The sequence below is a fragment of the Streptococcus sp. TATVAM-FAB8 genome, from assembly GCF_046592795.1.
GTDB classification, from domain to species: Bacteria; Bacillota; Bacilli; order Lactobacillales; family Streptococcaceae; genus Streptococcus; species Streptococcus ruminicola.
On sequence record NZ_JAWVPQ010000002.1, the window covers coordinates 1 to 57,671 of the forward strand.

A 57,671-nucleotide genomic window follows, 5' to 3' on the forward strand; every position below is an offset into this window, starting at 1 on the left:
TAAGAAATTTTCAAGCTCTTTTCAAATTTGTTACCGTCGCTCTCTCGAACAACAGCTATATTAGTTTATCATTTCTTCAACGCTTTGTCAAGAAGTTTTTTGAACTTTTTTTCAAAGCCTTTTGAAATGTTTGCTGCCTCAAACAACAGCTTATTTAGTATACTAAACTTCATTTCCTCTGTCAACATGTTTTTTAGCTTTTTTTGATTTATTCTAGCCACCTTCATATTAGCAGCTAATAAGCCCGTTTTTAAGCATATTATTTGAGCACTACTTTTCTATTGGGAGATAAAAAAAGAAGGCTCTACGAGCCTTCTTTTGTCTTTTCTGACTGTTTTCTACCTATTATGTAGATTATTCTTCAGAATCATCCATTTTTTCTTTGACTTCATCATATGAAAGAGCGTGTGCTTCTTCTGTATCGTTTTCTAATTCTTCAGGAACTTTACCTGTTTCATAGATAGATTTAATTTGTGCAGCATCAAGTGTTTCATATTTAAGAAGTGCTTCAGCAATAAGTTTATGAGTTTCACGATTATTATTAATAATATCAGCCGCTTTATTACGTGCTTCATTTAGAAGTGCGCGAACTTCATCATCAATCATTTGTGCTGTTTGAGGTGAGTATGATTTTTCTGGTGAAACTTGACCTGCCATAATAGCATGATTACCCTCATATTGGACTGGGCCTAGTTTTTCACTCATACCATATTCGGTTACCATGGCACGAGCCAATTGAGTTGCTTGTTCAAAGTCATTTGATGCACCAGTTGTTTGAGCATTAAAAATAATTTCTTCTGCAACACGTCCACCCATCAAACCAGCTAATTGTTCTTTAAGATCAGACTTAGAGTGTAACATTTGATCTTCTTTTGGAAGAGCAATCATGTATCCACCAGCACGTCCACGAGGGACAATTGTAACTTTATGGACAACTCGAGCACTTGAAAGCACTAAACCAACAATTGTGTGTCCAGCTTCATGGTAAGCAACCATTTCGCGTTCACGTTGTGAAATAGTACGGTCTTTCTTAGAAGGACCTGCAATAACTCTATCTTCGGCCTCATCAATATCTGAAGCATCAATTTTAGTTTTATTACGACGTGCAGCAACCAAGGCAGCTTCATTCAAGACATTTTCAAGATCAGCACCGACAAATCCAGGGGTTTGTTGTGCAACAACTTTTAAGTTAACATCTTCTGCCAATGGTTTGTTTTTAGCATGTACTCGAAGAATAGCTTCACGTCCTTTAACGTCTGGACTTCCTACAAGAATCTTACGGTCAAAACGCCCTGGACGCAAAAGAGCAGGGTCTAGGACATCGCTACGGTTAGTTGCGGCAATAACAATGATGTTTTCATTTCCTTCAAAACCATCCATTTCAATAAGGAGTTGGTTAAGAGTTTGTTCACGTTCATCATTTCCGCCACCCATACCAGCACCACGTCTGCGACCAACAGCATCGATTTCATCGATAAAGATAATCGCACGTTCAGCTTTCTTAGCATCTTCAAAGAGTGATCGAACACGACTCGCACCGACACCCACAAACATTTCAACAAAATCAGAACCTGAAATTGAGAAGAATGGGACGCCAGCTTCACCAGCGACAGCTTTCGCAAGTAATGTTTTACCTGTTCCTGGAGGTCCTTCAAGAAGGACTCCGGCTGGAATACGAGCACCGAGTGCTTTATATTTCTTAGGATTTTTCAAGAAATCAACAACTTCAACAAGTTCTTGTTTTTCTTCCTCTGCTCCAGCAACATCTGAGAATCTTACTTTAACATCACCTTTATTTTGTGACTTAGCACGATTCTTACCAAAACTCATCGCACCACGTGCACCATTACCACCTTGATTCATCATCATGAAGAAGAAGGCAATCACTAGAATAAGTGGAAGATAAGTTAGTGCCAAAGATAGCCAAGCTCCGCTTGAACTTTCTTGCTTAATGTTTACATCAACGTCAGCTTTTTGAGCTGCTTTAGTAAGTGTATCAATAGAAGAATCACTTGGTAAAATAATTGATGTAAACTCAGTAACTGATGTTGAGTTATTTCCTTCTAAGAAAGGAAGAGAGGCACTTGATTTTGTCTTTTTAGGTTTCGAATACTTACCACTTACTTCAATAATGCTACCGTTTGGCTGGTAAGTAATCGATTTAATATCACCCGCTTTAATTTGTTTAACCAAAGTCGAGTAATTAATTTGCTGGCTTTGTGTACTTGTTCCTCTCAAATAGTATTGAAATGCGGTAATTGCCGCAATAATAACAAGAATATAAATAAAGGAATTTTTAACAAAGCCATTATTTTTGTTATTTTTCATATATAACTAACGACTTTCTACTAATTTGAATAGATTTCTTCTTTCAAAACGCCAACATATGGTAAATTACGGTAACGTTCAGCATAGTCAAGACCAAACCCTACAATAAATTCGTTTGGAACATCGTAGCAGACATAGTCTGCTTCGATGTCAACAACACGACCTTCTGGTTTATCAAAAAGGGTTGCGATTTTTACTGAATTTGCTTTACGGTATTTGAACATATCACGAAGGTATTTTAGAGTACGACCTGTATCGATAATATCTTCGATAAAGACAACATCACGACCTTCAATGTTCGTATCAACGTCTTTAAGGATTTTTACTTCACCACTGCTTTTTACTCCGCCGTGGTAGCTAGAGACAACCATAAAATCAATTTCGACATGTGTGTCGATATGTTTAATCAATTCTGCCATAAAAGGTACAGAACCTTTCAAAACACCAATTAATAGAGGATTTTTACCTTCATAGTCTTTTGTAAGTTGTGCGCCTAATTCTTTGGTTTTGGCAATAATCTCCTCTTCAGAATACAACACTTTTTCAATATCTTGTTCAAGCATGACATCACCTATTTCTAATTTTTTCAATATACAATTTGCCCTCCATTATATCATGTTTAGAGGGTTTTCTCAAATAAGTTTTATCAGCAACCTGGACAAAAATAATTTTTCCATCCTGCTCGCCGATAATGGCATTGGCACGTTCTTGACTTGGAATTTTCTCATCGATAAAAAGCCTACGCAATTTTTTCGAAAAATCTCCAAAATCAATGCGGTCACCTTCCTGTCTTTTTCTTAAAAGAATAGGATTTAAACTGTAAACAGCTATGCCTTCCTTATCTTTGCTAACAAATTGAAATTGAAACTGACCATAATTGACTATACTGTTATATTCTAGCATCTTTTGAGCTATTTCCCCATCGGTCTTAGGGCTGATTTTTTTCACTTGAAATGTTTCATAATCTTTAACTAGCCAGTAATCTGATTTCACATGATAGTTAGCATTAGATTTATTTCTTAAAAGATGCAACATTTCCTCAAACTGTCCATGAGACACTTGCAATTCAGGAAAGTTTTCAAGGTAATTTTGAAAAAGAAGGGCTTGAACTGCAGGAGTCTGAGCTAGAAATTGAGAACAATTTGTTGGATCAATATCCTTTGTTAAATCCTGAAAAGCTTGGAAAAGTTGCTGACTTTCATTTCCAAGATGACGAAGGGCTTGTTTAAATTTAGGATTTTCTTCCTCTAAAATTGGAAAATAACGATTCCTAATACGATTTCTCAAAAAATCTAAAGAGCGATTGGTATCATCCTCAAAGTGGAAGATATCAGGTAACTCTTTTTTAGAATATGCCAAAAATGGTCGAATCAATTCACCATCACCAAATGCATTCACGGTTTGCATTCCTGATAAATGGCGTAAACGACTGCCACGTAACAGTCGCATAAAAATCGTCTCAGCTTGGTCATCGGCATGATGTGCTGTTACAAGCGCTGTATAAGAATGCTCAGCCATCAACTCTTTAAAAAACTTGTAACGAAAATCACGCGCAGCTGTTTCCGAAAAAGCCCCAGAAAAGTAGGCTACATAAATCGGAATTTGGTGCTCTTTTGCCCATTCTCGCAAATAAGCTTCTTCAGTGTCTGACTCAAGACGTTGTTTATGATTCACGTGAGCAATGGCAATATCTACTCCGAGTTTTTTTCGGTATATATACAAAAAGTGTAGCAGATTCATAGAATCTACTCCACCTGATACAGCTATTAAAACTTTTTTATGTTTGGCAAAATAAGCCTTTTTTTGAATTTCTTTTACTAATTTATCATACATAAGACATCACTTATTTTAAAATATTGTAAACGTCATTAGCGATATTTGAAATATCGTCGTAAGAAGCTTTATCTGTAAAAATTGACAAAATAAAAGGTTGATTAGCATAAACGATAGCAACATCGTGTCTGTAATCATAAGCATCACCGATTTTGTGAGCTACCTGAACATTAATATCTTTAGAGATACGTGCATTATCAAATGCTGTTGATGATAGATATGAGATAATATCTCCATTTTGCTGATAGATAGCTTCCATTAAATCAGCGGCAGTTTTAGATGACATTTCACGTGACTTCATATCGAAATTTGTATTAGTTATAGCACTAATATCTGAAGTGAAATGTTCACCGTATTGTTTAGCGACATAATAACCTAAAATATTTGTCGCAACGTTATCAGAGTTCTGACATACAGCTTTTAATAAATCTTCAACACTGTAATCTTTGTCATCAGCAGTTTTGCTAATTTTTCCGCTACCGCTTGGATTATAAGCTTTAGCAAAAGTATTCACATCAGCAGTGTATTTTAGTTTATCATCCATCTTAACACTGCCATCCTGAATTTTTTCTTCAACGTAATACAGTGTCGCTAATTTGGCAACACTAGCTGCATACATTGTTGTATCAGGATTAATCCCTGCTGTTTCTTGGGTTGACAGTTGTTTAACGTAGATGGAATAGTTACCTTTATTGTACTTCTGATTGAGAACCTGCTGAACTTTTTCCATACGGTTATCAGTATCAGACAAAGCTTCTTCGCTAATCCATCCTTTACCATCAACTTTATAATAAGTTCCATGATGAGTTGTCGCTTTTTGTGAAACAGTAACTGCTGAATAAGCGTTTAAATCTGTCTTCACTTCTTGTGTTCCAACTACATATGGTGATTGATAAACTTGAAAACCATCCTTTAGCCAGTAGTTTTCTGACAGTGACTCTTGGCTAAGAATAACATCATCGTAAATCAACTGGTGGCTAGCTTCAATATAGTTACCATCTGATAACTCAAAAACAGGTTGAGAGTTATCGTTAATCAGAATGCTAACAATATCCAATTGACTATTAGCGGCAATCGTTCTAGAAACAACTGTTAGATTACTATCTTTATAAACCTCGCTAGTTTTAGCAAGGACTGGATTTGATGGCACAGCATCAAAGTAAGTTGTCGATGCTGCCACACCAGCTGTCAATTGGTATTTTGCTGCATTACTTAAATCAACATTTTTTTCGGTACTAACAACAGAAAGAGAAGTCAAGAAAAATGGTATTAGCATCACTGCGAATAGTTTTTTCATTGGCTCCTCCTTTCATTCTTTTTTAGTTGATTGATGATTTTCTTCTCGTAATTTTTGATTTTCTTCAGCCAATTCTTCTAGCTTTTCATCAGAATAAGCTAAAAATTTTTCAATAGTTTCGATTAAATTTTCCATATTATTTTGGTAATAGATTTGGCAATGGGTAAACCGTTTCGCCTGAACGTGATAAATAATATTTTGCACGAGCATACTTTTCAACATAGTTCTCGTCTTTTAAGCGATTTGCCAAAACTTTTTCAGCGTCTGTTTCTACAACAAGATTGTCGTAAGTTTTCTGAAGTGACACAACTTTATCTTTACGCTCTTGTAATGTTTGGTAACTTTTAACTAGGTTGTAAGTTGGCAAAATAAACAACAACATAACAACAATCAAAATCCATCCCATAAAACGATTACGTTTACGATTTTCTTCTTCCATGTAACGTTTTTTGGTGTTTTCATCATTGATGTATTGATTGTTCAATTGAACGATATTAGGCTTCTCCATCCGCTTCTATCCTTGTTTCATTAATAATTTCATACATCTTAGTGGCGTCTTCTTTTTTGGTGCTATCTTTCATTTCCAAAACGCGCACTGTCAGTAATTTATTTCCAAAACGAATTTCAACTTCGTCGTTAATTTTTAAATCAGTTGATGATTTAGCTAAGATACCATTTACTTTAATACGCCCTTTATCAGCTACTTCTTTAGCAACTGGACGGCGTTTTATAATACGGGATACTTTTAAATATTTATCTAATCTCATAATATTCTACCTCGCAATCTTTTCTATTTTATCACTTTTTTTCAGAAAATAGATGTTTTCAAGCTGTTTGTTAAGATAATGTAATAAAAAGAGAGCTTACGCTCTCTTAGTTCTACTAAAGTTAGATAGACGGTGTTTTAATAAAAAACTAGGGTAGAAACGACAACTCCAACAAAGAAAATAAGCCAAGTGACAGTTAACAAACTAAAAACAAAACACACCTCTCTAAAAAAGTTTATCTTAACCTTTTTCTCTGGATTAAAAAAATTGAGAATATCTGCATAAGTCTGAAGTTCGCGATTTTTTACAATATATAATATTTGAAAAAGAGAATAAGCAACTGGCATTACTAATAAAGTCAAAATGGCAACTACTTGCCCTTTATCAAATAAATAACGTGTTCCAAACACAACTGAAAAAATAAACCAAGAAATTCCTCCAAGGATAAGCCATTTCTTAAATTGCGACTGGTCTACCTGATGTTTCATAATATCAACATCTCCTTTAATTAGATGATCTAAGGAAACATCAAAATAATTAGCCATCAACAAAAGTGAATTGATATCTGGGTAAGTCTTGCCTCTCTCCCAATTAGAAATTGTTTGACGTGAAACATAAAGTTTTTCTGCTAGCTCTTCTTGAGAGACATTTTTTTCTTTTCTCAATTCAGCTAATCTGCGTTCAAGTTCCATTTTGACCTCCTTGACAATACCAGTCTAAATTTTACCAAAAAGTTTACCATAAAATCTCTTTGCTAAACTAGCTTTCTACTGTCAAAAGGCTTTGACATTTAGTCTTCTTTAGCTTTTCTGGCTTTAATCTCAGCTAGCATGCTACCAAATTTTTGGAGTTCTTCTAAAATTTCATAGTCCTTTTTACCTCTAACATTAAAGGTAATTTCAATTCTACCTTGGTTTTCACCGATTCGAGCTTTCAAATCTGTCTTAGAAAGAGCCTCAAAATAATCTTGAGTCAAATAATGTTGTAGCGAAGCTTTTTCAAAACGCACCAAAAGATTATTATCTTTACGTTCAACAAGTTCTGTAAAAGCATTGTCCATGTATGATTTCACCAAACCAATTTCAAGAAGATAAGCGACCTGATCTGGGTATTCTCCAAAACGGTCAATCAATTCATCTTGTAAACTTTGGTAATCTTTAAGACTCTCAATTTCACGAATACGTTTGTAAATCTCAATTTTTTGACGCTCGTCATCAATGTACTCACTTGGTAGATAAGCATCAATTTGTAGATTAATCTCAGCATTACTCTTACGACGTGCCTGAGATTTACCTTGTTTCTTAGCAATCGCTTCTTCTAATAATTGAGAATACATCTCAAAACCGACAGAATCAATAAAACCGCTCTGTGAAGCACCCAAAATATTTCCTGCACCACGAATAGATAAGTCACGCATGGCAATTTTAAATCCAGAACCAAGCTCTGTAAATCCTTTGATGGCATCTAAGCGTTTTTCAGAGACTTCGGTCAAAATCTTATCTGGGCGATACATGAGATAAGCATAGGCAATACGATTAGAACGACCAACACGACCACGAAGTTGATACAAGGTTGACAAGCCCATGTGGTCAGCATTTTCAATGAACAAGGTATTGACGTTAGAAATATCAACACCTGTCTCAATAATCGTTGTGGCAACGAGAACATCGTAAACACCTTCAATAAAGTCCATCAAGGTGTTTTCAAGCTGAATTTCACTCATTTGACCATGAACAAATCCAATACTTGCTTCAGGCACCAATTCTTGTAACTCAGAAACCTTTTGATCAATCGTGTCAACGCGATTGTAAACGTAGAAAACTTGACCACCACGATCAATTTCACGAATAATGGCTTCGCGAATCAATCCAGGATTAGTTTCCAAGACATAAGTCTGAACAGGGTAACGATTTGTCGGTGGTGTTTCAATCACAGATAAATCACGGATACCAAGCATAGACATGTGAAGTGTACGAGGAATTGGAGTTGCTGTTAAGGTTAAAACATCAACTTTAGTCTTAAGCTCTTTTAATTTTTCCTTGTGTTTAACGCCAAAACGTTGCTCTTCATCGATAATAATCAAGCCCAAATCTGCAAACTCTACATCTTTTGATAACAATCGGTGAGTTCCGATAATAATATCAACTTGACCTTTTTTCAATTTTTCCAAAGTGGCTGTCTGCTCTTTTTTACTTTGGAAACGACTAAGTACATCAACCGCTACAGGATAATTCTCAAAACGCTCTGAGAAATTTGTAAAGTGTTGCTGAGCAAGCACAGTAGTCGGCACCAGAACGGCTACTTGTTTGTGGTCTTTAACAGCCTTAAAGGCGGCACGCATGGCAACCTCTGTTTTACCAAAACCAACATCACCAACCAAAAGTCGGTCCATTGGTTTTTCTTCTTCCATATCGTGTTTGATTTCTTTAATGGAACGAAGTTGGTCTTCTGTCTCTACGTAAGCAAAGTCGTCATCAAACTCTTTTTGTAAATCATCATCTGGTGAGAAGGCAAAACCTTTCAATTGACTGCGTTCCGCATATAGTTTCAACAAATCATCAGCAATATCTTCAACTTGTTTAGAAACTTTTTGTTTCGTTTTTTGGAAACGTCCATCGTTTAATTTATTGATTTTTGGTTCTTTACCATCTGCAGAAACATATTTTGATAGACTTTCAATTTGTTCTACAGGAAGAGAGATCGTTGAAGAACCTTGGTATTGAATGGTCAAATAGTCACGGTGTACCCCATGAATTTCAATAGTTTCAATCCCTAAAAATTGACCAATTCCGTGAACATGGTGAACCACATAATCACCCTTAGAAAGCTCATTGTAATCTTTCAAACGTTCTGCATTGCTGATATTTGAACGACGAATACGACGTTTGACTTTTTTATGATAAATTTCGTGCTCAGTGATTAAAACAATTTTATCGTCAGCAAAGTAAAAACCATTTGATAAATTGCCAACTACTAATTGAGCTTGATGTTCTTGTAAATCATTTGCACCAACTATCGGCAAATCCAAACCATATTCTTGCAGGTTCTCTTGCAGACGTTCTAAACCATGCTGCGTATCTGATTGAACTAAAATAGTGGCTTTTGATTTTTGATAACGATTAATCTCATCAATCAAAAGTGGAAATTGATTAAAGAATTCTTGCATCGGGTATTGGGTGAAATTGTGTAATTTATCAAATTTCAGATTTCCCAATCCTTTATGGAAGTTTGAAAAGAAGGTTGCTGGTTGGTATTGACGTAATTCCTTATAAATATCAGCAAAGTAAACCAAACTTGACACAGCTTTACCACGCTGTAAATCTTCTGTCAATAGATTAGCAACCTCTAAATCAAACTTAGCATTGCGGTCAACCAACTTTTGAAAATCATCAAAGAAGACTGGTGTCCCTTTTGGAATATAATCGAGAAGTGTCCACTCTTTAGCATAAAAGAGAGACAAAAAACGTCTAATATCTTGATGTCTATACTGCTCTTGTGTAGCTGCGTAAAGTTCACTCAAATAAGCTTGTTGGTCATCCTTTGCAGTTTCAAGATACCTCTCAAAAGCTTGACTAGCTCTAGCAAAGTCATCTTCTGACAAAATCAACTCATCTGCTGGATAAATCGTTACTTGTTCAACATTACTAAGAGATTTTTGAGTCTGTGCATCAAATTGACGAATACCATCAACTTCATCACCAAAGAATTCCAAGCGGTACGGATAATCTGCTGTAATCTCATAGATATCGACAATATCACCACGTCGGCTAAACTCGCCAGGATTCAAAACCTGAGAAACTTTTTGGTAACCAACGTTTGACAAGACCTTTACAACCTTGTCAAGGTTGTAATCCTCTCCGACAAGAAAATTCAATTGACTTTCTGAGTAAGTTTTAGGATTTGGCAACAAAACACGAGCACCAACTAGACTCGTAATCAAGATACCTGATTGTTTTTTATCTTGTAAAAAATTCAAAGCTTCTAAGCGAGAATGAGCTTTATCCATCGAAGCAAAAATGAATTCTGCAGCAGCAACATCATCCGCAAAAAACGTATAAACCTTATCCTCACCAATCAAACTAGATAAATCACTAGCCAATTTTTCAACTTCATTTTGAGTTGAGGTGATAATCACTACTTTTTCTTCATTAGCTTGATAAGCTGAAGCTATAGCAAGAGCTCTACTTGCTCCTGACAAGCCCATAATAAGCTGTCTACCAAGATTAGACACGCCTGCATGCCAACTTTGGATTAGCTTATTTTGGCTAAATAAATCGATAATATTCATAGATTTACCCATTAAATTTTTGCATTGTTTTTACAAAATCAGCTTCCTGTAAATAAAATTGAACAGCATCATTAACTTTTTCTAGTGTGTTAGTGACTGTGATGTAGTCATCCTTGTCAAATTTTCCAAGCACATGGTCAACAACTGAACGACCTTGTTTAGGACGTCCAATCCCAACTTTAATACGGTCAAACGCTTGTGTCCCTGTGTGTGCAATAATTGACTTGATACCATTATGACCACCAGCTGATCCTTTTTGACGAAGACGAATACGCCCGACTTCCATATCTAGGTCATCATAAATCACCATAAAATCTTCAATGGCAATATTATAATAAGTCAGCAAAGCATGTACCGCAATTCCTGAATTATTCATAAATGTAGTTGGTTTGACCAAGTACACTTTTTCACCATTGATAAAGGCAGAGCCAACTTCTGCTTTGAAGTTTTTGTCTTCCGAAAAAGTCACATTCAAATCTTTAGCTAGACGATCAATTGCCATAAATCCGATATTGTGGCGTGTTTCGTGATATTTACTGCCTGGATTTCCCAGACCAACAATCATTTTTACCATTATTTTTCCTTTCAAATGTCAAAAGGGCTGGAAAAAATTTTTCCAACCTCATTGATTTTCAATTATTAATTAGCTTAGACGTTAAAGCGGAATTCCATGATGTCACCATCTTGAACCACATAATCTTTCCCTTCTTCACGAAGACGACCTGCTTCTTTGACAGCTTTTTCTGAACCGTATTTGATTAAATCATCATAAGACATTGTAATTGCACGGATGAATCCACGTTCGAAGTCAGAGTGAATGATACCAGCTGCTTGAGGTGCTTTGATACCACGTTTAAATGTCCATGCACGAACTTCTTTTTCACCTGCAGTGAAATAAGTTCCAAGACCAAGCAAGTGGTAAGCAGCACGAGTCAAACGGTCGACACCAGATTCTTTCAAACCAAGATCTTCAAGGAAGAATTCTTTATCTTCATCGTCAAGTTCAGAGATTTCTTCTTCTGCACGTGCTGAGATAACAACAACTTCAGCATTTTCAGTTGCTGCAAATTCACGAATTTGTTTCACATATTCGATATCATCTGGATTAGCAACTTTATCTTCATCGACGTTTGCTACGTAAAGAACTGGTTTTGTTGTCAAAAGGAACAATTGTTTAACAATTTTTTGTTCATCTTCTGTAAATTCAATTGTACGAGCTGATTTACCATCTTCAAGTACTGGTTTGATTTTTTGAAGAACGTTAAATTCTGCAACAGAATCTTTGTCTTTTTGTGTACGTGCTACTTTTTCGACACGCGCATAACGTTTGTTAACAGATTCCAAGTCAGCAAGAATCAATTCCAAGTTAATAGTATCGATGTCAGCAAGTGGGTCAACAAAGGCATCTTCACGCCCTTGTTCACGCATAACATTTTCGTCATCAAAAGCACGAACAACGTGAACAATCGCATCAACTTCACGGATGTTAGCAAGGAATTTGTTACCAAGACCTTCACCACGAGAAGCCCCTTTTACGATACCTGCAATATCAGTAAATTCAAATGTTGTTGGAACTGTTTTTTTAGGGGTGATAAGCTCAGTCAATTTTTGTAGGCGTTCATCAGGAACTTCTACCATACCAACGTTAGGATCGATTGTCGCGAAAGGATAGTTAGCAGCTTCCGCACCTGCTTTAGTAATCGCATTAAAAAGAGTTGATTTTCCGACGTTTGGTAAACCAACAATACCTGCTGTTAAAGCCATATTTTATTAGTCTCCGTTAAATTTATTCAATCACAACTATTATAGCATAAAATCACTTAAAAAAGCCCGCTATATGCGCAGACTTAATGATTTTAAATATTATAATACTTTCTTCAACTTGCGTTCAAAATCATGACGGCTCATCATGACAATATGATCACAATTGGTGCAACGAATTTTAATATCTGCTCCAATGCGAACGACTTCCCATTCGTTGGCTTTTTTGCCAGTTGCTTTAACAGTACACGCATGAGGTTTCTTCATCTCAACAAGACTTCCGATTTCGTACATGATTTCTCCTTTACAAATAAATATAACGTTTTTGCGGCATTAGTGTGACTTCATCAAGCGACACAATTTCACCATCAATCTCAATTAAACTTTTTTCAGGATTTTTAATGGTCACACTTTTGTAGGGATGATGCTGCAAATAGGGGGAATGCTCATGCACTTTAAGAACTAAACTTAATAAAACAAGCACACGTTCCCACAAGGTTTCACCTTTGGCATACACGCAGTCTAGCTGTTCCAAATAAGCTGTGGCATGGGGCCAAATCATAACACCACCACCAAAGTAAGTATTATTAGCCAGCGAAAAGAAGAACTGATTTCTAAGTTCAAGGACTTCTCCTGCTTCTGTCTCTAGACAAAGTGAAGCAAAAGCTGGTTTCTTAATCAAGCATTGAATCGCTGTTAGGATGTAAGTCAATTTTCCTAAATGATATTTGTTCAGTTTAGCTTTTAGCTGAGACTGTTCAACATGATTAATAACCCAAGAAGCAAACCCCAAATCTAAACTGTTTAAAACCAAGCCATTTTGGTAAGTATAAACCGTAATTTCTTTTGGAGCTTGTTTAGTCGATTCAATAAGGTGTGTTAATTCTTTTTTCAATCCAAGAGCACGCGCAAAATCATTTCCTGACCCCATTGGATAATACGCAAAGGGAATATCAGCTGGCAGGTAATATAAAACTTTGGATAAGGTACCATCACCACCAAGAATCAATAATCTATCTTTCTCAGGTTGAAAGGTCTCTAAAACATCATTGACTTGATTTTCTTCGTCATCTGGATACCGCGTCAGAAAAACAGCCATCTCTTGATTCAATTCATTTTTCAACCTTGTAATAACTTCTTTGGCACTACGATTTCCTGAATGAGGATTAGCAATAATATAAAGTGTCATATCAAGAAATATTATAACATAAAAAGCAAGAGCACTGTATAGACAGTGCCCTTGCTGGAGATTATGAAAAAGAAAAGTTTTAGGATGATTATAGTATACGAATTCATCCTTAAAGTTTCCTTAAAGAATTTTAGTTTGTACGAACCGGTGTGATTAATTGGATAAAGTTTTCAGCATCATCACCTGGCATCAACGTAAATGGACGAACTGGTGAGATAAAGCGAATCACAACTGTTTCACTCTTCAAGGCTTTAAGAGCTTCAATCAAGTAAGTTGGGTTAAAGCTGATTGTCAAATCACTACCTGATTGGTCAATAATATCCAATTCTTCGTTAACTTTACCAACTTCAGGAGAGTTAACGTGAGCTGAAACGCTGTTATTTGTAATTTCAAGTTTAACAGTACCATTTTGTGTGGCATTTGAAATCAAGTGAGCACGTTCCATAGCTGAACGAAGAGCACCTGTATTGAAGGTAACTTCTGTTTCAAATGAATTTGTCAACAAACGGTCTGTATCAGGGTAATTTCCTTCTAAAAGGCGTGTATAGAAGCTGATGTAGTCACTTCTGAAAAGCATTTGGCTGTCTGAGAAGAAAACTTCTACTGTTTCAATATCATCTGTGAAAACTGCTGCAAATTCACGAAGAGATTTACTTGGAATAACAACGTTAAAGTCGTTTGAAGTATTGTCCAAAGTTAATTTGCGTTGGCTCATGCGGTGTGAGTCAGTAGCAACCGCTTTGAAATCTTTGTGGTCGCTAAGCACCATGTGAACACCTGTTAAAATTGGACGACTTTCTTGAAGGCTAGCTGCAAAAGCTGTTTCTGTAATGATTGACTTCAATAATTTTGTTTCAATAACAAGAGGATTTTCAGTAGCCATTTCTTGAAGACGTGGGTAAAGGTCAACATCTTTCCCTTTAAGAGTGATTTCTGATTTACCACTTGTCAAAACGATTTGGTGATGTTCAATTTCTTCGAAATCTAAAGTAACATCTGGAAGACTTGAAACAATGTTAATAAAGAAGTTTGCTTCTAATAGAACTGCACCTGGTGATGTAATCAAGAGACCTGCATTTTCATTAGAGGTTGGAATAGTATTTTCAATTGAAATTTGTCCATTTGAACCTGTTAAGGTGATGTTACTATTTTGAACTTCAATTTTGATAGTAGATAATACAGGAATTGCATTCTTCGAAGAGATTGCTCTCTTGGTAGCATTCAATGCTTGAAGAAAGAAGGATTTATTAATTGAGAATTTTATCATGAAGATAACTCCTTTAATTTATAAGTATTAAGTTAGTAGTAGTAGTAGGTCTTGTTTATACTGTTGATAACTCCAAAAATGCTATAAAAATCGCGGAATAAGAGTTGTTAACAACCTGTGGATAAATCGCAGATTTTTTTGCTATTTATCCACAATGCTTATTTGATCTTGTTTTTGATGGTTTCAATTTCGATTCGCAAACTATCGTCTTGAGCCAGCATATTTTTGATTTTATTATAGGCATGAAGAACGGTAGAGTGGTCACGGCCACCAAATTCTTTTCCGATTTTTGGAAGAGAGTTATCAGTCATCTCACGCGCCAAATACATGGCTACCTGACGTGCCAAAACAATATCTTGCGTACGTTTAGTAGCTTTGATTTCTTTGACAGTGACTCCGTAGAATTTCCCAACTTGACTTTGAATTTCTTCTATTGGGATAACCGTCATTTTCGGACCATCTTGCTTACGAGCTCGAATGGCTTCAGCAGCAATGTCGACGGTGATGGTTTGGACTTTTTTAATACTTGCCACAAGGCTAATATCTTTTAAAGCGCCTTCTAGGTCACGGACGTTAGAATCAAATTGACCAGCAAGATATTCAATGGTATCCTGCGGGAACACAAAATCATATTCTTGAGTTTTATTGGTCAAAATTGCCACGCGTGTTTCAAAATCAGGCGGCGTGATATTGATTGTCAAGCCCCATTTGAAGCGCGTGACCAAACGTTGTTCCAGATTGTCGAGATGATCTGGTGTGCGGTCACTGGTCAGTACGATTTGTTTGTTGTTATCGTAAAGAGCGTTGAAAGTGTTGAAAAACTCTTCTTGCGTACCAGATAATGTTTTTTTGGCGAGCGATTGAATATCATCAATCAGCAAAACATCAAGATTACGGAATTTTTCTTTCAATTCTTCCATAGTATCCAATCGAATATGGATAACAAATTCATTGATGAAATTTTCAGCTGTGATGTATTTTACACGCGCTTTGGGGTTATTTTGCAATACCGCATTACCAATGGCATTTAGCAAGTGAGTTTTTCCGAGTCCAGGTCCACCCCAGATAAATAAAGGGTTGTAAGTAGTCCCTGGAGCGTCCGCAACGGCATAAGACGCAGAAAAGGCCCAACGGTTTTCATCACCTTGGACAAAGTTGTCAAAAGTATACTTTGTATTTAAATCTGAATCAACCTGGGGCAGGTGGTTTTTTTGTGGTGTTTGGAGAACTTGGGAAGTTGCTTCTTCTACTGCTTGCTTAGCTAAATCTTCTTCGAAGACATAGTTCACGACAATTTCAGCATTATAAACCTCAAAACCAGCCGTTAAAATGATTGGTTTTAAATTTTTATCCCAAAAGAGTTCTTTCATAGGATCTAGGTAAATCGTCGCCGTATTTTGCTCAATTTGAATTAATCGAGCATCTAAAACAAAAAATTCATAAGTTGCTTGTTTTAGTTGACTTTTTGCCAGTTCAAGGACCCTATTCCAAAAAATTTGTTCATTTTCAGTCATAGTCTATTCCTTTTTGTGGATAATTCATAAATTATTTTAACATAAAATCTCAAAGTTTTCCACAACTGTGAAAATAAAAAATCCACACTGTTTATAGTAGTTTTCCACAGGGTGTGGAAAACACAGAAAAAGGCCTAAAATCAGTGATTTTGGCCGCTTTTTCTTGTGGAAAACTATGAAATTGAAAATGAGAAATTCACAAGCTATTTTAGCCTGTTGATAATTCTGTTTAAGTCTTCTTCTGATTGAAAATGTAATTGTAAGTCTCCTTTAAAGCCACTTTTAGAAAGTGATAAGGTGACAGGGAGACCTAATAATTTTGATAATTCTTCTTCTTGATGACGGATAAAAATATCTTTTTTGCTTACTTTAGAAGATGTTTTTTTCTTTTTAGTAGATTTTACAGCTTGTTCGAGTTTGCGAACGCTCATATCCTCGCTCAGAATTTTTTGGTACCACTTCTCCTGATCTTTTTCGTCCTTAAGTGTCAGCAGCACACGCGCGTGTCCTTGAGAAAGTTCACCTTTTTCGACGGCATGAGAAATAATCGTCGGTAAATTCAATAAGCGCAAGCAATTAGTGATATATGGTCGTGATTTTCCCATAAATTGTGCCAACTCTTCGTGAGTCATTTGGTTTTTATCGAGTAATTGCTGATAAGCCTTGGCTTCTTCAATAGGATTGAGATCAGAGCGCTGCAAATTTTCGACAATGGCAAGCTGCATGCTTTCTTTATTAGTAATATCTTTTATAATTGCAGGAATTTCGCTTAAACCAGCCATTTTTGATGCTTTAAGACGTCTTTCTCCTGCAATGAGCTCGTAACCAAAAATATCTGATTTACGGACGATTATCGGCTGTATGAGGCCGTTTGCTTTTATTGAGCGAGAAAGTTCTTCTAATTCTTCTTGCTTAAATTTCAAGCGAGGTTGGTAAGGATTTGGAGCAATATCGTCAATAGGTATGAGATTAAGTGTTTCAATCATAGTTTTTTCCTTTAAAAAATGAAGCTGAGAAGCTCAGCCTCATTAGTTTTTAGTTAAATTATTGATTTGATGAAGAGAGGTCTTGTGTTGTTTTCGTTAGTTTAATAGTTTCTGTTTTCTTGTCAGTACCACGATAGAAGGTTACCTTAATAGAATCTCCAGTTGAATGACCGTAAAGGACACTTTGAAGATCTGTGATAGAAGAAACATCTTTATCATCGATAGCTGTTATTACATCGTATTTTTTAAGTGCTCCTTCAGCAGGCATACCTGATTGAACTGAAGCAACGACGATACCAGCTGTGACGCTAGTTGGAATATTTAGGCGACTGATTGTTGTTGTTGACAAATCGCTTAGGTTAGCCATTGTGATACCAAGTGCTGGACGGATAACTTTTCCGTTTGCTTCTAATTGATTAATAATTTTAACCACATCATTAGCTGGAATAGCAAATCCCATACCTTCTACAGAATTACCTGATCCAGAATCTGAGGTAGAAGAAATTTTACTTGAATTAATACCAATCACTTGTCCTTCAATGTTAATCAAAGCACCACCAGAGTTACCTGGGTTAATAGCGGCATCAGTTTGGATAGCATTAGTTGAAATTGTTTCGCCATCGTCGTTAGTCATTGTAACTGTACGGCTTAGACTTGAGACAATTCCTTGGGTTACTGAGTTAGCGTAATCAGTACCTAGAGGGCTACCAATAGCAATGGCTGTTTCACCAACAGTAATTTTATCTGAATCAGCAAATTCAGCTACCGTTGTGACTTTATCAGAAGCAATTTTGACAACGGCGATATCTGAGTATGTATCGGCACCGACTAATTCACCGACTACTTTTGTACCGTCAGAAAGCATGATTTCGATTTGACTAGCACCATCGACAACGTGATTATTAGTAACGACGTAAGCAGAATTGCCATCTTTTTTGTAAATAACCCCAGAACCTTCACTAGCGATGCTTAAATCACTATCTGAGCTATTATTATTAGTGTTATTATCTAAATTGCCACCAAACATTTGCATATACAAATCATTTGAAGAGCTATTTGATTGATAATTGATGACTGATACGACTGCTTCTCCCACTTTTTCGACAGCTTTCGTCGTATCATTAGTATTTGAGTAACTTACTTTACTTGTTGTGGTTTTTGTACTTGAACCACTAACATTATTAATAGAGATGCCAGCCATATTCAACATGAGTAAGGCCCCAGCAACTCCTCCGATGAAACCAACTAAAATAACGGATAGTGGTTTAAGGATTTTTTTGTAATTGACTTTTCGAAATTTTATTTTTTTCACGTCTCTTCCTCCCTTTTTTTATTCACAGATAGCATATAAAAAACGACTTAATTATACCTTAAAAGATAAAAAAAATAAAGTAATCCACAGGTTGTGGAAAACTTTTTAAATTTGTTCAAAAATCCCTAAAATATAGCGATATTGAGCCTAATTACAGATTGTTAACATGTGGATAATGTGTGAAAAGCTTGTGAATATGTGGTAAAATAGAAGGCATGAAAGTAAAAATTATTGCTGTTGGAAAATTAAAAGAAAAATACTTAAAAGATGGTATTGCGGAGTATGGTAAACGCATGAGTCGCTTTGCCAAATTTGAAATTGTTGAGTTGCCCGATGAAAAAACACCAGATAATGCGAGTGAGGCGCAAAATCACCAAATCATGGAAAAAGAGGGTGACCGTATTTTAGCTAAAATCTCTGAGCGCGATTACGTCATTGTTTTAGCTATTGAAGGTAAACAATTCCCATCAGAAGAATTTAGTAAGATTATCGCCGATGCAACTTTGAGAGGTTATTCAGACATTGTATTTGTCATTGGAGGTAGCCTAGGTCTAGCTGACAAGGTAAAAAAACGTGCAAATCTCAAAATGAGTTTTGGTTTACTAACTTTACCTCATCAGTTAATGCGCCTAGTTTTATCTGAGCAAATTTATCGAGCTTTCATGATACAACAAGGAAGTCCTTATCATAAGTAAAAAGCAGTTCAATTTGAACTGCTTTTTCTAGTTTCATGTGAAACACTACTAGTGGAGAAAATAAAAAAACCGGCTAAAGCCGGCTTAAGATTTGATCCCAGCAGGATTCGAACCTGCGACCGTTCGCTTAGAAGGCGAATGCTCTATCCAGCTGAGCTATGAGACCATATCAACTTAATCATTCTATCAAAATAACAGCTTTTCTGTCAACTAAAAATCGAACTTTACACTGGCCTGCTTGGTTTTTAAAAAGTAAAGAATAAGTAAAAGAAAAAATTGCTTTTTTACTAGTAAACAATTTTCTTCTTTACCGAAAGTTCACCTGTAAATGCTTGATATTAAAGGCTTTTTAGCACGTTAAAATTGTTTGAATTTTTTGGCGATATTTTAGTGCAAAAAAACTTCAAAAAAAGTAAAAAAAATTGAAAAAAACTATAGACAAAGAAAAAATATCTGGTATAATAATAAGAGTGTTGAGGGGAAATCCTAAAACTTCTGGTCCGTTGGTCAAGGGGTTAAGACACCGCCTTTTCACGGCGGTAACACGGGTTCGAATCCCGTACGGACTATAAAACTACTGCTTAGCAGTTTTTTTGTTTATCCGGCATAGCTCAGTTGGTAGTAGCGCATGACTGTTAATCATGATGTCGTAGGTTCGAGTCCTACTGCCGGAGTGATAAGACACCTTCCTAAGTTTTACTTAGGATTTTTTATTGCTTAAAAAGAGCTAGAACAATTGTTCTAGCTCTTTTGGTGTTTATTTATTGCTTTCTAGATAATTAAGTGAACAAAAAAAGTATCCCTTGGATACTTTTTATTTTTTTCGTTTTCTGGCGATATTGTAACAGATAAATAGGAGGAGTCCAACTGATGATAACATTGTTCCTTCTTTAAAGCCTGTAGGCAGATAAGTCAGAACGACTTTGCCTTTTCCAGACTTGACGTCAACTTTCATAAAGCCGTCTTGAGCTTTTGATAAAGTGATTTTTTGGCCATTTTGAGTAGCTGTCCAACCTTTATCGTATGGAATAGTAAATAAGAGTGATGAAGCCTTGTCGGCTTTGTAGGTAGCTGTTACAGTGTTTTTATTGGTAGTAACTTTAACCTTTTGGCGATTAATGATTTCCATAGCCTTTTGATAGCTTGTCGTATCTAAGGCATAAAAGTTTGGTTGGTTAAAGGATACTTGGTTATTTTCAGGGAATGAAAGAGTAACATGCAAAGTTTGACTATCTTCAAAATATCCAAGATCAAAGAAAGTGTAGGCATTATCAGTTGTATATTCTGCCATTTTACCATTGACAGTAATTTGGACCTTCTGGCTATTTTCATTAGAGAAGGTGATATTTGGAACGCTGATATAAAGTTGCGTATTAGGAGCGACAGTAAGGTTATAATCAGCATGCGAATTTAATTGTCCGTCATTACTAGTGGTTACACGACCATTTAGAAGATTAGCTCCTCCTGATAATTGGGAAGCCACACGCGTGAAGTATTTTTCAGATAAGCCAGTGAGATTGTTCATCCAGTTAGTTTGGTTGTCAAGCGTGTTGACACTGAAGTCAATATCTTTGTAAAGACCATTGGTTAGAATTGCTAATTGGCTAGCGTATTGATTTTCATATAGTGATGTATTACCAGAGTTATCAAGGTAACGGAATCCAAATTTGTTGACATCAGTTTCTGAAAGATTGTATTTGACAGCAAATAAACTATCCATCAGCAAGGTATTATTTTGATAACGAAGGTTTAGATTCGTTCCAGTTGACTTAAAACCAAGTCGATCTAGTGTGCTGCTGGATGTCGTGTTTCGAATAGATGAGAACTGAGAAATACCATGATAATTGTATTTCATGCTGTCATTACCTGTTTGAGGAAGGAGCTCCTCGGTACGATAAAATGTCGTGTTTAGTTTTTGACTTTTTTGAATGAGTTTTTCAGTATCTGTCAAATTAAGCTCATAACTTTGACGAGAAGGAAAGACCCATTCGCTATTTAGGGCTGTAATTTGATAATAGGTGTTAAGTGAAGTTTCAAATACTGTAAAGAGAAGTGTAAAGCTAATGAATAAATTAAATGTTAAATACTGCTTAGCGTAGCTAATTAATATAATAGTGTAAGCAGCTAAGAAAGAAAAGGTGATAATGATTTGTGGTGCTTCTAAAAATTGATAATGATTTTTGAGCAGTACCGTAGTTAAAAAGCCAAGCCCTAGTGGAACAATACCAATAAGGTAATGCTTAACAGTTAATTCTTTGAGATGTGACAACGTTTCTGCGGCCAAAAGAATCACCATTAGTGAAAATGCCCAAGAATAACGGTGCAGAAACATATTTGGTGAGTGCATTCCTTGCCACATTAAATCTAATGGTTCAAGGTAAAAACTAGCAATAATGAGTAGTAAAACAATACCGTAAGCTAAACGTGTTTGCCATTTGATTGACTTGATGGTAAAGAAGATAATAGCTAAGATTAAAGGGAAAATACCTACGTAAATCATAGGGATTGAGCCAAATTTTGTTGTGTCATAAGCACCAACAAAGTTTTTGGCAAACAAGTCTAGGAACCACGAATTTTCTGTAAACCATTCTGTAAAGGTAGAGAATTTTTCGCCATGCGTTGACAGGTCCAAGTAAGTAGGTAGCAGCATGACACAGCTAGATAACCCAGCTAAGATTGACACTAGTGTAAAGTCTACAAATTGACGTCCCCTTATTTTCCAGTGGTTTTCCTTACTGATTTGAACAAGAAAATAAAGCACAAGGAAAATAGCAACCATATAACCAAAGTAGTAATTTTGAATAAAGAGAATGGTTAAAGTAAGGTAGTATAAGATGAATTTTTTCTGATTTAGTAATCGGTTAAGTCCTAGAATAATGAGCGGCAAAAGGATGAAGACATCCAGCCACATATTAATCTCAATCTGGCTAATAGCAAAGCTCATCAGCGCATATGAGCTTGAGAGGATAACGGTAAATGGTTTTAATACCTTTGGATACAGTTGGCGTAGGCTATAAAAGCTAGTTAATCCCATGCAAGCAACTTTTAACAATGTAAAGAGATAAATGGCATCGGGCATGCTTTTTAAGCTAAAGAAGTAGACAAAAGGTGAGAAGAAACTACCAAGATAATAGCTGATTAAAGCATAAAAATTTAATCCCAACCCACTGGTAAAGGTATAAAATAGACTATCTGAACCGTGTAAAATATTTCGTAAATTTTCAGCGAAAATAACGTATTGGTGAAAGCCATCACTAGCTAAAATAGTTGTCTCACCATTAAAGGAAATATTTTCAGCTAAAAGGGCTAGAAATAAAATCACGAAAGGCAAGAAGAATGCTGTTAGGTAGTAAATGGTGTTATTTGTTAGTTTAAAAGATTTTAGTTTCATAATGTTAGTAAGACAGGTTGAGATAATAATCCCAACCTGTTTCTTTTCTATAATGTAAAATATGGTAATGTCGTTTTAGACTACGACAAGATGATTAGTCTTTCCAAAGCTCTTTAACTTTTGCTTGAACTTCTTCATTTTCAAGGAATTCATCGTAAGTTTCATCGATACGGTCAATCACCCCATTTTTAGAAATGACAACGATGTGGTTGGCAAGTGTTTGGATGAACTCGTGGTCGTGACTCGCAAAGATGATAGATTCTTTGAAGTCTTTCAAGCCATCATTCAAGCTTGAGATTGATTCCAAGTCTAAGTGGTTAGTTGGGTCATCAAGGACAAGAACGTTTGATTTGAGAAGCATCAATTTAGAAAGCATCACGCGCACTTTTTCTCCCCCTGAAAGAACGCTAACTGATTTGTTAACTTCATCTCCAGAGAAGAGCATGCGACCTAGGAATCCACGAAGGAATGTGTTATCGTCTTCTTCTTTAGAAGCAAATTGACGAAGCCATTCAAGGATTGATTCACCTGAAGCAAAATCACGTGAGTTATCTTTTGGAAGGTAAGAGCGACTTGTTGTAACACCCCATTTGATAGTTCCTTCGTATTCGATATCATCCATCAATGCACGAATAAGAGCTGTTGTTTGAATATCGTTTTGTCCGATGAAGGCTGTTTTATCACCTGGACGTAGGATAAAGCTGATATTATCGAGAACAGTCTCACCATCGATTTTAACAGACAAGTTTTCGACTGTTAGAAGGTCCTTACCAAGTTCACGCTCAGCTTTGAAGTTGATGAATGGGTATTTACGACTTGATGGAACAATTTCTTCAAGTTCGATTTTATCAAGCATTTTCTTACGAGAAGTGGCTTGTTTTGATTTAGAAGCGTTGGCAGAGAAGCGAGCAACGAATTCTTGCAATTCTTTGATTTTTTCTTCTGCTTTAGCGTTTCGGTCAGCTTGCAGGCGAGCAGCAAGTTCAGATGATTGTTTCCAGAAGTCATAGTTACCGACGTAAAGTTTGATTTTACCAAAATCAAGGTCAGCCATGTGTGTACATACTTTGTTCAAGAAGTGACGGTCATGGGATACGACGATGACTGTATTTTCAAAGTCAATCAAGAAATCTTCTAACCAAGTAATTGATTGGATATCAAGACCGTTGGTTGGTTCGTCAAGAAGAAGAACATCTGGTTTACCAAAAAGGGCTTTGGCAAGGAGAACTTTCACCTTGTCACCATTAGCAAGTTCGCTCATGTTTTGGTAGTGAAGTTCTTCTGGAATATTAAGGTTTTGGAGCAATTGAGAAGCTTCACTCTCAGCTTCCCAACCGCCAAGCTCAGCGAATTCACTTTCTAATTCTGCTGCACGGACACCATCTTCATCTGAAAAGTCAGGTTTCATGTAGATAGCGTCTTTTTCTTTCATGATATTATAAAGGCGTTCATTCCCCATGATAACGACATCAATCGCACGTTCTTCTTCGTAGTCAAAGTGATTTTGACGAAGAACAGATAGACGTTCGTCTGGACCAAGGGAAACATGACCTGTTGTTGGTTCAATATCTCCTGCCAAGATTTTTAAAAATGTAGATTTTCCTGCACCGTTGGCACCGATTAAACCATAGGTATTTCCAGCTGTAAAGTTGATGTTAACCTCATCAAACAGTTTTCTATCGCTGAAACGTAGTGATACATCAGAAACTGTAAGCAATTTTTCACCTCATATTATTTATCTATAAGCTCATTGTACATGAAAAAGCCCCAATTTTCAATTAGAGAAGTGGGGCTTTGAGTTACGTTTGGGTTACATTGGTAAAATGGCGTCTTTTTCGTTGAGTTTGTAGTATTTTTTAAGGCTGAAACCACGTCCCATAACTTGTGTTGCGGGCATAACAACGATAAAGGCTGCTTCGTCGATTTTTTGAATATTTTTTTCTAAACGAGGGACTTCTTGGCGAGAAACGGTTGTCATTAACATGGTTTGATGGTCGCCAGAAAAACCACCAGTAACAGGGATTTCAGTGACACCACGGTCAGCTTCTGTTGAGATATAGTTTTTGATTAAGTCATTTTTAGGTGAAATAATCATCAAGTTACGAGATGAAGTAACACCGATTTGCATGCTATTTACCACGTATCCAATAACGAGTAAAGCAATAATCGAATACATTACTGTGTCAGTATCAAAGGCGATAAATCCCATAGCTACACTACAACCATCGACAATCGTCATGGCTACTGCTAAAGGAAGCGGTGTGTATTTATGGAGAATTTGGGTGATAATACCAGTACCACCAGTTGAAGAATTCCCCCAGAAAACAACTCCTAAACCAAAGCCACAGATAATAGCTCCAAACAGAGCAGCTAGTAGCGGATTATGAGTCAGATTTGGTAGATTTTCTGTCAATTTGACAAAAATAGAATAAATCCATGACCCATAAATGGTTTTGAAGAAAGTTTCTTTTCCAAGGAAAAGCCAACAAGCTAACAATAAAGGAACGTTGGTAATCATAACAAAGTTACCAGGATTCCAGCCAAATAAAGCTTTCAAGCTGACCGCTAAGCCGACCACACCACCAGATGCAATATGATTTTCAAGGAAAAAGCAATTGAAGCCAACAGCGGCAATAAAAGCTCCTGCAGTTACGAGTGCAAAATCAATCAGTCTTTTTTTCATAGTTAATCCTCTTTTTTATAACAAAACAAACGATTATATTATGGCAAAGAAGCAGCTTAACGTCAAGATTTTTGGGCAAAAGGAGTGTTTGGAAAATGCTGTTTTTAATCTTTCTAATTTAATTAAAACACAAAATGTATAATTATTCTTCGGACATAAAAGAGCTTAAAATGCTGTACAAACTTGACAAAGAACCTAGAATTTCATAAAATGAAGAAGATTCAGAAGAGTAATGTAAACGCGTACTTTTAGAGAGCTGATGGTGCTGTGAATCAGTAGTAAGCTTACATGAATGGGCTGATGGTAAAAGAGAATAATCTTTACATGAACCGTGTAAATTTTTATATAGTGGTAAGAGATGGTAGGTTAGTTCTATCAATTGAGGTGGTACCGCGTATTGACAACGCCCTCACGTAGTTTAACTACGTGGGGCTATTTTTTACTTTTGAAATTAATTTTGAGGTGATAATATGGCAAAACCAATTATTTTAACAGGTGATCGTCCAACAGGTAAATTGCACCTAGGACACTATGTTGGAAGTCTAAAAAATCGTGTTCTTCTACAAAATGAAGATAAGTATGATATGTTTGTCTTTTTGGCAGACCAACAAGCTTTGACAGACCACGCTAAAGAGTCTGAAATTATCAGAGAATCAGTTGGAAATGTTGCTTTGGACTACTTATCAGTAGGACTTGATCCAGCTAAATCAACAATTTTCATTCAAAGTCAAATTCCTGAATTGGCTGAATTGACAATGTACTACATGAATCTTGTTTCATTGTCACGTCTAGAACGTAACCCTACTGTTAAAACAGAAATTGCTCAAAAAGGATTTGGTAGCTCAATTCCAACAGGGTTCTTGGTTTACCCAATTTCACAAGCCGCAGATATTACTGCTTTTAAAGCTAATTATGTGCCAGTCGGAAATGACCAAAAACCAATGATTGAACAAACACGTGAAATCGTACGTAGCTTCAATCACACTTATAAAACAGATGTTTTGGTTGAACCAGAAGGTATCTTCCCTAAAAATGAAGCAGCTGGTCGCTTGCCAGGGTTAGATGGTAATGCTAAAATGTCTAAATCTCTTGGTAATGGTATCTACTTATCTGATGATGCTGATACTGTTCGTAAAAAAGTAATGAGCATGTACACAGATCCTAATCACATTCGTGTTGAAGATCCGGGACAAATCGAAGGAAATATGGTCTTCCATTACCTTGATGTCTTTGGGCGCGAAGAAGATCAAGCTGATATCGCTGCTATGAAAGAACACTACCAACGTGGTGGTCTTGGTGATGTGAAAACAAAACGTTACCTTCTTGAAATTCTTGAACGTGAGTTGGCGCCAATTCGTGAACGTCGTTTAGAATATGCAAAAGACATGGGTGAAGTATTCCGTATGCTTGAAAAAGGTAGCCAAGCTGCGCGTGAAGTTGCCGGTCAAACTCTTGCTGAAGTTAAAGCAGCTATGGGAATCAACTACTTCTAAAATAAACAGAACTCTGGGGCAAAGCCTCAGAGTTTTTTTTGGTAAATAATAACATTTGTTTTAAATGAGAATTGCAAAAATAATCAGTCTAATATAGGAAAGAATTTTTGGAAAAAAATTGAATTTAATTTGTTGACAAATGAATTTAGCGTGTTATTATAGTAACAATAAAAAATTAGCTAGGGTTAAAAATCCCCTACAAATATATAGAAAAGAGGGTTATTTAATGTCAAATTGGGACACTAAATTTTTGAAAAAAGGTTACACTTTTGATGACGTACTACTCATTCCTGCTGAAAGTCATGTTCTTCCAAATGAAGTTAACATGCAAACAAAACTTGCAAAAAATTTGACATTGAACATTCCTATCGTGACAGCTGCTATGGATACTGTTACTGACAGTAAAATGGCAATTGCTATTGCACGTGCGGGTGGTCTTGGTGTTGTTCACAAAAATATGTCAATTCAAGAACAAGCAGAAGAAATCCGTAAAGTAAAACGTTCAGAAAATGGTGTTATTATTGATCCTTTCTTCTTAACACCTAAACATTCTGTCTCTGAAGCAGAAGAGTTGATGCAACGTTACCGCATTAGTGGTGTTCCGATTGTTGAAACCCTTGAAAATCGTAAATTGGTAGGGATTATCACAAACCGTGATATGCGTTTCATCTCAGATTACCATGCTCCAATTTCAGCACACATGACAAGTGAAAAATTGGTAACAGCTCCTGTTGGAACTGATTTGGAAACTGCAGAACGCATTCTTCACGAACACCGTATTGAAAAATTGCCTTTGGTTGATGAAGCTGGACGTTTGTCAGGTCTTATCACTATCAAAGATATTGAAAAAGTTATTGAATTCCCTAATGCCGCTAAAGATGAATTCGGTCGTCTTTTGGTTGCAGGTGCTGTCGGTGTTACTTCAGATACATTCGAGCGTGCTGAAGCCCTCTTTGAAGCAGGTGCAGATGCCATTGTTATCGATACTGCTCACGGTCACTCAGCTGGTGTTCTTCGTAAAATTGCTGAAATTCGTCAACACTTCCCAGAACGTACATTGATTGCTGGTAACGTAGCAACTGCAGAAGGTGCGCGTGCTCTTTACGAAGCAGGTGTTGACGTTGTTAAAGTCGGAATTGGTCCTGGTTCAATCTGTACAACACGTGTCGTTGCAGGTGTCGGTGTTCCTCAAATTACTGCTATTTATGACGCAGCAGCTGTTGCGCGTGAATATGGTAAAACAATTATCGCCGATGGTGGTATTAAATACTCAGGTGATATTGTTAAAGCTTTGGCAGCAGGTGGTAATGCTGTAATGCTTGGTTCTATGTTCGCTGGTACAGATGAAGCACCAGGTGAAACTGAAATCTACCAAGGTCGTAAATTTAAAACTTACCGTGGTATGGGATCAATTGCAGCTATGAAGAAAGGTTCAAGCGATCGTTACTTCCAAGGTTCTGTTAACGAAGCTAACAAACTTGTTCCAGAAGGAATTGAAGGTCGTGTAGCTTATAAAGGTGCTGTAGCCGATATCGTCTTCCAAATTCTTGGTGGTATTCGTGCTGGTATGGGTTATGTTGGTGCTGAAGATATCTCAGCTCTTCATGAAAAAGCTCAATTTGTTGAAATGTCAGGAGCTGGTTTGATTGAAAGTCACCCACACGATGTTCAAATTACAAATGAAGCGCCAAACTACTCAGTACACTAAGATAGACTGAGATTAATAATTAAATCTCTGATAAGTTCGTAAACTTATCAGAGATTTTTTTGTGTAGGCCTTTACAAAATGGTGGGTTGTATGGTAGAATATGTAACTATGTTCGCAAAAAACATGAAATTTTCTTTTACTTTTCTGAAAAAGCGTTTTCATAAAAAGCGAATGGTTAATTATATATTTACAACAGTGTAAACAACGTTTACTAATCTGTAAAACATATCGTAAAGGAGAAAAAATGCAGGGTATTTTATTTGCATTAATTCCCATGGTAGCATGGGGAAGTATCGGGTTTGTCAGCAACAAAATTGGAGGTAAACCAGATCAACAAACATTAGGAATGACTTTAGGGGCACTTTTATTTGCCTTTGTTGTATGGTTGTTTGTTCAACCAGAAATGTCAGTAACACTTTGGGTTGTCGGAATCATCGGTGGTATGCTTTGGTCTATGGGACAAAACGGCCAATTCCGTGCAATGCAATACATGGGTGTTTCAGTAGGTAACCCATTGTCAAGTGGAGCACAACTTGTATTTGGTAGCTTGATTGGTGCCATTGTCTTTGGCGAATGGAGCAAACCAGTTCAATACACACTTGGTATTATTGCTTTGCTTCTTTTGGTTATCGGATTCTATTTCACAAGTAAACGTGATGCTGAAAAAGTTGAAACTAGCGAACTTACTGACTTTGGTAAAGGTTTCCGTGCTTTGACTTACTCAACAGTTGGTTACCTTTCTTACACTATTCTATTTAACAACATCATGAAATTCGATGCTTTAGCTGTTATCTTCCCAATGGCTGTAGGTATGGTGCTTGGAGCTATTATGTTCATGAAATTTAACGTTAAATTTGAAACAGTTGTTATCAAAAACGCAATCGTTGGTTTGATGTGGGGTGTTGGTAACATCTTCATGCTTCTTGCTGCTGCTAAAGCAGGTCTTGCTATTGCCTTTAGTTTCTCACAACTTGGTGTTATCATTTCTATTATGGGTGGTATCCTCTTCTTGGGTGAAACTAAAACACGTAAAGAAATGCGTTGGTTGGTAATTGGTATTGCATGCTTTGTTCTTGGAGCTGTATTACTAGGAATTGTTAAATCTTACTAATTATCATTGACAACATTGTCAATTCAGTTGTAAACACACAAAAAAGCTGGCTTAGGCCAGCTTTTTTAGTTTTCTTCAATAGTTCCTTGATTAACAGTGAAAATTTTCAACTCCTCTGGAAGTTTTGAAAGGTGTTCAAGACTTGTCGTTGTGATAAAAGTTTGAACATTTTCAGCAATAATCATTTTTAACAATTCTGTTTGTCGGTAGTTATCTAGTTCACTCATGACATCATCGAGAAGTAGAATTGGATAATCACCAGTAACATTCTTAATGAGTTCAATTTCAGCCATTTTAAGAGATAAAATCAAACTTCGGTGTTGTCCTTGGCTACCAAAATTGGCAGGCATATCGTTGATGAAAAATTCTAAATCATCACGATGAGGTCCAGCACCAGTATTTTTTTTGAAGATATCACGTTTGCGATTCTTTTCCAATGTTTTTAAGAAGTATTCTTTGATTTCACTTTTTTCTTGGAATGGCACAGATGATAGATAGCGAATTTTTAAATGTTCTAGGCCGTTAGAGATGGCATAGTGATAGCGATCGGCTTCTTTTTCGAGATTAGAGACGAAATCTAAGCGATGTTCCATGACGCGGCTACCAAAATCAGCTAATTGCTCATCAAGGACTGCTAAAAAGTCGATGTCAACTTTTTCAGCGGTTTTTAGGTAAGTGTTACGTTGTTTAAGGACATGATTGTAATTAGACAAATCAGATAGGTAGACAGGTTTGATTTGACCTAAATCAATATCAATAAACTTACGACGGAGGCTAGGTGCTCCTTTGATAAGTTGTAAATCTTCAGGTGCAAATAAGACGACTGTCATCACTCCGATATAGTCGGATAATTTCGCTTGTTTGAGGTGATTAACTCTAGTGACTCGTCCTTTACTTGATAGATTGATTTCCAAAGGAACTGTCCCACTTGAGCGTTGCAGAATACCTGAGACGCGGAGTTCTTTTTCTTGAAAATGAATCAGCTCTTTATCGGAACGTGTGCGGTGGCTGCGAGTTAAAGATAAGAAATAAATAGCTTCTAAGAAATTTGTTTTTCCTTGAGCGTTTTTCCCGATAAAGACATTTAGCCCGGGAGAAAATTCAAGCTCATTGGTTAAATAATTGCGATAATTTTTTAAGGCTATTTTTTGAATCCACATGCTTAAGTTCCTGGGAAGCGAACGGGTTTGCGTTCTTTAGTTGGCTTCGATTGTTTTTTCGCTTGTTTTTGTTTCTTATCTTTTTTATTTTTAGCGTTTAATTCTTTAACGATAGCAGCAACACGAGCTTTTTCAGCTAAGGCTTCAAGATGTTCATTCTTTTCTTCATCTGTTGGTGCGATAATATCGATAGTGATACCGTCTTCTGGAATGCTTACAACATCACCGAGACGAATTTTTTTACCGCGACGTTTTTCATCTTCGCCGTTGAAGAGAACGGTTGTTTCTGCTAAATAGGCTTTAATAGCACCACCGCTTTGGATAATACCTAGTTCTTTTAGTAAAGCTTGCAAGGTAATATAGTCATCAAATAATTTGTATTCCATCGTTTTCTCCATTTTATAATTCAAGTAATTATAACATAAACGTGGTATAATTTTAGCTAATAAAGTGTTTTAGTAAGGAATTTGTAATGAAAATAGTTGATGGTGTTGAATTACATCTAATCAAAAATGAAAAATTCAAAATGAACCATATTACCTTTCGGTTTTCAGGAGAGTTCAGCCAAAAAACGGTAGCCAGACGTGTTTTGGTGGCTCAGATTTTAGCAACGGCTAATGAGAAATACCCGACGGCACAGCGTTTTAGAGAGCGTTTGGCAAGCCTTTATGGAGCGACTTTGTCAACCAAGGTATCAACTAAGGGATTGGTTCATATTGTTGATATTGAACTAACTTTCATGAAGAATCAGTATGTGATGACTACAGAAAATCTCTTGGAAGAAGTGATTGAATTTTTATATCAAGTTCTTTTCTCACCGCTTGTAACAGTTGAGCAATATCAGTCTAAATTATTTGAGCTTGAGCAAGCGAACTTAATTAATTATTTAAAAGCTGATAAGGATGATAGTTTTTATAGTAGTGAGCTAGGTCTTAAAAAACTTTTCTTTACGAACCCAGCTTTTCAAACATCAAAATATGGGACAGCTGAATTAGCAGTTGCTGAAAATTCTTACACGGCTTTTCAAGAGTTTCAGAAAATGCTTCGTGAAGATCGCTTGGACATCTTTTTATTGGGAGAGTTTGATGACTATCGCATGTTACAATTGTTCAATCGATTTCCTTTTGAAGACCGTCAAAAAGATTTAGTATTTGACTACCAACAAGAATTTAGCAACATTGTTCAAGAAAAATTAGAAGTCAGAGAAGTTAATCAGTCTGTTTTGCAGTTAGGTTATTCTTTCCCAACTAGATATGGTGACAAGGATTACTTTACACTTCTTGTCTTTAATGGTTTGTTTGGAGGTTTTGCTCATTCTCGTTTATTTACAGAGGTTCGTGAGAAAGAAGGACTTGCTTATACTATCGGAAGTCATTTTGATATTTTTATAGGTTTACTGAATGTTTACGCTGGTATTGACAAGAAGAATCGCAATCGAGCGATGCAATTAATTAACAAACAATTTTCAACGATTAAGGTAGGTCGCTTTTCAGAAGCACTTCTTAAGCAAACGAAGAAAATGTTACAAGTCAATTTAAGATTGGCAGGAGACTCTCCAAAAGTATTAATCGAGCGTAGTTACAACGGTCAATATTTGAAGAATCATTACAGCGTTGACGATATGATTGACAACCTTGACAAGGTTAGTAAAGCTGATGTGATGCAACTAACTAGAAAGATTAAACTGCAAGCACTGTATTTTTTGGAGGGAAAGTAAGTGACAAAATTAGTTGAAAAAGTTTTCCCTGAAATTGGTGAAACTTTGTATACTGCTGTACTGGAAAATGGATTGAAAGTTTTTTTGATTCCTAAGACTGATTTTCAAGAGTCTTGTGGGATGTTGGTTGTTAATTTTGGCTCCTTTGACAATAAGTTTACACTAGATAAAAGTGAAAAATGCTATGAGAAGGGGATTGCTCATTTTCTAGAACATAAGTTGTTTGAATTGGAAGATGGTCAAGATGTTTCAGAGCTATTTACAAATGCCGGTGCCAACAGTAATGCCTTTACAACCTTTGACAAAACATGTTTTTATTTTTCAACGGTAGATCATTTAAATGAAAACTTAGACTTGTTGCAGCATTTTGTGGCAGATACTGCCTTTACAGATGAGTCAATTGAGCGAGAAAAATCGATTATCGGTCAAGAGATTGACATGTATCAAGATGATGCGGATTATCGACTTTATCAAGGAATTCTTGAAAATTTATATCCTAAAACGGCTCTTGCTCAAGATATTGCTGGAACTCAAGAAAGTATTGCCAATATTTCAGTAGCGGACTTGAAAGAAAATCATGATGTCTTTTATTCTCCACAGGAGATGATACTCTTAGTTGTTGGCAATTTTGATAAGGATGACATCTTTAAGCAAATTCAAGAAAGTCAAAAAGGAAAAAATAAGACAGCTCATCATCTTGAGCGTCAAGAATTGGCTTACGAATCTGTTGTGCCGAAGGCATCGGTTCAAATGGAAGTGACACAACCTAAACTAGCTATTGGCTTAAGAGGTCCTGCTTTATCAGAAGGAGAATCTACCTTGCGTCAAGAATTAGCCTTGAGATTATTTTTTGCGATGATTTTGGGTTGGACTTCAAGACGTTATCAAGAACTTTATGAAAATGGTCAGATTGATGACTCATTTGATTTTGAGATTGAAGTTTATCAAAATTTCCAATTTTTGATTATTTCTCTAGATACTTCAGTACCGATTGCTATGGCAACGAATTTGCGACAATATTTAAGCAAAGTAGCAATGTCTAGTGATTTGGAGGATTTGTCAGAAGAACATTTTGAAATTGTTAAAAAAGAATTGTATGGAGACTTTTTCAAGAGTCTAGATTCAATTGATAACCTTTCAGCGCAATTTATCAATCATCTTGCTGATGAGGAAACTTATCTATCGGTTCCTAAACTATTAAAGACTTTAAGTTTTGAAGAAGTTCTTAAAAGAGGAAATGATTTCTTAAGTCAATCAGACGCGACAGAATTCACAATCCTTCCAAAATAAAATCGAAATACTTGTTAAAATTTGCTATAATAAATCTGATTATATTTTATTAAAGGAAACCTTGTATGAGAGAAGAAACGATTGGTGAAATCTTAAGAAAAGGTCGAGTTGCCAAAAACTTGACACTAGAAGATGTTGAAGAAAAAACAGCAATTCCTTCACCACATCTTTTAGCATTAGAGTTAGAAAAATTTAAATTAATTCCTAAAGATGAAGTTGAAACTTATCTTCAACAATATGCGGAATTGGTAGATGTAGATGCAGCAGAACTATTAAAGCGCTATCGAGCACAAATATTTGCATCAAGTATTGAAACAGCACCAGTGGTTGCTGAGGATGAGAAAATTACAATCGTACCGAGTCATAAAAAAGTAGCTAAAACAGCTCCAGTTTCAGTTTCTAAACCTAAACCTGAACAAACAGATGATTTTGGTGTTGGTTCACGTTCAAGTCGTTATAAAAGTTCAGAAAAAACAGCAACTTATCTTCCGATTATTCTGCTTTGCTTAGTTGCTTTAGGAATTTTAGCTTTTGTTTCATTTGTCACTTGGACACAGCTTCAAAGCGATAGCAATCAAGCAAAACCAAGCTACTCTGTTGTTCATAGTTCATCATCAAGTAGCTCATCAACTCCAGAAAGTTCATCAACCAGTGAATCTTCTTCATCTGAAGAAAAATCATTGAAGATGGAAACTGAAGGAGGCGGAAGTAATTTAACGGTTAATCTATCAAATGTTACAGATAGTTTGACAGTTGACATCAGCTTAGCTGGTGCTGATAGCAGTTGGGTTTCTGTAAGCAATTCAGAAGCTGGCGATGCTGGAACACTTCTTTCTTCAACAGGAGTTTCAAGCTATTCAGCAACCCTTCCTGCAGGTACAAAAAAATCTGTGATTACACTAGGAGTCACTGCAGGCGTTAACGTTGCAATCAATGGTCAAGCGGTAGATACATCAGCTTTGACAAGCACAACATTAAGTTACATTACAATTAATATTCAATAATAAGGTAGGAAAATGAAAATCGATTTTACAAAAAAAGAAAACATTCCTAATTTGTTAACATTAGGTCGCATTGTTTTGATTCCAGTATTTATCTTGATTCTTTGTATCTGGAATAGCGTGGCTGGACATGCTGTTGCAGCAGTTGTTTTTGCGCTAGCAAGTATTACAGACTACTTAGATGGATACCTTGCAAGAAAATGGCAAGTTGTTACAAACTTTGGTAAATTTGCTGATCCATTGGCTGATAAAATGTTAGTGATGACAGCGTTTATTATGTTAGTTGAATTGGGAATGGTTCCTGCGTGGATTGCTGCGATTATTATTTGTCGTGAGTTAGCAGTAACTGGTCTTCGTTTACTACTTGTTGAAAATGGTGGAACAGTTTTAGCAGCTGCTATGCCTGGTAAAATCAAAACATTTACTCAAATGTTTTCAATTATTTTCTTACTTTTGCATTTTTCAATGATTGGAACACTTTTGCTTTATGTCGCTTTGATTTTCACAATTTACTCAGGATATGATTATTTCAAAGGGGCAGGATTCCTCTTTAAGGACACATTTAAATGACAAATAGTATTGACGTCAAACATTTAAAATTCAAATATACTGATCATCAAGAACATTACACCTTAGATGATTTATCGTTTCACGTGAAACAGGGAGAATGGTTATCTATTATTGGCCATAATGGTTCAGGAAAATCAACCACAGTTCGTTTAATTGATGGGCTTTTAGCAGCTGAATCAGGTCAAATCTTTGTTGAGGGAGAACTCTTAACTGAAGAAAACGTGTGGAACATTCGTCATAAAATTGGAATGGTTTTTCAAAATCCAGATAACCAATTTGTTGGTGCGACAGTTGAAGACGATGTCGCATTTGGGTTAGAAAACAAGGGAATTCCATTAGAAGAGATGCAAGCACGTGTCAAAGAAGCCCTTGAATTAGTTGGTATGTCAGCTTTTGCAGACCGTGAACCAGCTCGTTTGTCAGGTGGACAAAAACAACGTGTGGCTATTGCAGGTGCTATTGCCATGCGTCCTAATATTATTATTTTGGATGAAGCGACTAGTATGCTTGATCCAGAAGGACGCTTAGAATTAATTCAAACAATCAAAGAGATTCGCGACCAATATAATATGACCGTTGTGTCGATCACTCATGATTTAGATGAGGTTGCGCTTAGTGATCGTGTCTTAGTCATGAAAAAAGGAAAAGTTGAGTCAAGCTCAACTCCACGCGAACTTTTTGCAAGAGGAGAAGAATTATTGACTTTGGGATTGGATATTCCTTTTTCAGCCAATCTTATCTCTACTTTAAAAGACAAAGGGTTTGAATTTACAGAGAATTATCTTACGGAAAAGGAATTAGAAGATCAGTTATGGGAATTACTCTTGAAGGCGTAAATTATACATATCAAGCGGGGACACCTTTTGAAGGGCGTGCCCTTTTTGACATTAATCTTACTATAAAAGAAGGCTCATATACAGCCTTTATCGGCCACACTGGGTCAGGTAAGTCAACAATCATGCAACTTTTGAATGGTCTTAACGTCCCTACAGAAGGGGCTGTTATTGTTGATGATATTAAGATTACGGCAAACTCAAAAAATAAGGAAATAAAACCCGTCCGTAAAAAGGTTGGACTGGTCTTTCAATTTCCTGAAAGTCAGCTTTTTGAGGAAACAGTTCTTAAGGATGTGGCATTTGGACCACAAAATTTTGGTGTTTCTATAGAAGAAGCTGAACAGTTAGCGCGTGAAAAACTTGCCATGGTAGGAATTCATGAAGAATTTTTTGAAAAGAATCCTTTTGAGCTATCTGGTGGTCAAATGCGTCGTGTGGCTATTGCTGGGATTCTAGCCATGGAACCAGAGGTTTTGGTTCTAGATGAACCGACAGCTGGCCTAGACCCTAAAGGACGCCGTGAATTGATGACTTTATTTAAAGAACTGCATCAAAATGGCATGACAATTGTTTTAGTGACTCATTTAATGGATGATGTTGCCAATTATGCTGATTATGTTAATGTTCTTGAAGGTGGTAAATTGGTTCGCTCAGGTTATCCTAAAGAAGTCTTCCAAGATGTCGCATTTCTTGAAAGTAAACAACTTGGTGTTCCTAAAATTACGAAATTCGCTCAGCAACTTGTCAAACGCGGCTTACATTTAGATACTTTACCAATTACTATAGAAGAATTTGCAGAGGTGGTGAAACATGGATAAATTAATACTTGGTCGTTATGTACCTGGAGATTCCTTAATTCATCGTCTAGACCCTCGTAGTAAACTTCTTTCAATGATTTTATACATTATCATTGTTTTTTGGGCCAATAACCTTGTGACCAATCTATTGATGATTGCTTTTACTTTAGGAGTTGTCTTCTTATCGAAGATAAAACTTAGCTTCTTCTTAAAGGGTGTTCGTCCGATGATTGGAATTATTTTATTCACGACCTTATTTCAAATGTTCTTTACACACGGTGGTGAGACCTATTTCCAATTTGGTATTTTGAAAATTACTAGCTACGGGTTTAATCAAGCAATATTAATTTTCATGCGTTTTGTTTTGATTATCTTTTTCTCAACGCTATTAACCTTGACAACAACGCCTTTGAGCCTTGCTGATGCTGTGGAGTCATTGTTGAAGCCATTTGTTCGTTTTAAGGTGCCAGCTCATGAAATCGGCTTAATGCTGTCTTTGAGCTTACGTTTTGTCCCAACATTGATGGATGATACGACACGTATTATGAAAGCTCAGCGAGCGCGTGGGGTTGATTTTGGTGAAGGAAATCTCATTCAAAAGGTTAAATCAATCATTCCAATTCTTATTCCGCTCTTTGCTTCAAGCTTTAAACGTGCAGATGCTTTGGCTCTTGCTATGGAAGCACGTGGTTATCAAGGCGGAGATGGACGCACAAAATACCGAATTTTACAGTGGAAAATCAAAGATTCTGTAACCATTTTGCTTGTCATAATTTTAGGAATTCTCTTATTTTATCTTAAAGAAAGCTAAAACGCCTAATCTGTAGGCGTTTTCTTTATATTATAAGAATCTAATTGTAATATTTTTAATATAACTCTAAAGCCAGAGTAACATTAAGTCTGTATTATATAGCCTGTACTAATTTTTGAAACAAAAAAGGAGCATATAATGCAAACAAATATTTTTAAAACTAAATCGAAATCTATTAAACTTGGTCTTGCCGGTGTAGCCGCAGCAGCAGCACTTATTGCCCCAGCAGTTGCTAACGCTGATTCATACACAGTAAAATCAGGTGATACACTTTCTGAAATTGCTGTAACTTACAATACTACAGTTGAAAAATTGGCTTCAACTAACCAAATCGCTAACGTTGACTTCATCACTGTAGGTCAAATCTTGGAACTAGATTCAGAAGCTACTGCACCAGCAGCAACTACAACTGAAACTGCAGCCGTAGAAGCAGCTCCAGCAGCTACTGATAACTCAGCGGCAGCAGCACCAGCTGCACAAGCTGAAACAACAACTACTTCTTACTCATCAAACTTGGGTACTTCAGATGCTCAAGCTAAAGAAATCATTGCTCAACGCGAATCAAGCGGTAGCTACACAGCTCAAAACGGTCAATACTATGGTCGTTACCAATTGACAATGTCATACCTAAACGGTGACTTGTCAGCTGAAAACCAAGAACGCGTTGCCGATTCATACGTAGCAGGACGTTACGGTTCATGGTCAGCAGCCCTTGCATTCTGGAATGCTAACGGTTGGTACTAAGATAAGAGACTTTTCTTAGAGTTAATATTATTTACTATTTAGCGAATTACCAGTATTAGATAGATAAGCTTGAAGAATTTATCTTCAAGCTTTTTTATGTCTACAAAAGCTTGAATTTTAGCGTTTTCATAGTAAAAACGAGGTTAATTTCAATATCTCTGTAATATTTTTAACATATTTTCAATCTGCGAGTAATAAATAAATTATATGATAGGAAACAGGAGTTCTAGAGAGGTATATATTTATTTAACATGTATAGTAGGATTACTAAAGCAAAACATAGAAAAATTAGAAATATTATTGTCAGCATCCTTGGAGCTATTTTAGTTGTAGCGATGGTTGTTGTCCTTATTCCAAAAATAGAAGCATTCGCAGAAACTATTACAACTCGTTCAGAGGCAGGAGCTGCGAAAGCTGTGTCAACAAGTTCTGAAAGCTCTGAAGTGTCATCAACAAGTATCAGTTCAACTACAGCAGAATCAGAAGAGTCTAGCAGTAGCTCATCAGAAGAAACTGAAGAAGTTGAGGCATCTTCTATCGAAGAGGTTCAAGAATCAGAAGCAAGTTATGCTGAGGTTGCTCCAGCTAATGATAATACAACGACTGTAGCTGCAGCAACTGCACCATCTTCAACGACAGCCCAAACGGCACCATCAGTAGCTTCAAATGGTAATACAGCAGGTGCTGTTGGTTCAGATGCTGCTGCCCAAATGGCTGCTGCAACAGGTGTTCCACAATCAACTTGGGAAGCTATCATTGCACGTGAATCTAATGGAGATCCAACGGTTGCCAATGCTTCAGGAGCATCTGGTTTATTCCAGACTATGCCAGGTTGGGGATCAACTGCAACAGTTCAAGATCAAATTGCAACAGCAATTAAAGTTTACAATACTCAAGGACTGTCAGCTTGGGGATACTAATTTAATAGAAGAAAAAGCACTAATCATCCTATAAAGATGATAGTGCTTTTTTAATATCGTATGGATGGTGACAGATACTTTCTGCTCCATGTTCTTGTAAACTTTCTAGGCTACCAAATCCCCAGGTTACCCCAAGTCTTCGAACTCCTGTTTTTTGTCCACCAATCATATCAAACTTTGTATCGCCGATGATAACAGCTTCATGCGCTTGAATGCCTTGTTCTGTTAGACAGGCCTTAATCACATCAGCTTTGTGGAAGTGCTCGGGAGTAGACCCATAGACTTTTTTAAAGTGTGAAATAATACCAAGCTCTGTTAACATTAAGTTAGCCATAGGTTGGTGCTTACTTGTGGTAACAAATAGTGAGTAATTTAAGTCATTTAATTCTTGTAGAGCTTCTGCGATGCCAGTGTAAAGAGAGACTTGGTGGACTCCTTTTTCACCATAGTAATCTCTAAAGGTTTTGATAGCATGATTAACCTCGTCAGCTTGCTCAAAATAATGACCGAAAGTGACTTCTAGAGGTGGTCCGATAAATGTTGACAATTGTTTGTCAGTTTGTAAAGGTAGTTGTAACTTTTCAAAGGCATAATTAAATGCTGCTTTAATACCAGGACTTGAATTTACTAGTGTTCCATCAAGGTCAAATAAGATAGATTTCATGTTTACTCTCCTGTAAATTTTGTCAACAATGATTGACAAATACGTCAATTAGCAAGGAAACAAATAAATAGTATTCGAATACTATCGTCTATTCACCAAAGATTTTAGCTTGTAAGCGACGACCAGTAGGTGTGGCTGCTAAACCACCTTCAGCAGTTTCTCGAAAGGCTGTTGGTAAGCTAGAGCCTACTTGGTACATGGCATCAACAACTTCATCAACTGGAATTTGTGATTTAATGCCAGCCAGTGCCATATCAGCGGCAACTAAGGCAAAACTAGATCCAAGTGCGTTACGTTTGACACAAGGAACCTCGACAAGACCAGCGACAGGGTCACAGATTAAACCTAGCATATTTTTGATGACGAAGGCCACAGCTTGACTAGCTTGGTATGCAGAGCCTCCGGCAGCTTTAACAAGAGCTGCTGCGCTCATGGCTGAAGCAGACCCGACTTCGGCTTGACAGCCACCTTCAGCACCAGAAATAGAAGCGTTATTTCCAATAACCAGTCCAAAGGCACCAGCAGTGAATAAGAACTCTAACTGCTCTTCTTCAGAGAGGTTTAATTTGTCAATAGCCGTTGTTAAGACAGCAGGTAGGCATCCAGCAGAGCCTGCTGTTGGAGTTGCACAGACAAGCCCCATTTTGGCGTTTAGTTCGTTGACAGCAATTGCGTTTCGGACAGCTGTTAAAATGGTTGTATCAGACAAGGTTTTACCTGATTTTAAGTAGGCATCCATCTTGACAGCGTCTCCACCTGTCAGTCCACTAATTGATTTACTAGGAGTGAGTCCATCAGTAACAGAATTTTTCATGACTTGAAGATTTTTCTTCATGATATGAATAATTTCATCACGGCTACGTCCGCTCAATTCTGTTTCTGTGGAAATCATTAGCTCAGCAATATTGCCGTTAAAGTCTTTATCGGCTTGTTCAACTAATTCTTTAATAGAATAAAACATTCTTTTCCTTTCTAGTCAAAGAAATTGACATTGTGTAGGTGCGGAATGTGCTGGATTTGTTCCACAGCTTTATGACAATCACGTGAGTCAACTTCGATAATCATAATGGCTTTTTCCCCAGCGCGTTCGCGGGTCACATTCATTTGAGCAATGTTGATATTGTGTTCAGAAAGAATATCTGTTACTTTTGCAATCATACCAGGAATATCTTGGTGAACGATAATAAGAGTAGGGGTATTCATTTTAAGAGAAACAGAGAAGCCATTGAGTTCAGTAACTTCAATATTTCCTCCACCAATTGATACACCTGTGATACTCATGTTTTTATCACCTTTTTCAACGGTAATCTTAGCAGTATTTGGGTGAGGGGCATTACTGTCCTTTAAAATATCCCAATAAATGCGTACCCCTTTTTGGTGAGCAATTTCTAATGAATTTTTAATATCTGGATCGTCAGTATCCATTCCTAGGATACCGGCAACGAGTGCTTTATCAGTTCCGTGTCCACGGTAAGTTTTAGCAAATGAATTATATAAATGAAACGTTACGGAATCAGGAATTTCTCCGAAAATAGAGTTAACAATTTTTCCAATACGAACAGCACCAGCAGTGTGGCTGCTTGATGGGCCAATCATAACAGGTCCAATAATATCAAAGACGGATTGGAATTTTAGATTTTTCATATCTACTCCTTCTAGAATCTATGCTTACTTATTATAACAAAGGAAAGGAAATGGGTAAACGATAATAAATCGCTTACTTTCATAGAAAATGAGAAAAAGATTTAAAAATAAGTCTAAATGCCTTACATAACTGGAAATTCATGTTATAATAGTCTTCGCGTGGATTTCTGCGCTCAAAATCGACCTTCAAATCGATTTTTGAAAAACTGGGCCCTTCAAGCCTATGTTCGAAAAAAATATCTTGATGGGAGGATTATCATGACAGATAATTCAAAAACACGTGTTGTTGTTGGTATGAGTGGAGGCGTTGATTCGTCTGTAACTGCTCTTCTTTTGAAAGAACAAGGTTACGACGTTATTGGTGTTTTCATGAAAAACTGGGATGACACAGATGAATTCGGTGTGTGTACAGCAACCGAAGATTACAAAGATGTAGCAGCTGTTGCTGACCAAATCGGCATTCCGTATTATTCTGTTAACTTTGAAAAAGAGTACTGGGATCGTGTCTTCGAATACTTCCTTGCGGAATACCGTGCAGGACGTACGCCAAATCCAGATGTAATGTGTAATAAGGAAATCAAATTTAAAGCCTTCCTTGATTATGCTATGACACTTGGTGCTGATTATGTGGCAACTGGGCACTACGCACAAGTCTCTCGCGATGAAGATGGTACAGTTCACATGCTTCGTGGTGCAGATAATAACAAAGACCAAACTTATTTCTTGAGTCAATTGTCACAAGAACAATTGCAAAAAGTAATGTTCCCACTTGGTCACTTGGAAAAACCAGAAGTGCGAAAAATTGCTGAACGCGCGGGACTTGCAACAGCTAAGAAAAAAGATTCAACAGGAATTTGCTTTATTGGTGAAAAGAACTTTAAACAATTCCTTAGTCAATATTTACCAGCTCAAAAAGGTCGCATGATGACTGTTGATGGCCGTGATATGGGTGAACACGCTGGTTTGATGTATTACACAATCGGTCAACGTGGAGGTCTTGGTATTGGTGGTCAACAAGGTGGCGACAATGCTCCTTGGTTTGTTGTCGGAAAAGACCTTTCAAAAAATATTCTGTACGTTGGTCAAGGTTTCTACCATGAGTCACTAATGTCAACTAGCCTTGATGCTTCAAGTATTCACTTTACACGTGATATGCCTGAAGAATTTACAATGGAAGTTACTGCAAAATTCCGTTATCGCCAACCTGATTCAAAAGTTACTGTTCATGTTAAAGGTGACAAAGCAGAAGTTGTCTTTGATGAACCACAACGTGCTATCACACCAGGTCAAGCTGTTGTATTCTACGATGGTGAAGAATGCCTAGGTGGCGGAATCATCGATATGGCTTATAAAGATGGTGTTGCTTGCCAATACATCTAATTGACAACTTTGTAAAGAAAGGTTGTCAATTGTTGTTTAATTTTGGTCAATATTGCTTGAAAAATTATCAGCAATTAAATTGACTTTTTAACTCAATTTGATACAATAATCATAACAATGACGATGATGGTCAAAGCTCATGGGAATTGTAGGCCTTTTTGGTTTACATTTTCAAAGCTTTGATCATTTTTGTGTTTTAGAAATCATTTTATATTTGGAAAGGAATGCTTTAAGTAGGTTAGCTAATTTTTTGACCATTTTGTTTGATTGAAAGTTGGCTAAGGTTTACTTGATATTGTAATTAAAATCATGACACATGAATTTGCTGAAAATTATGATGTAATTGTTGTTGGTGCAGGGCATGCTGGTGTCGAAGCTAGTTTGGCTGCAGCTCGTATGGGTTGTAAAACAATGCTCGCTACAATCAATTTGGAAATGTTATCCTTTATGCCATGTAACCCTGCTATCGGAGGTTCTGCCAAAGGTATCGTCGTTCGTGAAATCGATGCCCTTGGTGGAGAAATGGGTAAGAACATTGACAAGACTTACATCCAAATGAAAATGCTCAATACTGGTAAAGGTCCTGCTGTACGTGCTCTTCGTGCTCAAGCTGATAAGGCCCTTTACTCACGTACAATGAAGCATACGGTTGAACAACAAGAAAACTTGACTTTGCGTCAATCAATGATTGAAGAAGTTTTAGTTGAAGATGGAAAAGTTGTTGGTGTTCGTACAGCTACTAACCAAAAATTCTCAGCTAAAGCTGTTGTTATCACAACAGGAACAGCTCTTCGTGGAGAAATTATTTTAGGAGAACTCAAGTATTCATCAGGTCCTAATAATAGTTTGGCTTCTATCGGTCTTGCTGACAACTTGAAAGAACTTGGTCTTGAAATTGGACGTTTCAAAACAGGAACACCACCACGCGTTAAAGCAAGTTCTATCAATTATGACGAAACAGAAATTCAACCAGGTGACGAAAAACCAAATCATTTCTCATTCATGTCAAATGATGAAGATTATCTCAAAGATCAAATTCCTTGCTGGTTGACATATACTAACCAAACAAGCCACGATATTATCAATAAAAACCTTTATCGTGCCCCAATGTTCTCAGGTATTGTTAAAGGTGTCGGTCCTCGTTATTGCCCATCTATCGAAGATAAAATTGTTCGTTTTGCAGATAAAGAACGTCACCAACTTTTCCTAGAACCAGAAGGACGTGAAACTGAAGAAGTTTACATTCAAGGATTGTCAACAAGTCTTCCTGAGGATGTTCAAAAAGAATTGGTTCACTCAATTAAAGGGCTTGAAAATGCTGAAATGATGCGTACAGGTTATGCGATTGAGTATGATATCGTTTTGCCACACCAATTGCGTGCAACACTTGAAACTAAGAAAATTTCTGGACTTTTTACCGCAGGTCAAACTAATGGTACTTCAGGTTATGAAGAAGCTGCAGGACAAGGGATTGTTGCTGGTATCAATGCCGCTCTTAAAGTTCAAGGTAAACCAGAAATGATTCTAAAACGTAGTGATGCTTACATTGGTGTTATGATTGATGACTTGGTAACAAAAGGAACTTTGGAACCTTATCGTTTGTTGACAAGTCGTGCAGAATATCGTTTGATTTTGCGTCATGATAATGCTGATATGCGTTTGACTGAAATTGGTCACCGTGTTGGTTTGGTTGATGAAGAACGCTATGAACGTTACTTGAACCGTAAACGTCAATTTGACAATGAGTTGACAAGATTGTCAAGTCTTAAAATCAAGCCTGTCAAGGAAACTAATGCACGTATTGAAGCGCTTGGTTTCAAACCATTGACAGACGCCTTGACAGCTAAAGAATTCATGCGTCGTCCAGAAATCAATTATGAAATTGCAACAAGTTTTGTCGGTCCTGCGGAAGAAAAACTGGATAGCAAAGTAATTGAACTTTTGGAAACTGAAATCAAATACGAAGGTTACATCAACAAAGCACTTGATCAAGTGGCTAAAATGAAACGCATGGAAGAAAAACGCATCCCTGCTAATATTGATTGGGATGATATCGATTCTATTGCGACAGAAGCTCGTCAAAAATTCAAGAAAATTAATCCTGAAACTATCGGACAAGCAAGCCGTATTTCAGGGGTTAACCCAGCTGATATTTCTATCTTGATGGTTTACTTGGAAGGTAAACAAAAACACCATCGTAACCAAGAAGATTAAGTATCATTAAAACAAGAAAGCAACCCTTATTAACTGGGGTTGCTTTTCTGCTTTCCTACTATAAATTAAGCCTATTTTATGGTATAATTGTAAGCTAAGAGGTTAACCAATGAAAAGATTTCGATTTGCAACTATCCACTTAGTCATGATTGGCCTTATTTTATTTGGCATCTTGGCTATCTGTGTCAGACTTTTTCAGACGGAGTCAGCTATCTTAGCTGCAATCTTTTTGGCGCTTTCTTTACTTGTAGCTTTGCTTTACTACCAAAAAGAAAATTACGAGTTATCGGAACTTGAACAAATTGAATTATTAAACAACCAAACAGAAGTTGGTTTAAAACACTTGTTGGAACAAATGCCAGTAGGGGTTGTTCAGTTTGATCAAGAAACAAACGAGGTAGAGTGGTTTAATCCATATGCAGAGCTCATTTTCACTAGTGAAGAAGGAGAGTTTGAGGATGATGTCATTCGTAGAATTATTGGGGCTAAGCGAGAAGGGGACGCCACTCAGACATTTGAGTTAAATGGCAATAAGTACTCATCTTATATCGATTCCTCAACGGGGATTTTCTATTTCTTTGATACATCTATGGGAAATCGTCAGTTGGGAGATGCAGCCCTTTTGCGTCCAGTTATTGGAATTATTTCCATCGACAACTATGATGATGTGACAGATGATTTATCAGACGCTGAGATTTCACAAATCAATAGCTTCATCGCCAACTTTATTTCGAATTTTACAAAGTCAAAAAATATTTTTTATCGTCGTGTCAACATGGACCGTTTCTACTTTTTTACAGATTATGCTGTGTTGAGTAGTTTGATTGACGATAAATTTGATGTTTTGGAAGCTTTTCGAAAACAAGCTAAAGAAGAACATAATTTGCCATTAACGCTTAGTATGGGTGTTTCTTATGGTGATGACAATCACCAACAAATTGGACAAGTAGCTTTGCAGAATTTGAATACAGCACTTGTTCGTGGTGGTGATCAGGTTGTTATTTGTGAAAACGACGAGCATAAGAAACCATTGTATTTTGGTGGTGGCTCAGTATCTACCGTCAAGCGTACACGTACGCGTACGCGTGCCATGATGACAGCTATCTCAGACCATATCAAAGGTGTTGACCGTGTCTTTGTGGTTGGTCACCGTAATATTGATATGGATGCTCTTGGTTCAGCTGTAGGGATGCAATTTTTCGCAAGTAATATCAACAAAGAATCTTATGTTGTATACAATCCAGATGAGATGAATCCTGATATTACGCGTGCTGTTAAAAGATTGCAAGAAGATGCTAAGACACGACTTATTACTATTAAACAGGCGATGTCAATGATGACAGAACGCTCATTGTTAATTATGGTCGATCATTCTAAGATTGATTTGACCTTATCGCAAAAGCTTTACAATAAGTTTACAGATGTGATTGTTGTAGACCATCATCGTCGTGATGAAAACTTCCCAGAAAATGCTGTTCTCACTTTCATTGAAAGTGGAGCAAGCAGTGCTAGTGAGTTAGTTACAGAATTGATTCAATTCCAGAATGCTAAGAAGCGTTTGAGTAAAATTCAAGCGAGTGTCTTGATGGCAGGTATTATGCTTGATACGAAGAATTTCTCAGCAAGCGTTACAAGTCGAACATTTGATGTTGCAAGTTATCTTCGAGCTCACGGAAGTGATAGTATTGAAATTCAAAATATTTCTCAAACGGATTTTGAGGAATATCGATTGGTTAATGAATTAATCCTTAGAGGCCGAAAAATTTACGATAACATTATCATTGCTAGCGGGCGTGATGGTGTCGATTATAGTAAAGTGGTTGCTAGTAAGGCGGCTGATACCATGCTATCTTTAGCTGGTATTGAGGCGACATTTGTTTTGGTGCAAGTTGCTCCAAATAAAGTTGCTATTTCAGCGCGTAGCCGTAGTAAGATTAATGTTCAGCGCATGATGGAAGAACTCGGTGGTGGCGGTCACTTTACCCTAGCTGCATGTCAGTTGGAAAATATGTCAGTGAGTCAAGCAGAGAGTACTTTACTTGATGTGATTGAAAATGATTTAAGAGAAAATATGGAGGCAGAGAGATGAAAGTAATTTTTCTAGCAGATGTTAAAGGAAAAGGTAAAAAAGGCGAAATCAAAGAAGTTCCAACAGGATATGCTCAAAACTTTTTGATTAAGAAAAATCTTGCTAAAGAAGCTACTAACCAAGCGATTGGTGAACTAAAAGGTAAACAAAAATCAGAAGAAAAAGCTCAAGCTGAAGTCTTGGCTGAAGCTAAAGCTCTTAAAGCTGAGCTTGAAAAAGAAGAAACTGTTGTTAAGTTTACTGAAAAAGTTGGACCTGATGGACGTACATTTGGCTCAATTACTGCTAAGAAAATTGTTGAAGAATTATCAAAACAATTTGGTCTAAAAATCAACAAACGCGCGATTAATTTGGATCATCCAATTCGTGCAATTGGTTCTGTTGAAGTACCTGTGAAATTACATAAAGAAGTTACTGCTGAAATCAAATTAAATATTAAAGAAGCATAATAATATTTGAGCTTATTAGGGGAGGTGAAAAAATTGGCAGAAGAGCCAGAATTGAGAGTTCAGCCACAGGATTTATTAGCAGAGCAATCTGTCTTAGGTTCTATTTTTATCTCGCCAGATAAACTCATTACTGTTCGTGAATTTGTTAGCCCAGATGACTTTTACAAATACTCGCACCGCGTAATTTTTAAAGCTATGATTACTTTGAGTGATCGTAATGAGGCTATCGATGCAACGACTGTAAGAACGATTCTTGATGACCAAGGAGACTTACAAAATATTGGTGGTTTGTCTTATATTGTTGAATTGGTCAACAGTGTACCGACAAGTGCCAATGCTGAATATTATGCTAAGATTGTTGCTGAAAAAGCAATGTTGCGTAATATCATCTCTAGGTTGACAGAGACTGTAAATCTTGCCTATGAAGGGGCAACCGATTCAGAAGATGTCATTGCGGGGGCTGAAAAAGCACTTATTGAAATTAATGAGCACAGCAACCGTAGTGGTTTCCGTAAGATTTCGGATGTCTTGAAAGTTAACTACGAAAACTTGGAAATTCGTTCGCGTCAGACGAGCGATGTTACTGGTTTACCAACAGGATTTCGTGATTTGGATAAGATTACGACAGGTTTGCATCCTGATCAGTTAGTTATTCTAGCTGCCCGTCCAGCCGTCGGGAAAACAGCCTTTGCTTTGAACATTGCTCAAAATGTTGGGACTAAGCAAAATAGACCTGTAGCTATCTTCTCTCTGGAAATGGGTGCTGAAAGTTTGGTTGACCGTATGTTGGCTGCTGAAGGGATGGTTGATTCTCACAACCTTAGAACTGGTCAGCTAACCGATCAAGAATGGAATAACATTACCATTGCTCAAGGAGCTTTGGCTGATGCACCAATCTATATTGACGATACGCCTGGTATCAAGATTACTGAAATTCGTGCACGTGCCCGCAAGTTGTCTCAAGAGGTCGAAGGTGGTCTTGGTTTGATTGTAATTGACTATCTTCAGTTGATTACAGGGACACGTCCTGAAAACCGTCAACAAGAGGTTTCTGATATTTCTCGTCAATTGAAGATTTTGGCTAAGGAATTGAAGGTTCCTGTTATTGCCTTGAGTCAGTTGTCTCGTGGTGTTGAACAACGTCAAGATAAACGACCAGTTTTGTCAGATATTCGTGAATCTGGATCTATCGAGCAGGATGCGGATATTGTAGCTTTCTTATACCGTGATGATTATTATCGTCGTGAAGGTGAAGAAAGCGATGATGCTGTTGAGGATAATACGATTGAAGTTATCTTAGAGAAAAACCGTTCAGGTGCGCGTGGAACGGTGAAATTAATCTTTCAAAAGGAATATAATAAATTCTCTAGTATTGCGCAATTTGAAGAGCGTTAAGCAAAAAAACTTTTATAAGGAGCAAACGATAAGATGAGTGATGCATTTGCAGATGTAGCAAAAATGAAAAAAATCAAAGAAGATATTAAAGCCCACGAAGGTCAATTGGTTGAATTGACACTCGAAAATGGTCGTAAACGCGAAAAAAATAAAATTGGTCGTTTGACTGAAGTTTACCCATCATTGTTTATCGTTGAATACAATGAAAACTCTGATGTTCCAGGTGCGATTAATAACTCATACGTTGAATCATACACTTATTCAGACATTTTAACTGAAAAAACATTGATTCGTTATTTTGATTAATTTTATCTAAGAATTAACATACAAAAGGCTTTACAGAGCCTTTTTTTTATGTTAAACTAAATTCCGTGTGAAATAATAGCGGGAGAGTATGAAGCTCGTCAACAGTTGGCTCTTCTACAGTTTTTCTTTCTATAGAAAAGCTTCTAGAAGTCGGAAAAGTAATCTTGGCTGTTTAGATGAAAGTCACCTGCACGAATCAGGATTCTCTAAATTGTTATTTCCTACAAAATTTTTATTTTATAGGAGGACATTTTAAATGTCACGTTATACAGGTCCATCATGGAAACAATCTCGTCGCCTTGGCTTGTCTCTTACAGGTACAGGTAAAGAATTAGCACGTCGTAACTACGTGCCAGGTCAACACGGTCCTAACAACCGTAGCAAACTTTCTGAATACGGTTTGCAATTGGCTGAAAAACAAAAACTTCGTTTCACTTACGGTGTAGGTGAAAAACAATTCCGTAACTTGTTCGTACAAGCTACTAAAGTTAAAGGTGGAACTCTTGGTTTCAACTTTATGGTTCTTTTGGAACGTCGTCTTGACAACGTTGTTTACCGTCTAGGTCTTGCAACTACTCGTCGTCAAGCTCGTCAATTCGTTAACCACGGTCACATCCTTGTTGATGGTAAACGTGTTGATATCCCTTCATACCGCGTAACTCCAGGTCAAGTTATCTCAGTTCGCGAAAAATCAGCTAAAGTACCTGCTATCCTTGAAGCTGTTGAAGCTACTCTTGGACGTCCAGCATTCGTATCATTCGACGCTGAAAAACTTGAAGGTTCATTGACTCGTCTTCCAGAACGCGACGAAATCAACCCAGAAATCAACGAAGCTCTTATCGTTGAATACTACAACAAAATGCTTTAATTCACTGTTTATTGAAGTATTTAAAACCACGGTTTTTCCGTGGTTTTTTTGTTTTCTTATTGAATATAAAAAAGCCACCTTTATGGTGGTTTTTGTTAAAGCGGCAAAAGTTTTAGGATGAGATTAGTCATTTGGCGTGGTGATTCTTTTTTACCTTTAGCAATCCAGGATTGGCAAAGGCCGAAAAAGGCATAGGCGAAGTAAATACTGCTGTATTCTCTCTCAACAGGACTTAATTCATCACGGCCAAAACGGTCTTGTAAATCAGTATTAATGAAAATACGTACTTTATTAATGATAAAAGCTTGGAATTCACGAGTTCCGTTGGCTGAAATCAAGGCAGATAAGAGCTGCTCACGTTTTAGAAATTCAAAAATTTCCAAAAAGGCTTGAGCTTTATTGCCTTCGTGCTTTTCAAAAATGTATTCAACCTGATTAAAGAGCGTTTGTTGGCAAGAATCAATCAGCTCAAATTTATCCTTGTAATGAGTGTAGAAGCTAGAGCGGCTAATACCAGCTTCTTTAGCCAACTTAATCGTTGTAATATCATCAAAACTTTCTGTTTTTAAGAGGCTAACCATAGCTTCTTGAATAGCCCTCTTAGTGTTTGCTTTGCGGTTGTCATGTGCCATAAACAATTTCTTTTGAACACTTTTAGACAGAGTGTCCAAAATCTCCTTCTTTTGTCTTGAAATTATTTCATATCATTGTATAATATATTTTATCATAATTTTTGAACAGTGTGTCTAAATTAGGAGAAAATATGTTAGAAGAATTAAAAGCACTTATTAAAAGTCCCAAACTTTGGGTAACAATGATTGGGGTTGCGCTTGTTCCAGCTCTTTATAACTTGTCATTCTTAGGCTCTATGTGGGACCCTTATGGGAATGTAGAGAATTTGCCAGTGGCAGTTGTTAATGAGGATAAGTCAGCAACGCTAAATGATAAAACATTGACAATCGGTGATGACATGGTAGACAGTATGTCTAAAAATAAAGCCCTTGATTATCACTTTGTCAGTCAGAAAAAAGCTGATAAAGGTTTAAAAGATGGCGATTACTACATGGTTATCACATTACCAGAAGATTTGTCAGAGAAAGCCTCTAGCTTATTAACGGATAATCCGAAGAAATTAAACATTAAGTATCAAACAACAGCTGGTCGTAGTGTGGTTGCCTCAAAAATGAGTGAATCAGCAATGACTAAGCTCAAGGATACTGTCTCAGAAAATATCACAAAGACTTATACAAAAGCTGTCTTCAAGAGCATGACAGACTTGCAAGATGGTTTGAAAAAGGCTAGCGATGGTGGTAATCAATTAGTTGATGGTAGTCAAAAACTTGAATCAGGTAGCCAAACTATTACTGATAACTTGAATAAAGCTGCCTCAGGAAGCCAACAACTTGCTGATGGTTCAACAACACTTGCCAACGGTCTAGGTGAGTATACAAACGGTGTTGGACAACTAGCACCTGGCCTTGATACCTTGTATGGAGGAATTCTTCCTTATACAAATGGAGTTGGACAATTATCATCAGGTTTGACAGAAAAATCAGGTAAGATTTATGATTATGTCGATGGAGTTGAACAATTGTCAATTAAGGTTCCAGACTATGCTAATGGTGTAAGTCAGCTATCAGCTGGTTTGACTCAATTAAATGCTAAGTCTAAAGATTTAATTGATGGTATTAATCAATTACAAACAGCAAGTAGCAATAATCTAGATCGGCTTATTGCAAGTGCTACTGACTTAAATAATGGCTTACAAGCCCTTCAAACTGAACTAAATAATACAAGTTTGCCAGACACATCACGATTACAAGCAAATCTTAATGAGCTAAATCAATTAGGCCAAGAGCTATCTGGTATGAGTTCTGCAATTTCATCTATCAATAGTTCAGATTTAGCGGCGGTTCAAGCAACTTCTGCTTATCAAAGTCTTAGTCCGGATCAACAAGCTGAGATTACTTCAGCTATCACTAATAGTGCTGGGGCAACAACTGCGAATAATTTGGTAAATCAAATTTCTGGTATTCAAACACAACTAACGAATTTATCAGCTTTGCTTGATAAAGAAGTGGCTACCTTGAAAGCAAACGCTTCAACTGCTAGTGCAGGAAGTCAACAATTGGTAGATGGCTTGACACAATTTAAAGCAGGTTTGACGTCAGATAAAGGTATTCCAGCTTTGGCTTCAGGTATTTCTAACTATACAGCAGTTGTTGGTCGATTAACTGCGGGAGCAACTAAACTAGATTCAAATAGTCCTAAATTAGTTGGAGGAATAACACAATTAGCTTCTCACAATGATGAGGTTAAAGGTGGCGTTAAACAGGCAACAGACGGTGCTAATCAACTTGCTGCTAACAATGATAAATTAGTCAGTGGTACTAAAAAAGCAGCAGATGGTGCTAACAAACTTGCTTCAAACAATGATAAGCTAAATAGTGGTGCTAAGAAATTACAATCAGGAGCACAAGAATTGGCTGCTGGTTCAAGCAAATTGGCTACTGGTAGTGGTACATTGACAAACGGATTGACAACATTGACAGATGGCTTGACAACATTGACAAGTTCATTATCTGATGCTAGCCATCAATTATCATTAGTTTCAGTAGATAGTAAGAATGCGAAAATGGTTTCTGCTCCGGTATCTACAGCTGCTAAAGATAAAGATAGCGTGAAAACAAATGGTATTGGTATGGCGCCTTACATGATTGCTGTATCACTTATGGTTGTCGCTCTTTCAACAAATGTTATCTTTGCAGATTCATTATCTGGACGTCCTGTTAAGAACCGTTTTGAATGGGCAAAACAAAAACTATTCATTAATGGTTTGATTTCAACAGCAGGTTCAGTAATTCTTTACGCTGCTATTCAATTCCTTGGATTTGAAGCTAACTACGGTTGGCAAACACTACTCTTCATTATTTTGAGTGGTTGGACATTGATGGCTCTTGTAACAGCATTAGTCGGTTGGGATAATCGCTATGGTTCATTCGCTTCATTGATTATGTTGTTGTTGCAAGTGGGTTCTGCTGGTGGTTCATATCCAATTGAACTTAGTCCTAAGTTCTTCCAAGTCGTTCACCCATATATGCCAATGTCATACATTGTTACTGGATTACGTCAAACAATTTCAATGACATGCTCAAATGGCAAAGAAGTTGGTGTTCTAACTGGATTCCTTATCGCTTTCATGATATTGGGTGTCATCATTTATAGAAAACAAGATGCAGAGTGATAGATTTTCTATCCTCTGTTTTTTTTTTGTGGGCAAATCATTTGAAGAAATATGTAGGCTTTTGTATACTTAGTGAAAAGAATCATTTAAAATTCACATATGGTTGACAAGCCTGTAAACTACATGACAGGTGAGATAGGAGAAAAGTTATGTCAATTATTACTATAATTTTGGCTACTTTGGTAGCTTTAGAGCATTTTTACATTATGTACTTAGAAACGTTTTCTACACGATCAAAAGCGACTGCTCGTGTGTTTAACATGTCTCAAGAGGAATTACAGCGACAGTCGGTATCTAACTTATTTAAAAACCAAGGAATTTATAATGGTTTGATTGCTGTATTTTTACTTTACGGCGTGATAACGGGTAATAAAATAATAGTAGTTATATTTCTTTTGAATGTTGTTTTGGCTGCACTTTACGGTAGCTTGACAGCTGATCGAAAGATTATTTTTAAACAAGGCGGTTTAGCCATCTTAGCTTTAGTAACCTTGTTATTTTAGACTAAAAAAACGAAGTTGAGTATTAAGCTCAGCTTCGTTTTTTTGTTTAATTTAATTCACTGAAATATCACCAGTGTTGCCACTGATTTTCAAGATATTTTTAGTTGAAGGGGTAAGTGAGCTAGAGATATCGCTATCTCCGATATTGTTGCTAGCTTGAACTGTAAGTTCTTTGTTGGCAAGGGTAATGTCGACGTCGCCAGTTGAGCTAGATAATGTATTGATACCTTCCAAATTAATACCATTTGCAGAAAAATCACCGATTGAAATGTCAATATTTGAGTCAATGATTTTGCCATTTTCAAAATCAATATCACCTGTGCTTGTTGTTAGGCTGAACTTGTTTAGATTGCAGTTTTGGAAATTTCCATATCCGACAGCGACAGTCAATTTACCAGAATTAAAGTTACAGTTGGTAATATCTAAATCCCCTGCACTGAGTTCGATGTTGGCGTAATCGGCAGTCACATCACTGAATTGCAAATCACCGGCTTTCAAATTAGTTTTTATGGAGTGAATATCCATATTTTTAGGGATAGAAATAATAATGGTGTGCTTATTGGTAATCGTACCGGTTTTAGCAAGGTTGATGAGGTCTTTTAAGCTAAAGAAATTAAATGATGTTGAGTGATCTTGCCAGCCACCAGTTTGTTTAACGGTAAGCGTCCCATCGCTTGTAACCTGATAAGAGACTGGGAGTTTTTTTGTGTCTGAATATGAGATAAAAGGTTTATCAATATCGACTTTTGAAACCACAACATCAAAGGTTGAGGCATTAATGTCAATTTTATTAAATTGGTCAAGAGTTACTTTGCTTTGCTTGATGTGTGATTTAACTTCGTATTTTTGATCTAGTTTAGTTAAGCCACCAGTAGCTAGGCCAACTCCAGCCAGTCCAGCTCCTACTAAACTAGCTCCAATCCCGATACCTAAAACAATTTTTGTCCACTTTTTCATGATTTTCTCCTTTTACTTGCCGCTTTTTGAATTAATTTGCTGATACTTTTTACTGAGAATTTCCCAACAGCACCAGCAGCTAAAAGAGCTAGTAGTGCTAATCCGAGTGATAGAAGTCCTAACCCAACTCCCAAGGCTGTCGTTGATGGGGCGATACTGAGGTAAGACCAACTGTCAACCAACATGTAAACGCCAGATGTTAAAAGGGCAACTCCTAGAGCTAGTACCATGGCTATAATGGCAATCCCAATCGCCAAAATGGTAATAATAACCATAAGTAGCACCAAAATGAGTGGTAGGGCAACTGGGCTAGCTAGAATAGCTAAGATAGCAATCCAGATAATGACAGCTTTGTTTTTAGGGGATTTTTCATCCTCAACGATTTTTTCATCGAGTAATCGGCTAATAATGTCGTGCGCTGCATCTTTAGGTGATCCTAGTTCAGCAATAACTGCTTCTTCATTTTCGGAACCAGCTTCATCGAAATATTCTCTAAAGTAGTCCATGGCTTCTTGATAGTCATCTTTTGGCAGTTTTTTTAGATATTTATCTAGTTTTGCCAGGTAGTCATTTCTCGTCATCCTTTAATCTCCCTTCGACAATCTCCTTGATTTTAGCGGTATACAGTTGCCACTCACCTTTTAGAAAGGTAAGTTGTTGTTTACCACTTTCTGTAGTTGTGTAGTATTTGCGTTTACGACCTTGGTATTCTTGTTGATAGGTGTCTAAATAGCCTGCCTTTTCTAGTTTTTTTAAAATTGGATAAAGTGTAGATTCTTTAATATTGGCTACTTCTTTGATTGTATGACTAATGGCGTAACCATAAGAATCTTCTTTATCGACGATAGCTAGAATAAGAAATTCAATAACGGTCGCAGAAGTTGGAAAGTACATAGCAAATTCCTTTCTGACAATATATAAAATTTTTATATATAATTATTTTATATATAAACTATAAATCAGGTTAATTTAAAAGTCAAGCATAATATATAAAAATTTTATATATTATAAAAATATAGAGTGTAAAAAATCAAAAAGCTAGAGACTTAGTCTCTAGCTTTTTTGTGTTTCCATGGTGTAATAAGAATATAAAGGGGCTTTTGCTAAATTTAAAAAGTCTTTTTTAAATTCTTGGGGTGGCATAGGTGCTTCTTGAAGGAGCCAAGTTTTGATAATGACAACGATTTGTTCCACGATAATTTTGGTTAAGACGTCTTTGGGGAGATTAAAGGTTTCGCTTTGGGGACGAATGATGTCTATTGCCCACTCAGTGTAGGTAGATACGATGGTATCTTCAAATGGTTGGGTAATAGCAGCTGTGTGTAAGAGTCTTAAGTGTTCTCTTTTATCGTAGACAAAAGGTAGCAGGTTATCAGCAACATAATCCAAGGGATTGCCATCTTTTTCTTTATCATAATGACGACACCACTGGCGAATTTCCCAGATGATGTAGTCGTCGACATAAGTGATAATTTCATTAAAATTTCTAAAGTGTTTCTGATAAATCGCTTGTCTAGAAACACCAGCTTTTAATGCAATTTCAGAGATGGTAAAGTTTGTCTTTTGGGGAGTTTCTGCGACTAATTCGAAAAAGGCACCTATGATTTTTTCACGTGTGTATCTTGCCATAGTGTTTTCCTCCAATGATAGTTTGTATTTTACCATAAAACAAAAGAGTTTTTCTCATTATTAGAAAAGAAAGATAATTGCCTATTCTAGCTAATCTACACCTTGTAAACATTGATAAATTAACATTATGTCTATCTTTTTTCTAATTTTATTGTTTTTGGGTTTACGGAGTGTAAATAAAAAATGATAGCTTTTTACTAGATATGAGGATAAAATTAATTCGGAAAAAAGGAGATCGGGTTAAAAAGCTGTCATATTAAGCCTAGGAGTTTGTTAGGAGTCATTAGAAACGAAAAAGGATTTGTAGTCAAAATGAAAAAGTTTTGTACTGTCAGGACGCAAGGAATAAGCATAAGTGATTTACCTGATTCAAAGGAACTATTAAAAGAACTAAGCAAAGTAAAGTATCGAGAGCGTTATTTTCGGACGTTCAGAGGAACGATTTTTGCTTTGATTACAGTGGCTGCGTCAGCAGTATTAGTAGCGAGCATTTGGTTACCAGTTCTACAAATTTATGGCAATTCTATGACACCTAATTTGGAGGCTGGGGATATGGTAGTCTCTGTCAATAGTAAACGTTTGGAACAAGGTGATGTAGTGGCTTTTTATTATAATAACAAGATTCTAGTAAAGCGTGTGATTGCAACATCTGGTCAATGGGTCAACATAGATAAAAAAGGTAATGTCTCTGTTGATGGTAAAAAATTGAAAGAGCCTTATTTGCAAAAATATGAAAGGGCTTACAGAGAGACTAATATTAATTTACCCTATCAAGTTCCTGATAGTCATTGTTTTGTTATGGGAGATCATCGCAGTGTGTCGATAGATTCTCGAAATAAGGCGGTTGGTACGGTTAGTGA

At 36.7% G+C, this 57,671-nt stretch carries 53 protein-coding genes, 3 tRNA genes and 1 other annotated feature (1 of these 57 running past the window's edge); of the genes, 25 read left to right on the forward strand and 31 right to left on the reverse strand.

The features are described from left to right. Positions 1-354: 354 nt before the first annotated feature. From ftsH to SFC32_RS01825, 17 genes are all read right to left on the reverse strand, one after another. Positions 355-2,328, reverse strand: coding sequence for an ATP-dependent zinc metalloprotease FtsH (gene ftsH / locus SFC32_RS01745; RefSeq protein ID WP_278007471.1), 1,974 nt, complete (start codon positions 2,326-2,328; stop codon positions 355-357). Positions 2,329-2,348: 20 nt separating this feature from the next. Continuing rightward, entirely contained in the window at positions 2,349-2,891 is a 543-nt protein-coding gene (gene hpt, locus SFC32_RS01750; RefSeq protein ID WP_074561122.1) for a hypoxanthine phosphoribosyltransferase, read from the reverse strand. A 4-nt stretch (positions 2,892-2,895) separates the two neighbouring features. Further along, positions 2,896-4,161 (reverse strand): tRNA lysidine(34) synthetase TilS, encoded by a 1,266-nt coding sequence (gene tilS, locus SFC32_RS01755; RefSeq protein ID WP_411049830.1) that lies wholly within the window; start codon positions 4,159-4,161, stop codon positions 2,896-2,898. Positions 4,162-4,171: 10 nt separating this feature from the next. Next, positions 4,172-5,458 carry a serine hydrolase gene (locus SFC32_RS01760; protein WP_411049829.1) on the reverse strand — a complete coding sequence of 429 codons (1,287 nt, stop codon included), beginning with the start codon at positions 5,456-5,458 and terminating at the stop codon, positions 4,172-4,174. A gap of 12 nt (positions 5,459-5,470) precedes the next feature. Further along, positions 5,471-5,593, reverse strand: a complete 123-nt coding sequence (locus SFC32_RS01765; RefSeq protein ID WP_020915958.1) for an SP_0009 family protein — start codon at positions 5,591-5,593, stop codon at positions 5,471-5,473. 1 nt (position 5,594) lies between these two features. Further along, positions 5,595-5,966, reverse strand: a complete 372-nt coding sequence (locus SFC32_RS01770) for an FtsB family cell division protein (protein WP_006531200.1) — start codon at positions 5,964-5,966, stop codon at positions 5,595-5,597. Then, positions 5,953-6,225, reverse strand: coding sequence for an RNA-binding S4 domain-containing protein (locus SFC32_RS01775; protein ID WP_006531199.1), 273 nt, complete (start codon positions 6,223-6,225; stop codon positions 5,953-5,955). The genes SFC32_RS01770 and SFC32_RS01775 overlap by 14 nt, the downstream gene beginning before the upstream one ends. A 137-nt stretch (positions 6,226-6,362) precedes the next feature. Continuing rightward, entirely contained in the window at positions 6,363-6,917 is a 555-nt protein-coding gene (locus tag SFC32_RS01780) for a helix-turn-helix domain-containing protein (protein WP_411049828.1), read from the reverse strand. 98 nt (positions 6,918-7,015) lie between these two features. After that, positions 7,016-10,513 carry a transcription-repair coupling factor gene (mfd, locus tag SFC32_RS01785; RefSeq protein ID WP_411049827.1) on the reverse strand — a complete coding sequence of 1,166 codons (3,498 nt, stop codon included), beginning with the start codon at positions 10,511-10,513 and terminating at the stop codon, positions 7,016-7,018. 4 nt (positions 10,514-10,517) lie between these two features. Continuing rightward, positions 10,518-11,087, reverse strand: a complete 570-nt coding sequence (pth, locus tag SFC32_RS01790) for an aminoacyl-tRNA hydrolase (protein WP_021143396.1) — start codon at positions 11,085-11,087, stop codon at positions 10,518-10,520. Between the two features lie 74 nt (positions 11,088-11,161). Continuing rightward, positions 11,162-12,277, reverse strand: a complete 1,116-nt coding sequence (gene ychF / locus SFC32_RS01795; RefSeq protein WP_024344481.1) for a redox-regulated ATPase YchF — start codon at positions 12,275-12,277, stop codon at positions 11,162-11,164. A gap of 99 nt (positions 12,278-12,376) precedes the next feature. Next, positions 12,377-12,568, reverse strand: coding sequence for a DUF951 domain-containing protein (locus SFC32_RS01800; protein WP_039696077.1), 192 nt, complete (start codon positions 12,566-12,568; stop codon positions 12,377-12,379). 10 nt (positions 12,569-12,578) lie between these two features. After that, the gene (locus tag SFC32_RS01805) at positions 12,579-13,463 is read right to left on the reverse strand and encodes a diacylglycerol/lipid kinase family protein (RefSeq protein WP_074965477.1); all 885 of its coding nucleotides are present in this window, start codon (positions 13,461-13,463) and stop codon (positions 12,579-12,581) included. A gap of 130 nt (positions 13,464-13,593) precedes the next feature. Next, entirely contained in the window at positions 13,594-14,730 is a 1,137-nt protein-coding gene (gene dnaN / locus SFC32_RS01810; protein WP_039696079.1) for a DNA polymerase III subunit beta, read from the reverse strand. A 158-nt stretch (positions 14,731-14,888) separates the two neighbouring features. Next, entirely contained in the window at positions 14,889-16,244 is a 1,356-nt protein-coding gene (gene dnaA, locus SFC32_RS01815) for a chromosomal replication initiator protein DnaA (RefSeq protein WP_074564728.1), read from the reverse strand. Between the two features lie 203 nt (positions 16,245-16,447). Continuing rightward, complete coding sequence (locus tag SFC32_RS01820; RefSeq protein ID WP_411049826.1) at positions 16,448-17,230, reverse strand: ParB/RepB/Spo0J family partition protein; 783 nt, start codon at positions 17,228-17,230, stop codon at positions 16,448-16,450. A gap of 58 nt (positions 17,231-17,288) precedes the next feature. Beyond that, positions 17,289-18,542: a S1C family serine protease gene (locus tag SFC32_RS01825; RefSeq protein WP_411049825.1), complete on the reverse strand. Its 1,254-nt coding sequence runs from the start codon at positions 18,540-18,542 to the stop codon at positions 17,289-17,291. 215 nt (positions 18,543-18,757) lie between these two features. Between SFC32_RS01825 and rlmH the strand changes: the two genes are divergently transcribed. Next, positions 18,758-19,237 (forward strand): 23S rRNA (pseudouridine(1915)-N(3))-methyltransferase RlmH, encoded by a 480-nt coding sequence (rlmH, locus tag SFC32_RS01830; protein WP_074564722.1) that lies wholly within the window; start codon positions 18,758-18,760, stop codon positions 19,235-19,237. Between the two features lie 92 nt (positions 19,238-19,329). Here rlmH and SFC32_RS01835 read toward each other — a convergent pair. Further along, positions 19,330-19,403: transfer RNA gene (locus tag SFC32_RS01835), tRNA-Arg, on the reverse strand. A gap of 331 nt (positions 19,404-19,734) precedes the next feature. On the opposite strand from SFC32_RS01835, the gene SFC32_RS01840 reads away from it, so the two are divergent. Then, positions 19,735-19,806 (forward strand) — tRNA-Glu (locus SFC32_RS01840). A gap of 31 nt (positions 19,807-19,837) precedes the next feature. After that, positions 19,838-19,911: transfer RNA gene (locus tag SFC32_RS01845), tRNA-Asn, on the forward strand. Positions 19,912-20,051: 140 nt separating this feature from the next. Here SFC32_RS01845 and SFC32_RS01850 read toward each other — a convergent pair. The 3 genes from SFC32_RS01850 to SFC32_RS01860 form a co-directional block, all read right to left on the reverse strand. Further along, entirely contained in the window at positions 20,052-22,628 is a 2,577-nt protein-coding gene (locus SFC32_RS01850; protein ID WP_411049824.1) for a YfhO family protein, read from the reverse strand. 94 nt (positions 22,629-22,722) lie between these two features. Next, positions 22,723-24,345 (reverse strand): ATP-binding cassette domain-containing protein, encoded by a 1,623-nt coding sequence (locus SFC32_RS01855; RefSeq protein WP_074869659.1) that lies wholly within the window; start codon positions 24,343-24,345, stop codon positions 22,723-22,725. Positions 24,346-24,438: 93 nt separating this feature from the next. Then, positions 24,439-25,311, reverse strand: a complete 873-nt coding sequence (locus tag SFC32_RS01860) for a YitT family protein (protein ID WP_093815631.1) — start codon at positions 25,309-25,311, stop codon at positions 24,439-24,441. Positions 25,312-25,518: 207 nt separating this feature from the next. Further along, positions 25,519-25,725, forward strand: a binding site (T-box leader). 56 nt (positions 25,726-25,781) lie between these two features. Here SFC32_RS01860 and trpS point away from each other — a divergent pair. From trpS to SFC32_RS01875, 3 genes are all read left to right on the forward strand, one after another. Then, on the forward strand, positions 25,782-26,804 hold the full coding sequence (gene trpS, locus SFC32_RS01865) for a tryptophan--tRNA ligase (RefSeq protein ID WP_039696086.1): 1,023 nt from the start codon (positions 25,782-25,784) through the stop codon (positions 26,802-26,804). 226 nt (positions 26,805-27,030) lie between these two features. Then, positions 27,031-28,512 carry an IMP dehydrogenase gene (gene guaB / locus SFC32_RS01870; RefSeq protein ID WP_133017769.1) on the forward strand — a complete coding sequence of 494 codons (1,482 nt, stop codon included), beginning with the start codon at positions 27,031-27,033 and terminating at the stop codon, positions 28,510-28,512. A gap of 244 nt (positions 28,513-28,756) precedes the next feature. After that, positions 28,757-29,623, forward strand: coding sequence for a GRP family sugar transporter (locus SFC32_RS01875; protein ID WP_074603194.1), 867 nt, complete (start codon positions 28,757-28,759; stop codon positions 29,621-29,623). A gap of 65 nt (positions 29,624-29,688) precedes the next feature. Here the strand turns inward: SFC32_RS01875 and recF are convergent, their stop codons facing one another. Next, a complete protein-coding gene (gene recF, locus SFC32_RS01880) occupies positions 29,689-30,783 on the reverse strand; it encodes a DNA replication/repair protein RecF (RefSeq protein ID WP_074965490.1) in 1,095 nt (364 codons plus the stop codon). Between the two features lie 2 nt (positions 30,784-30,785). After that, a complete protein-coding gene (yaaA, locus tag SFC32_RS01885) occupies positions 30,786-31,169 on the reverse strand; it encodes a S4 domain-containing protein YaaA (RefSeq protein ID WP_074869649.1) in 384 nt (127 codons plus the stop codon). 86 nt (positions 31,170-31,255) lie between these two features. On the opposite strand from yaaA, the gene yfmF reads away from it, so the two are divergent. The 9 genes from yfmF to SFC32_RS01930 all read left to right on the forward strand — a co-directional run bounded on the left by yfmF (position 31,256) and on the right by SFC32_RS01930 (position 39,469). Continuing rightward, entirely contained in the window at positions 31,256-32,500 is a 1,245-nt protein-coding gene (gene yfmF, locus SFC32_RS01890; protein WP_411049823.1) for an EF-P 5-aminopentanol modification-associated protein YfmF, read from the forward strand. Next, entirely contained in the window at positions 32,501-33,790 is a 1,290-nt protein-coding gene (gene yfmH / locus SFC32_RS01895) for an EF-P 5-aminopentanol modification-associated protein YfmH (protein WP_411049822.1), read from the forward strand. A 65-nt stretch (positions 33,791-33,855) separates the two neighbouring features. After that, entirely contained in the window at positions 33,856-34,794 is a 939-nt protein-coding gene (locus SFC32_RS01900; RefSeq protein WP_074564707.1) for a helix-turn-helix domain-containing protein, read from the forward strand. A gap of 12 nt (positions 34,795-34,806) precedes the next feature. Next, entirely contained in the window at positions 34,807-35,361 is a 555-nt protein-coding gene (gene pgsA / locus SFC32_RS01905) for a CDP-diacylglycerol--glycerol-3-phosphate 3-phosphatidyltransferase (protein WP_039696094.1), read from the forward strand. Further along, positions 35,358-36,197, forward strand: a complete 840-nt coding sequence (locus SFC32_RS01910) for an energy-coupling factor ABC transporter ATP-binding protein (RefSeq protein ID WP_039696095.1) — start codon at positions 35,358-35,360, stop codon at positions 36,195-36,197. Before pgsA ends, SFC32_RS01910 begins: the two co-directional genes overlap by 4 nt. Continuing rightward, positions 36,173-37,015: an energy-coupling factor ABC transporter ATP-binding protein gene (locus SFC32_RS01915; protein ID WP_074564705.1), complete on the forward strand. Its 843-nt coding sequence runs from the start codon at positions 36,173-36,175 to the stop codon at positions 37,013-37,015. The genes SFC32_RS01910 and SFC32_RS01915 overlap by 25 nt, the downstream gene beginning before the upstream one ends. Further along, positions 37,008-37,805, forward strand: a complete 798-nt coding sequence (locus SFC32_RS01920) for an energy-coupling factor transporter transmembrane component T family protein (protein WP_039696097.1) — start codon at positions 37,008-37,010, stop codon at positions 37,803-37,805. The genes SFC32_RS01915 and SFC32_RS01920 overlap by 8 nt, the downstream gene beginning before the upstream one ends. A 138-nt stretch (positions 37,806-37,943) precedes the next feature. Further along, the gene (locus tag SFC32_RS01925; RefSeq protein ID WP_074561052.1) at positions 37,944-38,549 is read left to right on the forward strand and encodes a LysM peptidoglycan-binding domain-containing protein; all 606 of its coding nucleotides are present in this window, start codon (positions 37,944-37,946) and stop codon (positions 38,547-38,549) included. 251 nt (positions 38,550-38,800) lie between these two features. Further along, positions 38,801-39,469, forward strand: a complete 669-nt coding sequence (locus SFC32_RS01930) for a transglycosylase SLT domain-containing protein (RefSeq protein ID WP_411050093.1) — start codon at positions 38,801-38,803, stop codon at positions 39,467-39,469. A gap of 28 nt (positions 39,470-39,497) precedes the next feature. On the opposite strand, the gene SFC32_RS01935 is transcribed toward SFC32_RS01930, so the two are convergent. From SFC32_RS01935 to sdaAB, 3 genes are all read right to left on the reverse strand, one after another. Next, positions 39,498-40,133: an HAD hydrolase-like protein gene (locus tag SFC32_RS01935; RefSeq protein WP_015695833.1), complete on the reverse strand. Its 636-nt coding sequence runs from the start codon at positions 40,131-40,133 to the stop codon at positions 39,498-39,500. Between the two features lie 88 nt (positions 40,134-40,221). Next, a complete protein-coding gene (gene sdaAA, locus SFC32_RS01940; RefSeq protein ID WP_074603177.1) occupies positions 40,222-41,094 on the reverse strand; it encodes an L-serine ammonia-lyase, iron-sulfur-dependent, subunit alpha in 873 nt (290 codons plus the stop codon). Between the two features lie 11 nt (positions 41,095-41,105). Then, on the reverse strand, positions 41,106-41,777 hold the full coding sequence (gene sdaAB / locus SFC32_RS01945; protein ID WP_411050094.1) for an L-serine ammonia-lyase, iron-sulfur-dependent subunit beta: 672 nt from the start codon (positions 41,775-41,777) through the stop codon (positions 41,106-41,108). 258 nt (positions 41,778-42,035) lie between these two features. Between sdaAB and mnmA the strand changes: the two genes are divergently transcribed. The 7 genes from mnmA to rpsD all read left to right on the forward strand — a co-directional run bounded on the left by mnmA (position 42,036) and on the right by rpsD (position 50,478). Next, a complete protein-coding gene (gene mnmA / locus SFC32_RS01950) occupies positions 42,036-43,157 on the forward strand; it encodes a tRNA 2-thiouridine(34) synthase MnmA (RefSeq protein ID WP_074482286.1) in 1,122 nt (373 codons plus the stop codon). Positions 43,158-43,466: 309 nt separating this feature from the next. Continuing rightward, positions 43,467-45,371, forward strand: a complete 1,905-nt coding sequence (mnmG, locus tag SFC32_RS01955) for a tRNA uridine-5-carboxymethylaminomethyl(34) synthesis enzyme MnmG (RefSeq protein WP_039696103.1) — start codon at positions 43,467-43,469, stop codon at positions 45,369-45,371. Positions 45,372-45,480: 109 nt separating this feature from the next. Further along, on the forward strand, positions 45,481-47,460 hold the full coding sequence (locus SFC32_RS01960; RefSeq protein ID WP_411050095.1) for a DHH family phosphoesterase: 1,980 nt from the start codon (positions 45,481-45,483) through the stop codon (positions 47,458-47,460). Further along, a complete protein-coding gene (gene rplI / locus SFC32_RS01965) occupies positions 47,457-47,909 on the forward strand; it encodes a 50S ribosomal protein L9 (protein WP_006531457.1) in 453 nt (150 codons plus the stop codon). The genes SFC32_RS01960 and rplI overlap by 4 nt, the downstream gene beginning before the upstream one ends. A gap of 33 nt (positions 47,910-47,942) precedes the next feature. Next, positions 47,943-49,304, forward strand: a complete 1,362-nt coding sequence (gene dnaB, locus SFC32_RS01970) for a replicative DNA helicase (protein ID WP_039696105.1) — start codon at positions 47,943-47,945, stop codon at positions 49,302-49,304. Between the two features lie 33 nt (positions 49,305-49,337). Further along, on the forward strand, positions 49,338-49,610 hold the full coding sequence (locus SFC32_RS01975) for a Veg family protein (protein WP_004233634.1): 273 nt from the start codon (positions 49,338-49,340) through the stop codon (positions 49,608-49,610). 256 nt (positions 49,611-49,866) lie between these two features. Beyond that, the gene (rpsD, locus tag SFC32_RS01980; RefSeq protein ID WP_004233633.1) at positions 49,867-50,478 is read left to right on the forward strand and encodes a 30S ribosomal protein S4; all 612 of its coding nucleotides are present in this window, start codon (positions 49,867-49,869) and stop codon (positions 50,476-50,478) included. 95 nt (positions 50,479-50,573) lie between these two features. Here rpsD and SFC32_RS01985 read toward each other — a convergent pair whose 3' ends face one another. Next, the gene (locus SFC32_RS01985) at positions 50,574-51,110 is read right to left on the reverse strand and encodes a TetR/AcrR family transcriptional regulator (protein WP_039696208.1); all 537 of its coding nucleotides are present in this window, start codon (positions 51,108-51,110) and stop codon (positions 50,574-50,576) included. A gap of 131 nt (positions 51,111-51,241) precedes the next feature. On the opposite strand from SFC32_RS01985, the gene SFC32_RS01990 reads away from it, so the two are divergent. Both SFC32_RS01990 and SFC32_RS01995 read left to right on the forward strand, forming a co-directional pair. Further along, complete coding sequence (locus SFC32_RS01990; RefSeq protein ID WP_411050096.1) at positions 51,242-53,722, forward strand: YhgE/Pip family protein; 2,481 nt, start codon at positions 51,242-51,244, stop codon at positions 53,720-53,722. A gap of 149 nt (positions 53,723-53,871) precedes the next feature. Beyond that, on the forward strand, positions 53,872-54,225 hold the full coding sequence (locus tag SFC32_RS01995) for a DUF1304 domain-containing protein (protein WP_411050097.1): 354 nt from the start codon (positions 53,872-53,874) through the stop codon (positions 54,223-54,225). A 51-nt stretch (positions 54,226-54,276) separates the two neighbouring features. On the opposite strand, the gene SFC32_RS02000 is transcribed toward SFC32_RS01995, so the two are convergent. The 4 genes from SFC32_RS02000 to SFC32_RS02015 all read right to left on the reverse strand — a co-directional run bounded on the left by SFC32_RS02000 (position 54,277) and on the right by SFC32_RS02015 (position 56,811). After that, entirely contained in the window at positions 54,277-55,182 is a 906-nt protein-coding gene (locus SFC32_RS02000; RefSeq protein ID WP_411050098.1) for a DUF4097 family beta strand repeat-containing protein, read from the reverse strand. Continuing rightward, positions 55,179-55,763, reverse strand: coding sequence for a DUF1700 domain-containing protein (locus SFC32_RS02005; RefSeq protein ID WP_411050099.1), 585 nt, complete (start codon positions 55,761-55,763; stop codon positions 55,179-55,181). The genes SFC32_RS02000 and SFC32_RS02005 overlap by 4 nt, the downstream gene beginning before the upstream one ends. Then, positions 55,750-56,076 carry a PadR family transcriptional regulator gene (locus SFC32_RS02010; RefSeq protein WP_074482294.1) on the reverse strand — a complete coding sequence of 109 codons (327 nt, stop codon included), beginning with the start codon at positions 56,074-56,076 and terminating at the stop codon, positions 55,750-55,752. The genes SFC32_RS02005 and SFC32_RS02010 overlap by 14 nt, the downstream gene beginning before the upstream one ends. 159 nt (positions 56,077-56,235) lie before the next feature. After that, complete coding sequence (locus SFC32_RS02015; protein ID WP_074561026.1) at positions 56,236-56,811, reverse strand: TetR/AcrR family transcriptional regulator; 576 nt, start codon at positions 56,809-56,811, stop codon at positions 56,236-56,238. 312 nt (positions 56,812-57,123) lie between these two features. Here SFC32_RS02015 and lepB point away from each other — a divergent pair, with 312 nt between their 5' ends. Next, positions 57,124-57,671, forward strand: partial view of a signal peptidase I gene (gene lepB / locus SFC32_RS02020; protein WP_411049463.1) — the 5' portion only. Its footprint extends 67 nt past the window's final position; the window shows 548 of its 615 coding nt (coding positions 1-548); it begins with the start codon at positions 57,124-57,126; its stop codon lies beyond the right edge, outside the window.

Coding starts and splice junctions, on each gene's coding strand:
- ftsH (WP_278007471.1), bottom strand. CDS start 2,328: ATGAAAAATAACAAAAATAATGGCTTTGTTAAAAATTCCTTTATTTAT.
- hpt (WP_074561122.1), bottom strand. CDS start 2,891: ATGCTTGAACAAGATATTGAAAAAGTGTTGTATTCTGAAGAGGAGATT.
- tilS (WP_411049830.1), bottom strand. CDS start 4,161: ATGTATGATAAATTAGTAAAAGAAATTCAAAAAAAGGCTTATTTTGCC.
- SFC32_RS01760 (WP_411049829.1), bottom strand. CDS start 5,458: ATGAAAAAACTATTCGCAGTGATGCTAATACCATTTTTCTTGACTTCT.
- SFC32_RS01765 (WP_020915958.1), bottom strand. CDS start 5,593: ATGGAAAATTTAATCGAAACTATTGAAAAATTTTTAGCTTATTCTGAT.
- SFC32_RS01770 (WP_006531200.1), bottom strand. CDS start 5,966: ATGGAGAAGCCTAATATCGTTCAATTGAACAATCAATACATCAATGAT.
- SFC32_RS01775 (WP_006531199.1), bottom strand. CDS start 6,225: ATGAGATTAGATAAATATTTAAAAGTATCCCGTATTATAAAACGCCGT.
- SFC32_RS01780 (WP_411049828.1), bottom strand. CDS start 6,917: ATGGAACTTGAACGCAGATTAGCTGAATTGAGAAAAGAAAAAAATGTC.
- mfd (WP_411049827.1), bottom strand. CDS start 10,513: ATGAATATTATCGATTTATTTAGCCAAAATAAGCTAATCCAAAGTTGG.
- pth (WP_021143396.1), bottom strand. CDS start 11,087: ATGGTAAAAATGATTGTTGGTCTGGGAAATCCAGGCAGTAAATATCAC.
- ychF (WP_024344481.1), bottom strand. CDS start 12,277: ATGGCTTTAACAGCAGGTATTGTTGGTTTACCAAACGTCGGAAAATCA.
- SFC32_RS01800 (WP_039696077.1), bottom strand. CDS start 12,568: ATGTACGAAATCGGAAGTCTTGTTGAGATGAAGAAACCTCATGCGTGT.
- SFC32_RS01805 (WP_074965477.1), bottom strand. CDS start 13,463: ATGACACTTTATATTATTGCTAATCCTCATTCAGGAAATCGTAGTGCC.
- dnaN (WP_039696079.1), bottom strand. CDS start 14,730: ATGATAAAATTCTCAATTAATAAATCCTTCTTTCTTCAAGCATTGAAT.
- dnaA (WP_074564728.1), bottom strand. CDS start 16,244: ATGACTGAAAATGAACAAATTTTTTGGAATAGGGTCCTTGAACTGGCA.
- SFC32_RS01820 (WP_411049826.1), bottom strand. CDS start 17,230: ATGATTGAAACACTTAATCTCATACCTATTGACGATATTGCTCCAAAT.
- rlmH (WP_074564722.1), top strand. CDS start 18,758: ATGAAAGTAAAAATTATTGCTGTTGGAAAATTAAAAGAAAAATACTTA.
- SFC32_RS01850 (WP_411049824.1), bottom strand. CDS start 22,628: ATGAAACTAAAATCTTTTAAACTAACAAATAACACCATTTACTACCTA.
- SFC32_RS01860 (WP_093815631.1), bottom strand. CDS start 25,311: ATGAAAAAAAGACTGATTGATTTTGCACTCGTAACTGCAGGAGCTTTT.
- trpS (WP_039696086.1), top strand. CDS start 25,782: ATGGCAAAACCAATTATTTTAACAGGTGATCGTCCAACAGGTAAATTG.
- guaB (WP_133017769.1), top strand. CDS start 27,031: ATGTCAAATTGGGACACTAAATTTTTGAAAAAAGGTTACACTTTTGAT.
- SFC32_RS01875 (WP_074603194.1), top strand. CDS start 28,757: ATGCAGGGTATTTTATTTGCATTAATTCCCATGGTAGCATGGGGAAGT.
- recF (WP_074965490.1), bottom strand. CDS start 30,783: ATGTGGATTCAAAAAATAGCCTTAAAAAATTATCGCAATTATTTAACC.
- yaaA (WP_074869649.1), bottom strand. CDS start 31,169: ATGGAATACAAATTATTTGATGACTATATTACCTTGCAAGCTTTACTA.
- yfmF (WP_411049823.1), top strand. CDS start 31,256: ATGAAAATAGTTGATGGTGTTGAATTACATCTAATCAAAAATGAAAAA.
- SFC32_RS01900 (WP_074564707.1), top strand. CDS start 33,856: ATGAGAGAAGAAACGATTGGTGAAATCTTAAGAAAAGGTCGAGTTGCC.
- pgsA (WP_039696094.1), top strand. CDS start 34,807: ATGAAAATCGATTTTACAAAAAAAGAAAACATTCCTAATTTGTTAACA.
- SFC32_RS01910 (WP_039696095.1), top strand. CDS start 35,358: ATGACAAATAGTATTGACGTCAAACATTTAAAATTCAAATATACTGAT.
- SFC32_RS01915 (WP_074564705.1), top strand. CDS start 36,173: ATGGGAATTACTCTTGAAGGCGTAAATTATACATATCAAGCGGGGACA.
- SFC32_RS01920 (WP_039696097.1), top strand. CDS start 37,008: ATGGATAAATTAATACTTGGTCGTTATGTACCTGGAGATTCCTTAATT.
- SFC32_RS01925 (WP_074561052.1), top strand. CDS start 37,944: ATGCAAACAAATATTTTTAAAACTAAATCGAAATCTATTAAACTTGGT.
- SFC32_RS01930 (WP_411050093.1), top strand. CDS start 38,801: ATGTATAGTAGGATTACTAAAGCAAAACATAGAAAAATTAGAAATATT.
- SFC32_RS01935 (WP_015695833.1), bottom strand. CDS start 40,133: ATGAAATCTATCTTATTTGACCTTGATGGAACACTAGTAAATTCAAGT.
- sdaAA (WP_074603177.1), bottom strand. CDS start 41,094: ATGTTTTATTCTATTAAAGAATTAGTTGAACAAGCCGATAAAGACTTT.
- sdaAB (WP_411050094.1), bottom strand. CDS start 41,777: ATGAAAAATCTAAAATTCCAATCCGTCTTTGATATTATTGGACCTGTT.
- mnmA (WP_074482286.1), top strand. CDS start 42,036: ATGACAGATAATTCAAAAACACGTGTTGTTGTTGGTATGAGTGGAGGC.
- mnmG (WP_039696103.1), top strand. CDS start 43,467: ATGACACATGAATTTGCTGAAAATTATGATGTAATTGTTGTTGGTGCA.
- SFC32_RS01960 (WP_411050095.1), top strand. CDS start 45,481: ATGAAAAGATTTCGATTTGCAACTATCCACTTAGTCATGATTGGCCTT.
- rplI (WP_006531457.1), top strand. CDS start 47,457: ATGAAAGTAATTTTTCTAGCAGATGTTAAAGGAAAAGGTAAAAAAGGC.
- SFC32_RS01975 (WP_004233634.1), top strand. CDS start 49,338: ATGAGTGATGCATTTGCAGATGTAGCAAAAATGAAAAAAATCAAAGAA.
- rpsD (WP_004233633.1), top strand. CDS start 49,867: ATGTCACGTTATACAGGTCCATCATGGAAACAATCTCGTCGCCTTGGC.
- SFC32_RS01985 (WP_039696208.1), bottom strand. CDS start 51,110: ATGGCACATGACAACCGCAAAGCAAACACTAAGAGGGCTATTCAAGAA.
- SFC32_RS01990 (WP_411050096.1), top strand. CDS start 51,242: ATGTTAGAAGAATTAAAAGCACTTATTAAAAGTCCCAAACTTTGGGTA.
- SFC32_RS01995 (WP_411050097.1), top strand. CDS start 53,872: ATGTCAATTATTACTATAATTTTGGCTACTTTGGTAGCTTTAGAGCAT.
- SFC32_RS02000 (WP_411050098.1), bottom strand. CDS start 55,182: ATGAAAAAGTGGACAAAAATTGTTTTAGGTATCGGGATTGGAGCTAGT.
- SFC32_RS02005 (WP_411050099.1), bottom strand. CDS start 55,763: ATGACGAGAAATGACTACCTGGCAAAACTAGATAAATATCTAAAAAAA.
- SFC32_RS02010 (WP_074482294.1), bottom strand. CDS start 56,076: ATGTACTTTCCAACTTCTGCGACCGTTATTGAATTTCTTATTCTAGCT.
- SFC32_RS02015 (WP_074561026.1), bottom strand. CDS start 56,811: ATGGCAAGATACACACGTGAAAAAATCATAGGTGCCTTTTTCGAATTA.